Annotated in this window: 53 protein-coding genes (1 of these 53 only partly in view); 39 read left to right on the top strand and 14 right to left on the bottom strand. The window is 75.1% G+C overall.

Annotated elements, in window-relative coordinates:
* Positions 1-511, bottom strand: the 5' portion of a protein-coding gene (locus IEY37_RS07030) for an MOSC domain-containing protein (RefSeq protein ID WP_188940757.1). The gene continues 260 nt to the left of window position 1, outside the view; only the first 511 of its 771 coding nucleotides appear in the window; it begins with the start codon at positions 509-511; its stop codon lies off the left edge, out of view.
* Positions 512-564: 53 nt separating this feature from the next.
* Positions 565-1,368 (bottom strand): aspartyl protease family protein, encoded by an 804-nt coding sequence (locus IEY37_RS07025; protein ID WP_188940756.1) that lies wholly within the window; start codon positions 1,366-1,368, stop codon positions 565-567.
* 7 nt (positions 1,369-1,375) lie between these two features.
* On the opposite strand from IEY37_RS07025, the gene IEY37_RS07020 reads away from it, so the two are divergent.
* The 4 genes from IEY37_RS07020 (at position 1,376) to IEY37_RS21975 (ending at position 4,274) form a co-directional block, all read left to right on the top strand.
* Positions 1,376-1,855, top strand: a complete 480-nt coding sequence (locus tag IEY37_RS07020) for a hypothetical protein (RefSeq protein ID WP_188940755.1) — start codon at positions 1,376-1,378, stop codon at positions 1,853-1,855.
* 129 nt (positions 1,856-1,984) lie between these two features.
* Positions 1,985-2,758 (top strand): fructosamine kinase family protein, encoded by a 774-nt coding sequence (locus tag IEY37_RS07015; protein ID WP_188940754.1) that lies wholly within the window; start codon positions 1,985-1,987, stop codon positions 2,756-2,758.
* Between the two features lie 61 nt (positions 2,759-2,819).
* Entirely contained in the window at positions 2,820-3,929 is a 1,110-nt protein-coding gene (gene rlmN, locus IEY37_RS07010) for a dual-specificity RNA methyltransferase RlmN (RefSeq protein ID WP_188940753.1), read from the top strand.
* 63 nt (positions 3,930-3,992) lie between these two features.
* Positions 3,993-4,274 (top strand): hypothetical protein, encoded by a 282-nt coding sequence (locus tag IEY37_RS21975; RefSeq protein ID WP_229674035.1) that lies wholly within the window; start codon positions 3,993-3,995, stop codon positions 4,272-4,274.
* Between the two features lie 228 nt (positions 4,275-4,502).
* Here the strand turns inward: IEY37_RS21975 and IEY37_RS07000 are convergent, their stop codons facing one another.
* The gene (locus IEY37_RS07000; RefSeq protein WP_229674033.1) at positions 4,503-4,817 is read right to left on the bottom strand and encodes a DUF2631 domain-containing protein; all 315 of its coding nucleotides are present in this window, start codon (positions 4,815-4,817) and stop codon (positions 4,503-4,505) included.
* Between the two features lie 108 nt (positions 4,818-4,925).
* On the opposite strand from IEY37_RS07000, the gene dxr reads away from it, so the two are divergent.
* From dxr to IEY37_RS06970, 6 genes are all read left to right on the top strand, one after another.
* On the top strand, positions 4,926-6,092 hold the full coding sequence (dxr, locus tag IEY37_RS06995) for a 1-deoxy-D-xylulose-5-phosphate reductoisomerase (RefSeq protein ID WP_373298262.1): 1,167 nt from the start codon (positions 4,926-4,928) through the stop codon (positions 6,090-6,092).
* Positions 6,093-6,179: 87 nt separating this feature from the next.
* On the top strand, positions 6,180-7,484 hold the full coding sequence (locus tag IEY37_RS06990; RefSeq protein ID WP_188940750.1) for a M50 family metallopeptidase: 1,305 nt from the start codon (positions 6,180-6,182) through the stop codon (positions 7,482-7,484).
* Positions 7,485-7,783: 299 nt separating this feature from the next.
* Complete coding sequence (gene ispG, locus IEY37_RS06985) at positions 7,784-8,953, top strand: flavodoxin-dependent (E)-4-hydroxy-3-methylbut-2-enyl-diphosphate synthase (RefSeq protein ID WP_188940749.1); 1,170 nt, start codon at positions 7,784-7,786, stop codon at positions 8,951-8,953.
* A 93-nt stretch (positions 8,954-9,046) separates the two neighbouring features.
* A complete protein-coding gene (locus IEY37_RS06980) occupies positions 9,047-9,880 on the top strand; it encodes a GNAT family N-acetyltransferase (RefSeq protein ID WP_373298261.1) in 834 nt (277 codons plus the stop codon).
* Positions 9,881-10,119: 239 nt separating this feature from the next.
* Positions 10,120-10,938: a CoA transferase subunit A gene (locus IEY37_RS06975; RefSeq protein ID WP_229674030.1), complete on the top strand. Its 819-nt coding sequence runs from the start codon at positions 10,120-10,122 to the stop codon at positions 10,936-10,938.
* Between the two features lie 26 nt (positions 10,939-10,964).
* Entirely contained in the window at positions 10,965-11,603 is a 639-nt protein-coding gene (locus IEY37_RS06970; protein WP_188940881.1) for a 3-oxoacid CoA-transferase subunit B, read from the top strand.
* A gap of 153 nt (positions 11,604-11,756) precedes the next feature.
* On the opposite strand, the gene IEY37_RS06965 is transcribed toward IEY37_RS06970, so the two are convergent.
* The 3 genes from IEY37_RS06965 to IEY37_RS06955 all read right to left on the bottom strand — a co-directional run bounded on the left by IEY37_RS06965 (position 11,757) and on the right by IEY37_RS06955 (position 15,641).
* A complete protein-coding gene (locus IEY37_RS06965) occupies positions 11,757-12,557 on the bottom strand; it encodes a hypothetical protein (RefSeq protein WP_188940746.1) in 801 nt (266 codons plus the stop codon).
* 191 nt (positions 12,558-12,748) lie between these two features.
* The gene (locus IEY37_RS06960; RefSeq protein ID WP_188940745.1) at positions 12,749-14,335 is read right to left on the bottom strand and encodes an MFS transporter; all 1,587 of its coding nucleotides are present in this window, start codon (positions 14,333-14,335) and stop codon (positions 12,749-12,751) included.
* Between the two features lie 118 nt (positions 14,336-14,453).
* Complete coding sequence (locus IEY37_RS06955) at positions 14,454-15,641, bottom strand: MalY/PatB family protein (RefSeq protein ID WP_188940744.1); 1,188 nt, start codon at positions 15,639-15,641, stop codon at positions 14,454-14,456.
* Positions 15,642-15,812: 171 nt separating this feature from the next.
* Here IEY37_RS06955 and IEY37_RS06950 point away from each other — a divergent pair, with 171 nt between their 5' ends.
* Both IEY37_RS06950 and map read left to right on the top strand, forming a co-directional pair.
* Positions 15,813-17,624 (top strand): penicillin-binding transpeptidase domain-containing protein, encoded by a 1,812-nt coding sequence (locus tag IEY37_RS06950; RefSeq protein ID WP_188940743.1) that lies wholly within the window; start codon positions 15,813-15,815, stop codon positions 17,622-17,624.
* Between the two features lie 139 nt (positions 17,625-17,763).
* On the top strand, positions 17,764-18,618 hold the full coding sequence (gene map / locus IEY37_RS06945; RefSeq protein WP_188940742.1) for a type I methionyl aminopeptidase: 855 nt from the start codon (positions 17,764-17,766) through the stop codon (positions 18,616-18,618).
* Positions 18,619-18,667: 49 nt separating this feature from the next.
* On the opposite strand, the gene IEY37_RS06940 is transcribed toward map, so the two are convergent.
* Positions 18,668-19,243, bottom strand: coding sequence for a hypothetical protein (locus IEY37_RS06940; protein ID WP_188940741.1), 576 nt, complete (start codon positions 19,241-19,243; stop codon positions 18,668-18,670).
* 17 nt (positions 19,244-19,260) lie between these two features.
* Positions 19,261-20,682, bottom strand: coding sequence for a mycothione reductase (locus IEY37_RS06935; RefSeq protein WP_188940740.1), 1,422 nt, complete (start codon positions 20,680-20,682; stop codon positions 19,261-19,263).
* Between the two features lie 157 nt (positions 20,683-20,839).
* Here IEY37_RS06935 and ku point away from each other — a divergent pair, with 157 nt between their 5' ends.
* Positions 20,840-21,901, top strand: coding sequence for a non-homologous end joining protein Ku (gene ku / locus IEY37_RS06930; RefSeq protein ID WP_188940739.1), 1,062 nt, complete (start codon positions 20,840-20,842; stop codon positions 21,899-21,901).
* A 215-nt stretch (positions 21,902-22,116) separates the two neighbouring features.
* On the top strand, positions 22,117-22,329 hold the full coding sequence (locus IEY37_RS06925) for a hypothetical protein (RefSeq protein ID WP_188940738.1): 213 nt from the start codon (positions 22,117-22,119) through the stop codon (positions 22,327-22,329).
* An 85-nt stretch (positions 22,330-22,414) separates the two neighbouring features.
* On the opposite strand, the gene IEY37_RS21970 is transcribed toward IEY37_RS06925, so the two are convergent.
* A complete protein-coding gene (locus IEY37_RS21970; protein ID WP_229674025.1) occupies positions 22,415-23,632 on the bottom strand; it encodes a serine protein kinase RIO in 1,218 nt (405 codons plus the stop codon).
* A gap of 255 nt (positions 23,633-23,887) precedes the next feature.
* A complete protein-coding gene (locus tag IEY37_RS06915) occupies positions 23,888-24,622 on the bottom strand; it encodes a YaaA family protein (protein ID WP_188940737.1) in 735 nt (244 codons plus the stop codon).
* A gap of 142 nt (positions 24,623-24,764) precedes the next feature.
* On the opposite strand from IEY37_RS06915, the gene IEY37_RS06910 reads away from it, so the two are divergent.
* Entirely contained in the window at positions 24,765-25,877 is a 1,113-nt protein-coding gene (locus IEY37_RS06910) for a GNAT family N-acetyltransferase (RefSeq protein ID WP_188940736.1), read from the top strand.
* Positions 25,878-25,973: 96 nt separating this feature from the next.
* Positions 25,974-27,767 (top strand): proline--tRNA ligase, encoded by a 1,794-nt coding sequence (locus IEY37_RS06905; RefSeq protein WP_188940735.1) that lies wholly within the window; start codon positions 25,974-25,976, stop codon positions 27,765-27,767.
* Between the two features lie 146 nt (positions 27,768-27,913).
* On the opposite strand, the gene IEY37_RS06900 is transcribed toward IEY37_RS06905, so the two are convergent.
* Both IEY37_RS06900 and IEY37_RS06895 read right to left on the bottom strand, forming a co-directional pair.
* Entirely contained in the window at positions 27,914-28,465 is a 552-nt protein-coding gene (locus IEY37_RS06900; protein WP_188940734.1) for a ferritin-like domain-containing protein, read from the bottom strand.
* The gene (locus tag IEY37_RS06895; RefSeq protein WP_188940733.1) at positions 28,462-29,055 is read right to left on the bottom strand and encodes a hypothetical protein; all 594 of its coding nucleotides are present in this window, start codon (positions 29,053-29,055) and stop codon (positions 28,462-28,464) included. Before IEY37_RS06895 ends, IEY37_RS06900 begins: the two co-directional genes overlap by 4 nt.
* 334 nt (positions 29,056-29,389) lie before the next feature.
* Here IEY37_RS06895 and rimP point away from each other — a divergent pair, with 334 nt between their 5' ends.
* The 16 genes from rimP to IEY37_RS06815 all read left to right on the top strand — a co-directional run bounded on the left by rimP (position 29,390) and on the right by IEY37_RS06815 (position 48,297).
* A complete protein-coding gene (rimP, locus tag IEY37_RS21740) occupies positions 29,390-30,232 on the top strand; it encodes a ribosome maturation factor RimP (RefSeq protein WP_195826209.1) in 843 nt (280 codons plus the stop codon).
* Positions 30,229-31,224 carry a transcription termination factor NusA gene (gene nusA / locus IEY37_RS06885; protein ID WP_188940732.1) on the top strand — a complete coding sequence of 332 codons (996 nt, stop codon included), beginning with the start codon at positions 30,229-30,231 and terminating at the stop codon, positions 31,222-31,224. The genes rimP and nusA overlap by 4 nt, the downstream gene beginning before the upstream one ends.
* Positions 31,225-31,644: 420 nt before the next feature.
* Positions 31,645-32,046 carry a YlxR family protein gene (locus IEY37_RS06880; RefSeq protein ID WP_188940731.1) on the top strand — a complete coding sequence of 134 codons (402 nt, stop codon included), beginning with the start codon at positions 31,645-31,647 and terminating at the stop codon, positions 32,044-32,046.
* Between the two features lie 65 nt (positions 32,047-32,111).
* Positions 32,112-35,138 (top strand): translation initiation factor IF-2, encoded by a 3,027-nt coding sequence (gene infB / locus IEY37_RS22780; RefSeq protein WP_188940730.1) that lies wholly within the window; start codon positions 32,112-32,114, stop codon positions 35,136-35,138.
* A gap of 201 nt (positions 35,139-35,339) precedes the next feature.
* Positions 35,340-35,651 (top strand): DUF503 domain-containing protein, encoded by a 312-nt coding sequence (locus IEY37_RS06870; protein ID WP_229674022.1) that lies wholly within the window; start codon positions 35,340-35,342, stop codon positions 35,649-35,651.
* 66 nt (positions 35,652-35,717) lie between these two features.
* Positions 35,718-36,308: a 30S ribosome-binding factor RbfA gene (gene rbfA, locus IEY37_RS06865; protein WP_188940729.1), complete on the top strand. Its 591-nt coding sequence runs from the start codon at positions 35,718-35,720 to the stop codon at positions 36,306-36,308.
* A gap of 330 nt (positions 36,309-36,638) precedes the next feature.
* Positions 36,639-37,805 (top strand): DHH family phosphoesterase, encoded by a 1,167-nt coding sequence (locus IEY37_RS06860; protein WP_188940728.1) that lies wholly within the window; start codon positions 36,639-36,641, stop codon positions 37,803-37,805.
* A gap of 368 nt (positions 37,806-38,173) precedes the next feature.
* Entirely contained in the window at positions 38,174-38,833 is a 660-nt protein-coding gene (locus IEY37_RS06855) for a GntR family transcriptional regulator (RefSeq protein ID WP_188940727.1), read from the top strand.
* A 122-nt stretch (positions 38,834-38,955) separates the two neighbouring features.
* On the top strand, positions 38,956-40,464 hold the full coding sequence (locus tag IEY37_RS06850) for an MFS transporter (RefSeq protein WP_229674020.1): 1,509 nt from the start codon (positions 38,956-38,958) through the stop codon (positions 40,462-40,464).
* Positions 40,461-41,408 carry a tRNA pseudouridine(55) synthase TruB gene (gene truB, locus IEY37_RS06845; RefSeq protein WP_188940726.1) on the top strand — a complete coding sequence of 316 codons (948 nt, stop codon included), beginning with the start codon at positions 40,461-40,463 and terminating at the stop codon, positions 41,406-41,408. The genes IEY37_RS06850 and truB overlap by 4 nt, the downstream gene beginning before the upstream one ends.
* Before the next feature lie 85 nt (positions 41,409-41,493).
* Complete coding sequence (locus IEY37_RS06840) at positions 41,494-42,450, top strand: bifunctional riboflavin kinase/FAD synthetase (protein ID WP_188940725.1); 957 nt, start codon at positions 41,494-41,496, stop codon at positions 42,448-42,450.
* Positions 42,451-42,739: 289 nt separating this feature from the next.
* Positions 42,740-43,009, top strand: a complete 270-nt coding sequence (gene rpsO, locus IEY37_RS06835; RefSeq protein WP_188940877.1) for a 30S ribosomal protein S15 — start codon at positions 42,740-42,742, stop codon at positions 43,007-43,009.
* Positions 43,010-43,358: 349 nt separating this feature from the next.
* On the top strand, positions 43,359-45,614 hold the full coding sequence (locus IEY37_RS06830) for a polyribonucleotide nucleotidyltransferase (RefSeq protein WP_188940724.1): 2,256 nt from the start codon (positions 43,359-43,361) through the stop codon (positions 45,612-45,614).
* A 98-nt stretch (positions 45,615-45,712) separates the two neighbouring features.
* Complete coding sequence (locus IEY37_RS06825) at positions 45,713-47,086, top strand: M16 family metallopeptidase (RefSeq protein WP_229674018.1); 1,374 nt, start codon at positions 45,713-45,715, stop codon at positions 47,084-47,086.
* Positions 47,076-47,834 carry a 4-hydroxy-tetrahydrodipicolinate reductase gene (gene dapB / locus IEY37_RS06820; protein ID WP_188940723.1) on the top strand — a complete coding sequence of 253 codons (759 nt, stop codon included), beginning with the start codon at positions 47,076-47,078 and terminating at the stop codon, positions 47,832-47,834. Before IEY37_RS06825 ends, dapB begins: the two co-directional genes overlap by 11 nt.
* Positions 47,835-47,841: 7 nt before the next feature.
* Positions 47,842-48,297 carry a hypothetical protein gene (locus IEY37_RS06815; RefSeq protein ID WP_188940722.1) on the top strand — a complete coding sequence of 152 codons (456 nt, stop codon included), beginning with the start codon at positions 47,842-47,844 and terminating at the stop codon, positions 48,295-48,297.
* 110 nt (positions 48,298-48,407) lie between these two features.
* Here IEY37_RS06815 and IEY37_RS06810 read toward each other — a convergent pair whose 3' ends face one another.
* Both IEY37_RS06810 and IEY37_RS06805 read right to left on the bottom strand, forming a co-directional pair.
* On the bottom strand, positions 48,408-49,055 hold the full coding sequence (locus tag IEY37_RS06810) for a GNAT family N-acetyltransferase (protein WP_188940721.1): 648 nt from the start codon (positions 49,053-49,055) through the stop codon (positions 48,408-48,410).
* Positions 49,052-49,924 (bottom strand): DeoR/GlpR family DNA-binding transcription regulator, encoded by an 873-nt coding sequence (locus tag IEY37_RS06805; RefSeq protein WP_188940720.1) that lies wholly within the window; start codon positions 49,922-49,924, stop codon positions 49,052-49,054. Before IEY37_RS06805 ends, IEY37_RS06810 begins: the two co-directional genes overlap by 4 nt.
* Before the next feature lie 150 nt (positions 49,925-50,074).
* Here IEY37_RS06805 and IEY37_RS06800 point away from each other — a divergent pair, with 150 nt between their 5' ends.
* The 7 genes from IEY37_RS06800 (at position 50,075) to IEY37_RS06770 (ending at position 57,663) form a co-directional block, all read left to right on the top strand.
* Positions 50,075-51,472, top strand: coding sequence for a winged helix-turn-helix domain-containing protein (locus IEY37_RS06800; protein WP_229674016.1), 1,398 nt, complete (start codon positions 50,075-50,077; stop codon positions 51,470-51,472).
* Between the two features lie 68 nt (positions 51,473-51,540).
* A complete protein-coding gene (locus IEY37_RS06795; RefSeq protein ID WP_188940719.1) occupies positions 51,541-52,557 on the top strand; it encodes an ABC transporter ATP-binding protein in 1,017 nt (338 codons plus the stop codon).
* A gap of 2 nt (positions 52,558-52,559) precedes the next feature.
* Positions 52,560-53,294: an ABC transporter permease gene (locus IEY37_RS06790; protein ID WP_229674081.1), complete on the top strand. Its 735-nt coding sequence runs from the start codon at positions 52,560-52,562 to the stop codon at positions 53,292-53,294.
* A complete protein-coding gene (locus IEY37_RS06785) occupies positions 53,291-54,667 on the top strand; it encodes a sensor histidine kinase (protein ID WP_229674014.1) in 1,377 nt (458 codons plus the stop codon). Before IEY37_RS06790 ends, IEY37_RS06785 begins: the two co-directional genes overlap by 4 nt.
* On the top strand, positions 54,664-55,269 hold the full coding sequence (locus IEY37_RS06780) for a response regulator transcription factor (RefSeq protein WP_188940717.1): 606 nt from the start codon (positions 54,664-54,666) through the stop codon (positions 55,267-55,269). The genes IEY37_RS06785 and IEY37_RS06780 overlap by 4 nt, the downstream gene beginning before the upstream one ends.
* Before the next feature lie 79 nt (positions 55,270-55,348).
* A complete protein-coding gene (locus IEY37_RS06775; protein ID WP_188940716.1) occupies positions 55,349-56,227 on the top strand; it encodes an alpha/beta fold hydrolase in 879 nt (292 codons plus the stop codon).
* A complete protein-coding gene (locus tag IEY37_RS06770) occupies positions 56,224-57,663 on the top strand; it encodes a gamma-glutamyltransferase (RefSeq protein ID WP_188940715.1) in 1,440 nt (479 codons plus the stop codon). The genes IEY37_RS06775 and IEY37_RS06770 overlap by 4 nt, the downstream gene beginning before the upstream one ends.
* Positions 57,664-57,671 lie beyond the last annotated feature (8 nt).

Below are 57,671 nucleotides of genomic sequence, written 5' to 3'. Positions count from 1 at the left end.
GTCGCAGCACCACCCGGATCGGGTCGCCGGCCCGGACCGGCCCCGGCCGGAGCACCCGCAGGTAGGTGCCCGGCGCGGCGCGCTCGGTGAACCGGCGGACCCAGCGCCGCTCCGCCAGGAAGTCGGCGAACGTCCGGCAGGGGATCCGCGGGTCCGACACCTCCAGCAGCAGGTCGTCGCCGACCTGCCACTGCTCGCCCACGACGGTCGCGGACACGTCGACGCCCGCGGTCGTCAGGTTCTCGCCGAACGACCCGGAGGCCAGCGGACGGCCCAGGTCGGCCGACCAGTCGTCGAGGTCCTCGCGGGCGTAGACGTACACCGCCTGGTCGTCGCCGCCGTGATGGCGCAGGTCCCACACGTCGTCACCGGCCAGCCCGCTGCCGCCGTGGCCGCGTGGACCCGGGGCGGCCACCGCCACCGGGCCGTCGACCGGTCGCTTGTCGATGCCGGAGCGGACGGGGCCGACGGTGCGCACCCGACCGACGTTGACCGAGAGGACCGTCGACATGGCCCCGACCGTAGCGGCCCGGGTCCGGCCGTCGGGCACGGCCGCCCGGCGGGTCAGGAGCCCAGGACGACCCGGTCCCGGACGAAGTCGAAGGTGACCGTCCCGTACCGCGCCAGCACCGGCGCCCCGAGCAGGCCCTGGATCCGGCCGCGGGTGGCGTCGCTGACCTTGCTGGGGGAGCTGCCGGCCAGCGAGGCCGGGAGGTCCACCCCGCCGATCCGGACCTGGTCGAGCGTCACCGGTTGCTGCAGGACCGAGCACGAGATCGACCCGACCTTGACCGGCGGACCGACCGTGCGCAGACCGGCCGCGGCCGCGAACTCGGCGCTGATCTGGCTGATCGACGCGCCGGTGTCGACGACCAGCCCGGCCGGCCGGCCGTGCACGGTGGCCCGGGCCAGCACCAGCACGCTGCCGCCCTGCACCTGCGTGTCGAGGGGGAAGGAGCTCCGCCCGGCCGGCACGGGCACGCCCAGTCCCATCCGGCCCGCCCGGAAGTCCAGCCGCAGGGTGCCGTACAGGTAGAACAGGTCCGCCCCGAGCAGCCCGCCGACCGGCACACCGCCGACGCGCTGGTCACCCAGGTCGGTCGGCTGCGCCGGCAGGACGGACGCCGGCAGCCGCTGCCCGCCGATCGACCAGTCGTCCACCTTGACCGGCTGCGGCGCCGTGGAGCACCCGACGGTGGTGCCCTTCGTGGGCGTGCCGACCTTCGCCAGCCCCAGGCTGGTGGCCACGCCCGCGTCGAGCACCGTCGTCGTCGCCCCGGTGTCGACCAGGAACGCCCACCGGCGCCCGTGGATCGTGACCACGGCGAACGCCTTCACGCCGGCCTTGACGGTGTCGACGACGGTCACCGGCACCGTGACCGGCCGGAGGCCGACCCTGGCGAACGCCCCGGGCGTCGGGGTGGGGACCGGTGCGGAGGTTCCGGAGCCGGACGCCGACCGGGTCGGCGCAGAGGTCGATACCGAGGTCGATGCAGAAGCCGGCGCAGAGGTCGACACGGTGCCCGAGGTCGCGGTGCCCGATGCCGTACCGGCGGCCGTGGACGCCGGCGTCCCGGAGGTCGCCGTGGTCGGCGACGCGCTGCCGGTGGCGCGGCCGGAGCTCGTGCCGGTCGCCGGTCCGGACGACCCGGCGCCGGACGTCGCTGCGGACGGCGCAGCCGGGGACGACACCGCCGACGACACCGCCGACGATGCCGCCGGGGCCGGGGCCGGGCCCGAGCTGCACGCCACCACCGTGGCGGCGACCGCCGCCGCCACGGCCACGGCCCAGGACCTGCGCATCGTTCCTCCTCGAGCCGCGCCGCGGACCGGTCCGCCGGCGCCGGCACGGTGATCACAACCCACCGGTCGGCGCCGCGCCAGGGCGCCGGCCGGCGGATCACCCCGGGGACGGTGCGGGTCACCCGGGCCGGTGAGGGCGGGGCGCCCCGGTGGCCGCGCCGAGCAGTGGTAGGTGTGTGCGGTGGGCGAGCGGGACGACGACTGGACCAAGCACCGGGCCGGTGCCCCGGCAGGCTTCTTCGCGGCCGAGGCCGCCGGCCTGCGCTGGCTGGGCGAGGCGCGGGCGCGGGGTGGTGCCGCCGTCGCGCGCGTCTTCTGGTTCGACGACGAGAACATCCGGCTGGAACGCGTGCGGACGGCGGCGCCCAGCACAGCGGCCGCGGCGGGTCTGGGCACGGCGCTGGCCGCGACGCACGCGACCGGGGCGGCGGCGTTCGGAGTCGGCCCCGACGACGGTCCCGGCGTCGCCTTCATCGGCCGGCAGAGCCTGCCTCTGGGCCGGTACCCCGCCTGGGGCGCGTTCTACGGCGAGCTCCGGCTCGCGCCCTACGCCAGGGCCGCCGTCGACGTCGGGCACCTGTCCGCGGACGGGGCGCGGCTGGTCGACCGGGTGGTGGAACGGCTCGGCACCGGCGAGTGGGACGACGGGCGGCCCCCCGCACGGATCCACGGCGACCTGTGGGGCGGCAACGTCCTCTACACCGGGGACAGCGCCGTCCTGATCGACCCGGCGGCGCACGGCGGGCACGGCGAGACCGACCTGGCCATGCTCGCCCTGTTCGGCCTTCCCGGACTCTCCCGGGTGCAGGCGGCGTACGCCGAGGCGGCCGGGCTGGATGCCGGCTGGCGTTCCCGCGTCGGCCTGCACCAGCTGCACCCTCTGCTGGTGCACGCCGTCTCGCACGGACCCGAGTACGGCCGGGAGGCCGAGCGGATCGCCCGCCGCTACGCCTGACCGCCGGGCCGGCCCGTGCAGCCCGGGCGCCCGCCGCCGACCGTGGGACAATCGAGACATCATGACCACGCTCCCGCTGACCTTCCGCGCCCCGCGCCGCACCGCACCGCCGACCCACCTGGCCGATCTCGACGAGGCCGGGCGTCGGGACGCCGTCGTGGCGGCCGGCGCGCCGCGGTACCGGGCGGACCAGCTGGCCCGCCACTACTTCGGCGACCTGAACCGGGACGCCGCGGCCATGACCGACCTGCCGGCGGCGCAGCGCGAGACCCTGGTGGCCGCGCTGCTGCCCGAGCTGCTCACCGAGGTCCGGTCCGTCTCGTGCGACGACGGCGACACCCGCAAGACGCTGTGGCGGGCGCACGACAGGACGCTGATCGAGTCGGTGCTCATGCGCTACCCGGACCGGGTCACACTGTGCGTGTCGTCCCAGGCCGGCTGCGGGATGGCGTGCCCGTTCTGCGCCACCGGCCAGGGCGGGCTGCAGCGCAACCTGTCCACCGCGGAGATCGTCGAGCAGGTGCGGCTGGCGGCCCGGGCCGCCCGGGACGGCGCGCTCGGCGGGCCGGCCCGGCTGTCCAACGTCGTCTTCATGGGCATGGGCGAGCCGCTGGCCAACTACCGCAGGGTGCTGGACGCCGTGCGGCTGATCACCGCGCCGGCGCCGCGCGGGCTCGGCATCTCGGCGCGCTCGGTGACGGTGTCCACCGTCGGGCTGGTCCCGGCCATCGCCAAGCTGACCGCGGAGCGGCTGCCCGTGCGGCTCGCGGTGTCCCTGCACGCACCGGACGACGAGCTGCGCGACACCCTGGTGCCGGTGAACCAGCGGTGGAAGGTGGCCGAGGTGCTCGACGCCGCCGCCGGCTACGCCGAGGCCACCGGTCGGCGGGTGTCCGTCGAGTACGCCCTGATCCGCGACGTGAACGACCAGGGCTGGCGCGCGGACCTGCTGGGCCGGATCCTGCACGAGCGGCTCGGTCCGCTGGTGCACGTGAACCTGATCCCGCTCAACCCGACCCCGGGCAGCCGGTGGGACGCCTCGCCCGCCCCGGTGCAGGACGAGTTCGTGCGCCGGGTGCGCGCCGCCGGCGTCACCTGCACCGTCCGGGACACCCGCGGCGACGAGATCGCCGCGGCCTGCGGCCAGCTGGCGGCCGCGTCCCGGAGCTGACGGGCCCCGGCGCTGATCACGCTGACGGACCAGTGTGCCGCGCACATTCACCCGTTTGCCTGCGTGAGCGCTCCGTACTTCACCCGTCACCTCTGCGTGAAGGACGGTCAGGGCGCCGAGCAGGGGCCCGGACCGTCGTCGTGGTCCGAGAGGCGGCTTCCCATGGTCAGCAACACCCCACTGCCGGTCAGCGATCTCCTCGCCGAGGCACTCCGGTTCCGGGACCAGGTGTTCCGCCGCGCCGGCGTGCAGCCCCGGCCGGGGGTCGAGGCCGGACTGGTGGCCAAGGCCATCCGTGAGGGCGGACCGCTGGTCGGCCTGGTGCGCACGCCCGCCGCCGGCTGATCCCGCGGGACGTGGCCGGTCTCCGAGCCGGCAACGCGTCGAAGTCCCGTCCCCCCGAGGCCCGGTCGACGGCATCTGCCGCGGGAAGCGCATCGCGGACGGCACACGACCAGCGCCGACCGGCATCGCCTGCACCGGCGTCCGCGTCACGCGGTCGGCGCGAACCCCTGCGCCGTTCGCTCGTACGGCGCCACCACCGGTGTCGACGTCATGCCCGCGGCGGAAGCGTCAGGGACGCCGGCGCCGGGCCCGGGCCCGCTCCCGGTAGCCGTAGGCCATCCAGACGGCCAGCGCGGCGGCGATGCCCGCCAGCCACCAGTCCTCGACGTGCGACTGGTGGTTGCCGATGATCATCAACAGCAACCCGACCACGCCGACGGCCAGCAGGATGAACCGGCCCCGCGGAGCGAAGTCGCTCCAGTGGCCGTGCCAGCCCCATTCCTCGCTGGGCGCGTCCGGGTTGTAGAGGACCGGCTCCGCGTGCGCGACCGGCACCACGTCGCCGTGTCCCGACGGGTCCTTCTCCAGCGAGGTGCCGGCCACCGTGTCCTCCTCCGTGCTGCCGCGGCGCGGACGCTGCGGCCGTTCGCGGGTGTGTGGCCATTGTGGCACCCGGCCTGCGGCCGGTGCAGCAGCCACCCGATGCGGACAATGACCGGCGTGGTCAACGACGCGGGTGGACCCCGCCGGGTCATCGTGCTGGGCAGCACCGGGTCGATCGGCACCCAGGCACTGGAGGTCGTCGCCGCCAACCCCGGCCGTTTCGAGGTGGTGGGGCTGGCCGCGGGCGGCGGCCGTGCGGACCTGCTGGCGGCGCAGGCGGCGGCCCACCCCGCGGCCCGGCTGGCGGTCGCCGCCGGACCGGACCCGGGCCGCCCGGCCCTGCGCGGCCCGGACGCCGCCGCCGACCTGGTCCGTGAGGTGCCGGCGGACGTCGTCCTCAACGGCATCACCGGGTCCGTCGGGCTGGCCGCGACGCTGGCCGCCCTGCAGGCGGGCCGCACCCTGGCGCTGGCCAACAAGGAGTCACTCGTCGCCGGCGGATCGCTGGTCACCCGGGCGGCCGCACCCGGGCAGATCGTGCCGGTGGACTCCGAGCACTCGGCGCTCGCGCAGTGCCTGCTCGCCGGCCGGCCGGAGGAGGTGGCCTCGCTGGTGCTGACCGCCTCCGGCGGCCCGTTCCGTGGCCGCTCGGCGGCGGATCTGGCGCAGGTCACCGTGGAGCAGGCCCTGGCCCACCCGACGTGGGCGATGGGGCCGGTGGTCACCGTCAACTCCGCCACCTTGGTGAACAAGGGGCTGGAGCTCATCGAGGCGCACCTGCTGTTCGGGGTGCCGTACGACCGCATCGAGACCGTGGTGCACCGGCAGTCGGTGATCCACTCGATGGTGACCTTCCGCGACGGCGCGACGATCGCGCAGGCGTCGCCGCCGGACATGAAGCTGCCGATCGCGCTGGCCCTGCACTGGCCGGAGCGGCTGCCCGTGGTGTCCCAGGCCTGCGACTTCGGTGCGGCCACCGCGTGGACGTTCGAGCCGGTCGACCACGTCACCTTCCCGGCCCTGGGACTGGCCCGGGCCGCGGGCACGGCCGGCGGGCTGGTGCCGGCGGCCTACAACGCCGCCAACGAGGAGGCGGTGGCGGCGTTCCTCGCCGGATCCCTCCGGTTTTCCGACATCCCCGCCATCCTGGCGGGCATCCTGGAGCATGCGGACCCGCTGCGCACCGAACCCGGCGCGCTGGCGGACGTCCTGGAGGCGGAGTCGTGGGCCAGGGCCCGGGCCGGCGAGCTGATCGCCGCCCGCGCCGGGCGCTGACCGGCCGGCAGGACGGCGCCGCACGCACCGACGGCCGTCCGCGGCCCGCACCGACCGCCGCTCGCGGCACGAAAGGCTCGCCCCTCCATGTGGACCGCCATCGGCGTCATCCTGTTCGCCATCGGCCTGCTGGTGTCCATCGCCTGGCACGAGGCCGGCCACCTGGCGTTCGCCAAGCTGTTCGGCGTCCGGGTCACCCAGTACATGGTCGGCTTCGGCCGCACCCTGTGGTCCCGCCGCCGCGGCGAGACCGAGTACGGCATCAAGGCCGTCCCGCTCGGCGGCTACATCCGGATGGTCGGCATGGTGCCGCCGCGCCGGGACGGGCGACCGGGCATCACCACCACCGCCTTCGGCCCGATGGGCATGATCCGCCAGCTCATCGAGGACTCCCGGCGCAGCGACCGGTCCCAGGTGGTCGCCACCGACGACGGCCGGCAGTTCTACCAGCTGCACCCGGCCAAGCGGATCGTGATCATGCTCGCCGGCCCGGTGCAGAACCTCCTGTTCGCGGTGGTCCTGTTCGGCGTCATCGCGCTGGGCATCGGCATCCCCACCGCGGTGCCGACGGTCGCCACGGTCAGCCAGTGCGTCCTCCCGGCGACGTCGACGGCCACCGGCTGCGCCGCCACCGACCCCGAGACGCCGGCCGCCCGGGCCGGGCTGCGGCCCGGCGACCGGATCGTCGCCTTCGACGGCCGGGAGATCACCACCTGGGACCAGATGCGCACGCTGATCCGCGCCGACGCCGGCCGCACCGTGTCGCTGACCTACGAGCGTGCGGGCCGCCGCACCACGGTGCAGGTGCCGATCGTGGCCAACACCCTCGGCGTGTACGACGACTCGGGCGCGCTGACCGGGACGACGACCGGCGGCTTCCTCGGCGTGACCGCGGCCCAGGAGTACCAGCGGCAGACGGTGGGCGCGGCGTTCGCGATGACCGGGCAGTTCATCGGCCGGGCCGCGCACGCCGTGATCAGCATCCCGGCCCGGATCCCGGCGCTCTGGGACTCGATCTTCTCCGGCGCCAAGCGCGGCGCCGACTCGCCGGTCGGCATCGTCGGTGCGGGTCGGATCAGCGGCGAGATCCTGGCCCTGGACACCACGGCCCGGGACAAGCTGCTGCTGTTCCTGAACCTGCTCGCCGGCTTCAACATGAGCCTGTTCCTGCTCAACCTCCTGCCGCTGCTGCCGCTGGACGGCGGCCACATCCTGGGCGCCGCCATCGAGTGGGTGCGCCGGGGCTGGGCCAGGGTGCGGCGCCGGGCGGTGCCGGCCCCGTTCGACGTGGCCAAGCTGATGCCGGTCGCCTACGTCGTGGCGCTGCTGTTCATCGGCCTGTCGCTGCTGACGCTGGTCGCCGACATCGTCAACCCGGTGACGATCTCCTGACCGGAACGCCGTGCCGCCGGCGGCCGGCGGCAGCGGCGACCAGGGCGACCAGGGCGACCGGGGCGGGCGGGGCGACCAGGGCGGCCGGTGCGGTCCGCCGGCCGGACGCGGGCCGGAGCGGCGCGCATTGATCATGGACGCGCGGGTGACGCGGGCCGCACCGTTCCCGTCCCGCACAGGGTGGACACTGGTGCAGGGCCCCGCGGCTGCGGTCGGCCCGGTCGTCGAGCAAGGAGTGCAGGTCCGATGCGTCACCACGCGCCGTCGCCGTTCCGGTCCGAGCCGGCTGGGTGCACGCGATGACGGGCATCGGACTGGGCATGCCGAGCCTGCCGGCCGACCGGGTGACGCCGGTCCTGGCGCCCCGGCGGCCCACCCGGCAGCTCATGGTCGGGTCCGTGGGCGTGGGCAGTGACCATCCGGTGTCGGTGCAGTCGATGTGCACCACCAAGACCGCCGACGTCAACGCGACCCTGCAGCAGATCGCCGAGCTCACCGCGTCTGGGTGCCAGATCGTCCGGGTCGCCGTGCCGGACACGGACGACGCCGAGGCGTTGCCGGCCATCGCCCGCAAGTCGCAGATCCCGGTGATCGCCGACATCCACTTCCAGCCGCGGTACGTCTTCGCCGCGATCGACGCCGGGTGCGCCGCGGTGCGGGTCAACCCGGGCAACATCCGCAAGTTCGACGACCAGGTCGGCGAGATCGCCCGGCGGGCGTCGGCCGCCGGCATCCCGATCCGCATCGGCGTCAACGCCGGGTCGCTGGACAAGCGGCTGCTGGCCAAGTACGGCAAGGCCACCCCCGAGGCGCTGGTCGAGTCGGCCCTGTGGGAGTGCTCGCTGTTCGAGGAGCACGACTTCCGGGACATCAAGATCTCCGTCAAGCACAACGACCCGGTCGTCATGGTCCGGGCCTACGAGCTGCTGGCCGAGCAGTGCGACTACCCCCTGCACCTCGGCGTGACCGAGGCCGGACCGGCGTTCCAGGGCACCATCAAGTCGGCCGTGGCCTTTGGTGCGCTGCTCAGCAAGGGCATCGGCGACACCATCCGGGTCTCGCTGTCCGCGCCGCCGGTCGAGGAGGTCAAGGTCGGGCTGCAGATCCTGGAGTCGCTGAACCTGCGGCCGCGCGGCCTGGAGATCGTCTCGTGCCCGTCCTGCGGCCGGGCCCAGGTCGACGTCTACAAGCTGGCCGACCAGGTGACCGCCGGGCTCGAGGGGCTGGACGTGCCGCTGCGCGTCGCCGTCATGGGCTGCGTCGTCAACGGTCCGGGGGAGGCCCGCGAGGCCGATCTAGGCGTGGCGTCCGGCAACGGCAAGGGCCAGATCTTCGTCAAGGGCGAGGTGATCCGGACGGTGCCCGAGTCGCAGATCGTCGAGACGCTGATCGACGAGGCGATGAAGCTCGCCGACGCCCTCCGTGACGCCGGGACGCCGAGCGGCGCACCGTCGGTCTCGCTGGTCTGATCGCCGGCGACGGGTGAGCGCGGTGGAGGCGGTCGGCAGCCGCGGGAGGCCCGCGTCCAGGGCCCGTGCGGCCGCCGCGACGGGCGGCGTGCCGTGCTGACGATGGGCGCCGTCAAGGTGCTGGGCCGGTCGCAGGCTCCGCTCGTCGCCCGGGTGCTGGAGAACTCCCCGGTGGCCAGCTGCCTGATCGCCTCGCGCTTCGAGCAGGTCGGGATGGACCGGGCGGCGCTGGGTGGCCAGTTCCTGGGCGTCGGCGGCGGCCGGGACGGGCTGTGTTTCGACGGGCCCAACCTGTTCCCGCTGGCCGGTGACGCGCACGCGCAGCGGCTGTTCGCCCAGGCCACCGGACGCCGGGACCGCCGCTGCGCGTCGATCATCGGGCTGGCCGAGCACGTGCTGCCGCTGTGGGAATACCTCGAGCCGCGCTGGGGCGGCGCCCGCGACGTCCGCCCCGACCAGCCCTTGATGGCGCTGCTCGATCCGGTCGCCGTGCCGCCCGACCCGGCCGTCCGGGCCGTGCAGGTGTCCGAGCTGGACTGCTACTACCCGGCCGCCGTCGCGATGTTCACCGAGGAGGTCGGCGTCGACCCCCGGGGCGCGGACGGCGGCGCCGCCTACCGGTCCCGGCTGGCCGGGCTGCTGCAGGCCGGCCGCGCCTTCGCGCGGTTCGACGGCGGCGAGGTCGTCGTCAAGGCCGAGATCGGGGCGCTGTCCCAGCGGGTCGCGCTGATCCAGGGCGTCTGGGTGCACCCGGCGTTCCGCGGGCGGGGTCTGGCCGCGCCCGCCGTCGCGGCGGTCGCCCGGCACATCGTCTCGATCGGCCGGATCCCGAGCCTGTACGTCAACAGCTACAACGCCCCGGCGCGGGCCGCCTATCGGCGGGTGGGCTTCCGGCAGGTCGGCACGTTCGCCTCGGTGCTGTTCTGACCGGTGCTCGGACGTTCGAGCCGTCCCTGCGCCGTGCCGAGCCGCCTCCCCCCGGCCGTCCCCGCGCCGTTCCCGCGCCGTCCCGCGTGGTCCGGCGCCTTTCGTGTCGCCGGGTCGGTGCCGGCCCTGCCGTGGCGCGTCCCGTGCGCCGGGTCCGGGGTTCGGTCAGGATGGCCCGACGGACCCACCGGACGCCGCCGGGCCACGGCGGCCGACGGACCGACGACGGAGGGGTGGGCGTGGACAAGACCTGTCCGGGCGCGGCCGAGGCGGTCGCCGACATCCCCAGCGGGGCGTCCCTGGCCGTGGGTGGCTTCGGGTTGTGTGGCATCCCGGCCGTGCTGATCCGGGCGCTGCTGGCGAGCGGCGCGGACGACCTCACCGTGGTGTCGAACAACGCCGGCATCGACGACGTCGGGCTCGGCGTGCTGCTGCGGGCCCACCGGCTGCGGCGGATCGTCGCGTCCTACGTGGGGGAGAACAAGGAGTTCGAGCGCCAGTACCTGTCCGGTGAGCTGGAGGTGGAGCTCACGCCGCAGGGCACCCTCGCCGAACGGCTGCGGGCGGGCGGGTCCGGGATACCGGCGTTCTGGACGCGGGCCGGCGCCGGCACGCTCGTCGCCGAGGGCGGCATCCCGTGGCGGTACGCGGCCGACGGGAGCGTGCTCGTCACCTCGCCGGCAAAGCAGCAGCAGCGCTTCGACGTGCTCGGCGAGCCGGCCGACTACGTGCTGGAGTACGGGATCGTCACGGACTTCGCCCTGGTCCGCGCGGCGGTGGGGGACCGGCACGGCAACCTGGTGTTCCATGCCTCGGCGCGCAACTTCAACCCGGTGGCGGCGATGGCCGGCCGGGTGACCATCGCGGAGGTCGAGACCCTGGTGGAGCCGGGCGAGATCGACCCGGACGCGGTCCACCTGCCCGGCGTGTTCGTGCACCGCGTGGTGGAGCTGTCGCCGGACGAGGCCCGGGACAAGCGGATCGAGAAGCTGACCACCCGGGGCGCCGCGGCGGATGCCGGTCCGGCGGTCCCGGCGGAGCCCGGAGCTGCCCGGTGACCGGCGGGCGGCTGACCCGGGCCCAGATGGCGGCCAGGGCCGCGGACGAGCTGGCGGACGGCAGCTACGTCAACCTGGGCATCGGCCTGCCGACGCTGATCCCGAATCACCTGCGGCCGGGTGTCACCGTCGTGCTGCACTCCGAGAACGGCCTGCTGGGCGTCGGGCCGTACCCGGCTCCGGGCGACGAGGACCCCGACCTCATCAACGCGGGCAAGGAGACGGTGACCACCCTGCCGGGCACGTCGTTCTTCGACTCGAGCACCAGCTTCGCGATGATCCGCGGCGGCAAGATCGACGTCGCGGTGCTGGGCGCCATGCAGGTCAGCGAGACCGGCGACATCGCGAACTGGATCATCCCCGGCAAGATGGTCAGGGGCATGGGCGGGGCGATGGACCTGGTGCACGGCGCCCGCCGGGTGCTGGTGCTCATGGAGCACACCGCCAGGGACGGCTCGCCCAAGATCCTGCGCCGGTGCAGCCTGCCGCTCACCGGTGCCGGCGTCGTCCACCGGATCATCACGGACCTGGCCGTGCTCGACGTGACCCCGGCCGGGCTGGTGCTGCGGGAACACGCACCGGAGGTCGACGTCGCGGACATCCGGGCGGCGACCGAGCCGCCGCTGGCCGTGGCCGACGACGTCCGGCCGATCGCCGTGCGCTGACGCCGTTGCGGTCGCACCCCGGATCCGTCGGCGGCTCGCCACGGCCCGCGGGTCCTGCCGGCCGCACCCGGAACCGGGGACGGCGCGGTGGACCGCCGGTGGCGCCGCACTGCCGCCGGCGGGCGACGGTGCGGCACCCCGCGGTGGTGGGGGTCAGCTGCCGCTGAGGCCCTTGCAGGCCGGCACGGACTTGACGACGGCGCGAAGCTCGTCGCTGTCCATGCTCTTGAGCGCGGTGTTGTTCTGCGCCGCGGCCTCGATGTCCTTGGCGATCGTGGTGGCGACCTTGTCGATCTCGGCGACATCCGTCTGCCGGGCGATCTCGGTGGCCGCGCGGTCGGCCGAGGCCGAGACGTCCTGCAGGAAGGCGGTGAACGCCGTCTTCATGGTCTCGCCGTTGGTCAGGCCGGGCGCCGGCGCGGTGTCCGACGCGTTGACCGCGGCGTCGGCCGACGCGCCCAGGTCCCGGTAGTACTTGACCCAGGCCGCGCGATAGGTGGCCAGCGGCGTCTTCGCCGAGTCGTTGTTCGGCACTGCGAGCAGCGCGGCCAGCAAGGGCTTGACGTTCGTGCAGGCCATCGTCACCCAGTCCACGGTGTCCGGGTCGGCGGCGGTCGAGGTGGCGGCCGTCGTCGAGGAGGCGGTGGACGTGTCGCCGGACGAGCTCGAGGTGTCCGTGGACTCCGTGGTCGACGACCCGGTGGACTCCGTGGACTCGGTGGACCCGGTGGAGGACTCCGACGAGGTGGACTCGGAGGACGACGGGGTGGACTCGGACGACGTGCCGGCGTCGGCCGTGCTGACCACGGTGGTCGTCACGACGGCGGTGCTGACGACCACGGAGGCCGCCGGCTGGGCCACCGGGTCGACGGAGCCCGAGCACGCGGTGGTCACCAGCGCGGCGCCGAGCGCGAGCGACACGGACAGCGAGCGGACGGTACGGGGGGAGATCACGGGGGAGCCTTCCTGGGCCGGGACGGGGAGCGGCCGCGGCCGTCCGGCCGCGTGTGCACCTTCGACGTCGTCGAACCCCGGACGGCTCCCACGGAGATGCAGAGTTTCCGTGGGTGTCCGCGGCTTCCCACCGCCCGCCGGGACGGGCCCGGCCGCCGCCGCCCGGCCCGTCGACGGTCCGGGCCGTGCCGTCAGCCGCCGGCCGGGACGACCCCCGCATCGTCGGCCTGCGCCTTGCCGCCGGGATGGGCGAGCGCCGCGACCAGCGTCACCAGCAGCACCACGGCCATGCCGATCAGCACGGCCCGGGTGGCGACCGCGAAGTCCATCGGCACCGCCGCCGCGATGCGCTCCCCGATCGCCCCACCGGCGCCCCCGGACTGCGCACCGCTCTCGTTGCCGCGCGCCGCCGCCTGCGCGGCCATCGGACCGGCGACGTCCGCGGGAACGCCGGCCGCGACGAAGGTCGACGTCAGCCGCTGGGTGAAGACGTGGGTCAGCAGCGTGCCGAGCACCGCCAGACCGAGCGCGGAGCCGTAGTTCCGCACCGTCTGCGAGATGCCGGTGACCTCGCCGTACGAGGCGTTCAGAGCACGGTTCACCGCGTCCGTGCTCGACGGGCCCAGGATGAACCCGATGCCGGCGCCGGCCAGCACGATGGCCCACCACTGCGAGCCCAGCCCGAGGTCGGTGAGCCGCCACGCCCAGAGCGCGAAGCCGGCCGTGCCGAGCACGCCGCCGATGACCAGAGCCGGCTTGGCGCCGCGCTCGTCCAAGATGCGGCCGGCGATCTGCGCTGCCGGCGCGAAACCGGAGAAGAAGGTCAAGAGGTACAGCCCGGCGTTGTTCGCGCTGTAGCCCAGCGACACCTGGGAGTAGACGCTGGCGAAGAAGAACACCGGGACGAAGGCGATCATCGAGAAGAACAGCACCACGTTGTCCACCAGGAAGGCCCGGCCGCGGAAGATGCGGACCTGGATCAGCGGGTGCGCGGTGCGCAGCTCGAACAGCACGAACGCCACCAGCAGCACCAGGCCGCCGGCGATGCACGCCCACGTGCGCGCATCGGCCCAGCCCCAGGACGCCGCCTGCTGCAGGCCCAGCACGCTCAGGCCCATGCCGAGCGCCACCAGGACGGCTCCGGGCACGTCGATCCGCTCCCGGCGGCCGAGGTTGTTCAACCGGCTCATCAGGGCCAGCACCACCGCCACCAATGCGACCGGGATGTTGATCCAGAAGATGGCCCGCCACGTCCACTGGGTGAGGAAGCCGCCGGCGATCGGCCCGATCGCGGTCAGCCCGCCGCTCACCCCGAAGAAGATGGCCAGCGCCTTGCCGCGCTCGGCGAGCGGGAAGGCGGCCACGACCACGGCCAGCGCGGCCGGGATCATCGCGGCCGCCGAGAAACCCTGCAACGCCCGGAAGACGATCATCCAGGTGGTGGCCGCGGACCCGGTCGGCGTGGCCCCGCACAGCGCGGACGACGCGGCGAAACCGACGATGCCCAGCAGCACCATGCGCTTGGAGCCCACCACGTCGGCCAATCGGCCGCCGAGCGCGAAGCCGGCGGCGAGGGCGACCAGGTAGGCGTTGACCACCCACTGCGACCCGGTGCGGGTGAGCGAGAGCTCCTGCGCGATGTCCGGGGTGGCGATCGCCACGATCGTCTGGTCGATGAAGGTCATCGCCACGGCGAACAGCATCGCGGTCAGCGCCAGCCACTTGGAGCGGGCGATCGCGGGCGCCGCCGCTCGTCCGGCGCTGCTGGTCACGGTCATCGGCACTCCTGTCGGGACGGTGTCGCGCAGAGGGTGCCACACGTCCCCGACAGTCCGTGGCACCTCCGGGACGGCCCACTCCGACGGTGGCACCGCCGGCCACGCCGGCCGCCGTCCGTCACCCTGCGTGGTCGACGCCGACCGGTGGGGTCAGGGACCGCCCGGCGACTGCGGCAGCCATCCGACGCACCGCCTCGGTCAGCAGGTCCGGTGGGCAGCCGACGTTGATCCGCGCCCAGCCGGCGCCCTGCGCGCCGAAGTCCGGCCCGTGGTGCAGCGCCACCCCGGCCCGGTCCAGGAAGACCTGCGCCGGGTCGTCGCCCAGCCCCAGGGCCCGGCAGTCCAACCAGGCCAGATAGCCCGCCGCCGGTCGGGGCGAGCGGACGCCGGGCAGGTGGCGGAGCAGCAGCTCGCCGAGCAGGTCGGCGTTGCGCACCAGGCCGGCCACCACCTCGTCCAGCCAGGCCTCGCCCTCGTCGAACGCCGCGCGGGCCGCCAGCTGCCCGAACTGGCCGACGGCCCAGCCCAGCTCCGGCGGCAGTGCCTCGAGCACGTCGCGCCGGCCGGACCCGGCGGTGACCAGCGCGCACTTGAGACCGGCCAGGTTCCACGCCTTGGACGCGCTGCCGAAGGCCACGCCGGTGCGCTCGGCCGCGGCGCCGAGCGTCAGGAACGGCCGGAAACCCGAGCCCGGGTGCGCCAGCGGGGCGTGGATCTCGTCGGACAGCACCGTGGCGCCGAACCGGTCCGCCAGCGCCGCCAGCTCCACCAGGTCGGCCGCCGGGTGGACGGCCCCCGTCGGGTTGTGCGGGTGGCACAGCAGCACGACGCGGGTGCCGGCCGCCAGGGCGCGCTCGACACCGGCGAGATCAATCCGCCCGCCACCGTCCACGCCGGTCAGCGGCACCTCGACCGGGGTCGCGCCGACCGTGCGCACCCAGGCGAAGAACGGCGGGTACACCGGCGGCATGACGACCACGCCGTCACCCGGGCGGGTCAGGACCCGCAGCACGGCCATCACCCCGGCCGCGACGTCGGGACAGGTCCGCACGTCCTCGGCGGACACCGGCCAGCCCCACCGCCGGTCGGCGAACGCGGCGAACGCCCGCCGTACCGGACCCGGATCGCCGGCGTAGCCGGTGTCCGACCGGTCGACGGCCTCGTGCAGCACCCGCGCCACCGGGTCGGCCAGCCGGACGTCCATCTCGGCGACGGGCAAGGGCAGGACGTCGACGCCGTAGGTCGTCCACTTGGCGCTCGTGCGCTGTCGCAGTGCGGCGAGCGGGATGTCGAAGGGGCCGGGCATGCCGCCATCGTCGCAGCCGGTGCCGGCGCCGCGGCAGGGCGGCGCGCCACACCGCACCTTGACCGCGCCGCCCCGGATACTCGGGGCGTGGGACGGCAGGAGGCGCCGCGGCGGGCACAGCGCGCACAGCGGCGCGCACGGCAGCGCGCACGGCAGCGCGCACGGTGGCTCGTGGCACTGCTCTGCCTGTGCCTGCCCGTGGCCGCCTGCACCGGGACGCTGCCCACCGCGGCCACCGCCACCTCGAGCGCCGCGGCGGCCGCACCGGACACCGAGGTGGCGCAGTTCGCCGCCGCCTGGCAGTCCGCCAAGGCCGAGCAGATCGCCGCACTGACCACGGATCCGCCCGAGGCCGCGCAGCAGATCGGTGCGGCGATCGACAACCTGCAGCCGACGTCCATCTCCGTCACCCCCGGACCGGTGTCCCGGCCGTCCGCCGACACCGCCCGCACCGAGGCGGACTTCGTCTGGACGATGCCGCGCGGGGTGACCTGGAAGTACCGGGCGACGTGGGACCTGGACCTGTCCCGGTCGGGCGCCTGGTCGGTGCACTGGGCGCCGACCGTCCTGCATCCGGACCTCGGGGCCGCGCAGACCCTGGCCCTGCACACCGAGGACGCCGGCACCGGCTCCCTTGTCGACCGCAACGACGTCCAGCTCGTCCAGCCGGTCCGGATCTGGTCGGTGGTGGCGCTGCCCGGCAAGGTCGCCGACCCGGCGGCCACCGGCGCGCAACTGGCCGCGCTGCTCGGCCGCTACGACCCGACGGTCACCCAGGCGTCCGTCGTGGCCGGCCTCAAGAAGGCGGACGCCGCCACCGGGTACACGGTCACCAACCTGCGCGACGCCGACTACCAGGCCGTCCGCACCCGGCTGGCGGCCGTCAAGGGCCTGACCGTGCCGTCGCAGATCCGCCAGCTGCCCGCCACCAAGGACTTCGCGAAGGTCCTGCTGTCGGAGGTGGAGCCGGTCGCCGCGCGGATGGTGTCCGGCACCCCGGGCTGGTCCATCGTCGCGGTGGACTCCACCGGCGCGGAGCTGGAGACGCTGGCCAGCCACCAGGCGGACGCCGGCAGCAAGGTCACGCTCACCCTGGACAGCCGGGTCCAGCAGGCGGCCGAGAAGGCGCTCGCCGGCATCCCGGAGCCGGCGGTCCTGGTCGCGCTGCAGCCGTCGACCGGGGACATCCTGGCGGTGGCGCAGAACGCCGCGGCCAATGCGCAGGGCGCCATCGCGCTGACCGGCCGCTACCCGCCGGGGTCGACGTTCAAGATCGTCACCGGCTCCGCGGCCATCGACGCCGGGCTGGTCACCCCGAGCACGTCCGTCGACTGTCCCGGCGTCTGGACCGTCGACTCGCGGGACATCCACAACGAGGGCTTCGACCTCGGGACCGTCGACCTGACGACGGCCTTCGCCAAGTCGTGCAACACGACGTTCGCCCGGCTGGCCACCGAGCTGCCGGCCGACGCGCTGACCAGGGCCGCGGCCGCCTACTCGATCGGCCGCGACTTCGTCGTGCCCGGCATCACCACGCTCACCGGGTCCGTGCCGGTGGCCGACTCGGTGGTGCAGCAGGCCGAGGACGGGTTCGGGCAGGGCGTCGTCCTGGTCACGCCGTTCTCGGCGGCGCTGATGGCCGCCACCGTCGCGAACGGCTCGATGCCGACCCCGACGTTGATCCGCGGCACGAAGACCACGATCGACCAGCCGGCCCCGGCCCGCACCCCGGCGACCCGGTCGGACCTGCGCACCCTGATGCGCGCGGTCGTCACCGACGGCACCGCCACCGTGCTGCAGGACGCCGGCCAGGTGTACGCCAAGACGGGCACGGCCGACGTCGGCGGCGACCAGAAGGCCCACGCCTGGACCGTCGGCTTCCGCGGCGACCTCGCGTTCTCCGTGCTGATCGTCAACGGGGACACCTCCAAGCGCACCAACCTCGTCGCCGACGCGTTCCTCAAGGCCGTCCCGGCCTCCTGACCGCGCCGGACGACGTTCCCGGCGATTTGTCCGACGACCGGGCCCCACGACCAGGTCCGACGACAGTGTCCGACGACAGGGTCCGACGACGGGGTCCGACGACAGGAGACGTCCCGAGCGGCCGCCGTAGGCTGGCGACATGCTCCGCACCGCCCTGCGTCCCGGCGTCCAGACGCCGCGCCGGCCCGTCCCGGCCGCCATCGAGCGACCCGAGTACGTCGACCGCGACCGCCCCGCGCCCAGCACCGACCCGTGGGTGCAGACGCCGGAGACGATCGAGGCCATGCGGGTGGCGTGCCGGATCGCGGCGCAGGCGCTGGCCGTCGGCGGCGCCGCGGTCGCGCCGGGGGTGACCACCGACGCCATCGACGCCGTGGTGCACGAGTACCTGTGCGACCACGGCGCCTACCCGTCGACGCTGGGCTACCGGCACTTCCCCAAGTCGTGCTGCACCTCGCTGAACGAGGTGATCTGCCACGGCATCCCGGACTCGACGGTCATCGAGGACGGCGACATCGTGAACATCGACGTGACCGCCTACATCGGCGGCGTCCACGGCGACTGCAACGCCACCTTCCTGTCCGGCAACGTGTCGAAGGAGCACCGGCTGCTCGTCGAGCGCACGGAGGAGTCGCTGCGGCGGGCGATCAAGGCGGTCGCCCCGGGCCGGGCGCTCAACGTCGTCGGGCGGGTGATCGAGTCGTACGCCAAGCGGTTCGGCTACGGCGTCGTCCGCGACTACACCGGGCACGGCATCGGCCGGACCTTCCACTCGGGCCTGGTCGTGCTGCACTACGACGAGCCCTCGGTGCAGACCGTGATCGAGAAGGGCATGACGTTCACGATCGAGCCGATGATCACGCTCGGCGGCATCGACTGGGAGCTGTGGGGCGACGACTGGACCGTCACCACCAAGGACCGGTCCTGGACGGCGCAGTTCGAGCACACCCTGGTGGTGACCGACACCGGCGCGGAGATCCTCACCCTGCCCTGACCCGGGTCCGCGCCGGGTGCCGGAGCCCGCCGACCCCGGACAGGCCGGGCTATCCGAACAGCTCGGCCAGCACCGGTTCCAACAGGTGCCGGTAGTCCGCCGGCCGTTCCCGCAGTCCTGTGGCCACCACCCACCGATCGGTGTCCGCGCGGACCAGCAGCGGTCCCGCCACCGGCACCGTCTGCACGGTCAGCGTCCGCGGCGCGGGCGCGCGGCCGGTGGCGGACGCCCACCGCTGCAGCAGGTCCTGCTCGACGCCGGCCGCAGGGTCCGACCGCGCCGCCCGCCGCGCGTCCAGCCACCCCCGGACGTCGGCGGCGAGCAGCTCCCAGAGCGTGGCGAGGCCGGCGGCGGCCGCCAGGTCGCGGTCCCGCGGCGCGCCGACGTCCGGCCGGTGCGCCACCGCCGCCTGCCACCACCCCGGCCATCGGGCCGCGGCGTCCTCGGGTGCGCCGGCCGGGACCGGGCGGTGCTCGACGGCCGGCACCAGCGGCCCCGGCTGCGCCGGGCCGGCGGGCACGGCGAGTCCGAGGAGGTCCCGGACGTACAGCGGTGCCAGCAGCCAGGCCGGGTCGCGCAGCACCTGGACCCGGGGCCGGTCGAACACCTCGCTGCGCCAGGACACGGCGGTCCGCCGGCAGGTCAGGCGGTGGCCGCGGCCGGACCCGTCGGTGCCGGCAGGCCCAGCAGCGCGTTCTCCACGAGCTCGGGCAGCGCCGGGTGGATCCAGTACTGGCCCCGGGCGATCTCGTGCGCCGTCTGCCCGAAGTGCATGCCCTGGATCAAGGGCTGGATGACCGTGGCGGCTTCCGGCCCGATGACGTGGGCGCCCAGCAGGTGGCCGGTCGCCGGGTCGGCCAGCACCTTGAGGAAGTTGTGCGTGTCCTCGCGGGCCCAGCCGGCCGCGATGTCGGCGTACCACTGCTTCTTGGCGACGTAGGGGATGCCGCGGGCGACGAGCTCGCGCTCCGTCCACCCGACGGAGGCGATCTGCGGGTCGGTGAAGACCGCCGCGGGCACGAACCGATGGTCCGCGGCCACCGGCGCCTCGGGGTGCGCGAGGTTGTGCTTGACCACTCGGGCCTCGTGGTTCGCGACGTGCTTGAGCGCCCACGGCGAGCAGACGTCGCCCAGTGCCCAGATGCCGTCCACCGTCGTGCGCTGGTGAGCGTCCACCACCACCCGACCGCTCTCGTCCAGGTCGACGCCGGTCCGGTCGACGGCCAGCCGGTCGCCGTTGGGCACCCGCCCGGTCGCCACCAGCAGCAGCTCGGCCTCCACGGTGACCGGGCCGTCCTCGGTATCGACGACCAGCGAGACGCCGCCTTCGCCGAGCGCCTTGACCGAGCTGGGGTTGGCGCCGGCCAGCACCCGGTAGCGCGCCGAGGCCGCCGCGGTGAAGGCCGCCGAGACGTCCTCGTCGTGGCTGCGCAGCAGCTGCGGCGACCGGGTGATCTGGGTGACCTCGGTGCCGAACGACGAGAACACGTGACCGAACTCGGCCGCGATGTAGCCGCCGCCGATGATCACCACGCTGCGCGGCAGGTCGTCGATCCGCATGACGGTGTCGGAGGTGTGGAACGGCGCCGACCCGTCCGAGAGCCCGGGGATGTCCGGGATCACCGCGCGGGAGCCGGCGGCGATCACCCAGCGGTCCGCGGTGATCTCGGCGGTGCTGCCGTCGTGCAGGTCGACACGCAGCCGCTTGTGTCCGGTGAAGGTGCCCCGGCCGGCGAACACCGTCACGTTCGGGCACTCGTCCCCGGCCCGGTACGCCCGACCGCCCGTCTCGATGGCGTCGATCCGGCCGAAGATCCGGTCGCGCATACCCGGCCAGTCGACGGCCTCCAGCCGCTGGGTGACCCCCAGGCGCGCGGAGTGCCGGCCGGCGTCGGCCAGCTCGGCCGGGTGCACGTACATCTTCGTCGGGATGCAGCCGACGTTCAGGCAGGTGCCGCCGAACTTGCCGTCCTCGACGACCGCGATGGACCAGTCGTCGAACTCCGGTCCGATCACGGAGTTGCCCGAGCCGGTACCGATGATCACCAGGTCGAAGTGCGTCACCGGGCCAGGCTAATCCGCCACGGCGGGACGCCGGAGTCGCGCGGCGGGACGCCGGAGTCGCACCGCGGGACGCCGGCCGAGTCCGGGGACGCGGCGGATCCGCGTCTCCCCGGCCCGGCGGGGTGCCTTCCCCGGCCGGAGCAGCCATGATGACCCCATGCGGTCGATCTGGAAGGGCTCGCTGGTCTTCGGGCTGGTCAACGTGCCGGTCGCGGTGTACGCCGCCACCGAGGACAAGGACATCCGCTTCCACCAGGTGCACGGTGCCGACGGCGGCCGGATCCGGTACCAGCGGGTGTGCGAGGTGTGCGGCAAGCAGGTCCAGTTCGGCGACATCGTCAAAGCCATCGACAGCGACGACGGACGCACCGCGATCATCACCGACGAGGACCTGGCGACGTTGCCGTCCAACTCCGGGCGCGAGATCGACCTGCTCTCGTTCGTACCGGCCGAGCAGATCGACCCGGTGCTGTACGAGTCCAGCTACGTGCTGGAGCCCACCAGCAAGTCGCCGAAGGCGTACGTCCTGCTGCGGGAGACCCTCGCGGACTCCGACCGGGTGGCGATCGTGCACTTCGCATTGCGGAACAAGACGCGGCTGGCCGCGCTCCGGGTGCACGGCGACAACCTGCTCATCCAGACCTTGCGCTGGCCCGACGAGGTCCGCGAGATCGAGTTCGACCAGCTCTCCGGCGCCGTCGAGGTGTCCGCCGCGGAGAAGCAGATGGCGGCGCTGCTGGTGGACTCGTACGCCGACGACTTCCATCCCGAGCAGCACGAGGACACCTACCGGGTCGAGCTGCAGCAGCTCATCGATGCCAAGTTCGAGGGCGAGGAGGCCTTCCCCGAGGCTCCCGCCGAGGAGGGCGAGGACGCCGAGGTGCTGGATCTGCTGGCCGCCCTGCAGCGCAGCGTGCAGCGTCGCGATACCCAGGCGGCCGGCGAGGAGGCCACCGGAACCGCCGGGACGGCACCCGCCGGCCGGTCGCGCCGCGCTGCCGCCCCGGACGGCGGTGTCGGTGGTGACGGCGGTGACGGCGGCGCGTCGTCCAGCCGCACCGCCCCGACCCGGCGCCGGACGCGGACCGACGCCGACGCCTCGGCCGAGCCGGCGCCGGCCCGCAAGCGGGCGGCCAAGGCCGCCGGCGGTGAGCAGGACGGCGAGGCGGCCGCACCGGCGCCGGCCAAGAAGCCGGCGCGACGCACCCGGTCCGCCTGAGCCCGGCCCGGTACCGCCGCGGGCGGGGGGCCGCCACCCGGTCCGATCGCACTGGCGTGTCGGTCCGCGCCGCCGGACGTCCGGGCTCGCACACTGACGGGTGCGGTCGCGCTGCGGCGAGGGGACGCCGGCCGCGGACGACGTGGTGGCCGGCCGCTTCGGGCGCCATGGGGCACGCGCACTCCGGATGCGTGCCGACGAGCAGGGAGGTACCGATGGCCGTGGCCGTCGCCGTCCGGGTGCCGAGCGCAGCCGGATCCGAGGACACCGCGCTGGATCTGGTGTCCTGCGACCGGACCGGGTGCGGGCAGGTGTTCCGAGCGACCGAGGGTTGGCTCGGGAGTTGCCCGTCCTGCGGAGCGCTCACCGACGAGCACGATGCCGGGCTGCACCGCCGTCCGGTCGCGGACTGCCCGCTCTGCCGGTGACGGCGCTCGGCTGAGCCCTTGGGGTACGGCTCCCGCCGGCGAGCGGGCCGGGCGGAGTGCCCGCCCGGCGCCGACTGCCGGACGGTCAAGCCAGGCGGGCGATGCCGGTCAGGTGCAGTGCCAGCAGCTCCCCGTCGGCGCCGTCGACGCCGCGCCGGCGGAAGAAGTCGGCGATGATGCCGCAGTCGCGCTCGAGGAAGGCCTCGCCCTGCGGGTTGGCGACCACGTCCACCGCCTGCGGCAGGTCGATCAGCACGCAGCGCCCCCGGTGCACCAGGACGTTGTACGGCGACAGGTCGCCGTGCGCGAGACCCTCCTGGGCCAGCAGCTCCAACGAGTGGGTCAGGTGCGCCCACAAGTCCCGGAACTCCGCGGTCGAGCCGTCGTGGGCGGCGAGCCGTGCCGCTGCGGTGCCGTCCGGATCACCGATGAACTCCATGACCAGCTCCGAGCCGATGATCTGCACGGGGTACGGCACGCTGGCCCCGGCCAGCCACAGCCGCCCCAGGGTGGCGAACTCGGCGGCCGCCCACTTGCCGGCCAGCAGCTCCCGGCCGAAGCGGGTGCGGGCCGCCATGGCCCGGCCCTCCCGCGAGCGACGCACCCGCCGTCCCTCCTGGTACGACGAGTCCCGGTGGAACATCCGGTGGTCCGCGGTGCGGTAGGTCTTGACGGCGAGCAGGCAGCTCGGTCCGCCGGGGACCGACCGGTCGAGCAGCGAGACGTCCGCCTCCTTGCCGGTCTTGAGCACGCCCAGCCGGGTGTCCCGGGCGGACAGGGCGGTGACCAGCCAGTCCGGGGTCGGTTCGGGGCCGCGGGTGGCCACGTCGTAGGAACTGAACGGGGACCCGCCGGGCGGGTCGGTGTCCATGCCGCCGACCAGCGACAGGGCGGGGCCGGGGGTGTCGTCGTGGTCGGCGTCGCCCTGGCCGTCGGGTCCGGTGTCGACGTCGACCCGCCGCCGGCCGGAACGGCCCTCGGAGATCAGTCCCGGCAGGACGCCGGGCGTGCGGGCCCGGCGGGCGCCGCGTCGTCGCGGTCGCTCCCAGTCCCGGTCGGCCCAGTCGTCGTCCAGGTCGGCCCAGTCGTCGTCGAGGTCCTCGTCGTTGAGGTCGTGGTCGTCGTCGGGGCCGTCGTGATCGTGGTCGTCGCCGGCTGACGCCGCGTCGGTGCCTTCGTCAGCGGGCAGCTGGCCGTCGGGGACGCCGTCATGGTGGTGGTCGTGGTCGCGGGCGTCGACCGCGGAGTCGGGGAGGGCGCGGAGGGGGCGGTACTGCGAAGAGGTGGTGCGGGTGCGGGACACGCGGGCTCCTGGGGAGACAGCGCCGGGTCCGTCGCGGGGAAGCCACCTCGCCGGTGCGGCGGGGAGCTTCAGCCCGTGCGGGACGTGCGCGGCGCAGGTGCTGGGGGGACGGGGCTGACCGCTCGGACAGTCATCGGAACCTCCCCTCGCCGTGGTGCGCCCGCTGCGCACCGAGGTGCCCGATGCTCCCGGGCGGGCGGCGGCGCGGCAACCGAATTACCGCCCGGCGGCCCCACCTGCGGCGTCCGGCAGGGATCAGGCGTGCACCTCGATGACGTCCCCGGTGTGGTTCGCCGTCCAGCCCGCGCGGCGGAGCAGTCGCACCAGGTCGGCGGCGTCCTCGACCCGGGCCCGGGTGGTCGCCAGCAGCCGCGCCAGGGCGCCTTTGGCCGCCTTGTTGTCGTGTCCGATGGCCGTGACGAGGCCGCCCGGTCCCTGCCGCACCATGCGGACGGTCACGGTGCCCGGCGGGCTGCCGAAGCCCGCGTACGCCGCAGAGCGCAGGTCCACCAGCAGCCCCGGGAGAGCTGCCAGCGCACCGGCCACCCAGGGCCGCCAGGCGGCCGCGATGCCGCCGACGCCGGGCAGCGTGGCGCCGGCGGACAGCCGGTAGGCCGGCACCTCGCTGTCCGCGGCCACCACTCCGAACAGCGCCGACGCGATGAGCAGCCGGCCGTCGGCCCTGGCCCGCTCGGCGGGGGACAGCGCCGGTGCCGACAGCGCCCGGTACAGCACGCCGTCGTAGCGGTCCAGGGCGGCCAGGGTCGGCGCCGTGCGGACGGCGGTGTTCGCCGCCACCTCGTCGAGCACGGTCGGCGGGACCCGCAGCACCGGCCGCGCCGCCTCGGGATCCGCGGACACCAGGGCGAGCGCGTCCACGATCCGCTCGCGGACCGCGGTGAGGTCGGGAAAGGGCAGGGCGTCCAGGCGCAGCGGCGGTCCGCTGCCGCCCGCCCGTTTGCCCTCCGAGGGCGGCAGCAGCACGTGCACGCCCGGCACGGTAACCGGGTCCCCGGTCGGTCCCGGCGACGGTGCGGCGCCGAGCCGTTCCCAGCCGGTGCAAGGCTCCCGTAACAGCGCCGCGCACCCATATCGGTGGCGTCGCGGCGCGGGCCGCCCGTACGGTGCCGGGGTGAGCTGGTCCACCCGTGCCCTGACCCTCGACGACGTCCCGCGGATCACCGCCATCCTCGGCGAGGCGGAGGCCCGCGAGCCGGCGGAACAGCACTTCGACGAGGACGAGCTCCGCGAGATGCTCACCGGCCCGGGGTTCGACCTGGAGCGGGGCTCGCTGGGTGTGCTGGCGGACGACGGCGAGCTGGTCGCCTTCGGGGCGCTGGGCGTGCGCACACCGGCCGACGTCTGGGGGTGCGCGCTGTACGGCGGCGTCGCCACGGCCGCCGTCGGGCGGGGCATCGGCACCCTGCTGGTCGACGAACTGACCCGGCGCGCGGTCGGACTGCGCGACGCGCACGACCCGTCGCTGCCCGGCGAGGTGGCGCTGTGGATCCCGGAGGGCCGTCGAGGATTCGACGCGCTGGCGCAGGACACCGGCTTCGAGACCTGGCGCTGGTTCTTCGACATGCGGTGCCAGCTGCAGGGCGACGCCCCGCCCTGGGCCGGTGCCGACCGCGACCCCGACGGGGTGCAGATCCGGACGTGGCGGCCGGAGGACGACGAGGACGTGCGCTCGGCGTCCAACGAGTCCTTCGCCGACCACTGGCACTCGGTGCCCATGGACCGCGCCCGGTGGCGGGCGGAGTTCGCCGAGTCGTCGCTGTTCCGCCCGCAGTACTCGCACGTCGCCGTCCTGGACGGCGACGTGGTGGCGTTCGTGCTGGTCGAGGAGTTCCCGGGAGAGACCGCGGTCAACGGCTTCCGCACGGGCTACGTGGCCCGGGTCGGCACCCGCCGCGCCGCGCGGGGCCGGGGCGTCGCGTCGGCGACGCTCGCGCGCACCTTGACCGTGCTGCTCGCCGCGGGCCACGAGCGGGCGGAGCTGACCGTCGACGCCGAGTCGCCCACCGGCGCCGGGCGGTTGTACGAGCGGCTCGGCTTCGTCCAGGTGCGGCGCAACCGGATGGCCGGGCGCAGGTTCCCGGCCGCGGACACCCCGTCGGGGACCGCCGCGGACGCCTCGTCGAGCACGGCGGTCCGCGCAGCGGCGTCGGACGCTGCGGTGTCCGGGGACGCGGGCATCGACACCGCCGGGCGACCGCTCGGGGACGGCGTGGCCGCCCGTTAGGCTGGCCCCCGCCGTCCGCCCAGGTCCGGACGTGCCGACCGGTCCGGCGACACCGCACGGTGCGCCGGCCGATCCCGACCAGCCCAGGAGTACCCCGTGATCACCCGCATGTCCCGGCTGTTCCTGCGCACCCTGCGGGAGGTGCCCGCGGACGCCGACGTCGCCAGCCACCAGCTGCTCGTCCGCGCCGGGTACGTCCGCCGGGCTGCGCCGGGCATCTACTCGTGGCTGCCGCTGGGCTACCTGGTGCTGCGCCGGATCGAGACCATCGTCCGCGAGGAGATGGACGCCATGGGCTCGCAGGAGGTGCACTTCCCGGCGCTGCTGCCCCGGGAGCCGTACGAGGCCAGCGGCCGGTGGACCGAGTACGGCGAGAACCTCTTCCGCCTGAAGGACCGCAAGAACGCCGACTACCTGCTCGGACCCACGCACGAGGAGATGTTCACGCTGCTGGTCAAGGACGTCGTGTCGTCCTACAAGGGCCTGCCGCTGGCGCTGTACCAGATCCAGACCAAGTACCGGGACGAGGCGCGGCCCCGCGCCGGGATCCTCCGTGGGCGCGAGTTCGTCATGAAGGACTCGTACTCCTTCGACGTCGACGACGACGGCCTGCGCCGTTCCTACCAGGCGCACCGGGACGCCTACATCCGCATCTTCGACCGGCTCGGCTTCCGGTACGTCATCGTCGCGGCCCAGTCCGGCGCGATGGGCGGCAGCGCGTCGGAGGAGTTCCTGGCCGACTCGCCGATCGGCGAGGACACCTACGTCCGGTCGCCCGGCGGCTACGCCGCCAACGTCGAGGCGGTCACCACCCCGGTGCCGCCGGCCGTCGACGCGTCCGGGACGCCGGCCGCGCACGTCGAGGACACCCCCGACACGCCCACCATCGACACGCTCGTGGCCGTAGCCAACGACCGGTTCCCGCGCGCCGACCGCCCGTGGACCGGCGCGGACACGCTCAAGAACGTGCTGGTGGTGCTGCGACACCCGGACGGCCGGCGCGAGCCCGTGGCCGTCGGCCTGCCCGGGGACCGCGAGGTCGACACCAAGCGGCTCGAGGCCGCCGTCTCCCCGGCCGAGGTGGAGGCGTTCACCGAGGACGACTTCGCCAGGAATCCCGCGCTGGTCAAGGGCTACATCGGGCCCGGGTCGCTCGGGCTCGGGCGGGCCAGCGGCATCCGGTACCTGCTCGACCCCCGGGTCGTCCCCGGGACGGCGTGGATCACCGGTGCGGACGCGCCTGGGCGGCACGTCTTCGACCTGGTCGCCGGCCGCGACTTCACCGCCGACGGCACGGTCGAGGCGGCGGAGGTCCGGGAGGGAGATCCCGCTCCGGACGGGTCCGGGCCGCTGTCCCTGGCCCGCGGCATCGAGATGGGACACATCTTCCAGCTGGGGCGCAAGTACGCCGAGGCGCTGGACCTCAAGGTGCTCGACGCCGAGGGCAAGCTCGTCACCGTCACCATGGGCTCCTACGGGATCGGCGTCTCCCGCGCCGTCGCCGCCATCGCCGAGTACTCCCACGACGACCGCGGGCTGATCTGGCCCCGGGAGGTCGCGCCGTTCGACGTCCATCTCGTCGTCGCCGGCAAGGCGCCGGAGATCGCGGCCGCCGCCGAGGACCTGGCCGCCGCGCTGGGCGTGGCGGGTCTACGGGTGCTGCTCGACGACCGGCCGGCCTCGCCCGGCGTGAAGTTCGCCGACGCCGAGCTGCTGGGCATGCCCACGATCGTCGTGGTCGGCCGCGGCGTCGCCGACGGCGTCGTCGAGATCCGCGACCGGGCGACCGGGGAGCGGGTCGACGTGTCGCTGGCCGAGGCCGCCAGTTCGGTGGTTGCGGCGACGCGAGGGCTGCCCGTCCCGGCCGCGCAGGACGCCGCCGAGGTCTGAGCCGTCCGGTGGACGGGTGCAGCCGCGGCCCGCGATGTCGGTCGTCGGGGGCTGCCGGGGTCACTCGGCACTGCCGGCGTGCTGCCGCGCGCCGTGCTGCCGGCGCCGCGGCCTCACCCGGCGTCGGCGCCGGTCGGCCCCAGCGGTCAGCTCTGGCCGGGGAACGGCACCGTGCTCGGGGAGATCTTGCCCGCCAGCTTGATCTGGGTGAGCCAGACCGCGGAGTCGGACAGGCCCGCGAGCGCGGTCGTCCGCAGCCCGGTGTCGTCGGTGCTGCCCAGGACGGTCCGCCAGGCCGCGGCGCAGCCGTTCTCCAGCGTCGCGGCCAGCGCCCGGGCCGAGGCGGGCGTGGACAGCGCCGGCACGTCGTAGGCGGCCGCGGGCGGGGTCGCCTTGCCGCGGCCCGCGGTGATCAATGCCGCCGTCGCGTCGCGCCGGGCCAGGTGCCCGGCCTCGATGCCAGAGATCAGGTCCAGATCGTCCGGCAGGTAGGCGGCGATGAGTCCGTAGCACCACACCGCCGCCTGCTCGCAGGACAGGGCGACGCCCAGGGCCTTGAGCAGCGCCGGGTTGAGCGGCTTGCCCGCGGCCGGCGTGGTGGCCGGCGCCGACCCGGCGGACGGCGCGGCGGTGGACGGCGGTGCGGAGGTACCCGGCTCATCCGGGGTCGGCGTGGCGGAGCCCTGCGGGGAACTCATGCGAGCACCACCCGGTGGCTGGCCAGGCAGGCGGCGATCGAACCGAAGAGGGCGGCCCGGTAGCGGCCGGCACCGGCGACGGCGTCGGTCATGCCCTGCAGTGCCGCCAGCACGTCGGCCCGGACCGCGCCGAGGACGGCCTTGCCGTCCCCGGGCAGCTGCACGGTGCCGGTGACCGGCGCGGTGGTGGGGGCGCCGCGCCCGGCGCTGCGGGCCTGCTCGGTGAGCAGCGCGTCCAGGTGAGCCTGTCGGTCCCGGCGCACCATCTGCAGGGTCTGCGCCTGCGCCTTGTTGACCCGGTTGCCGGTCAGCGCGGCGTTCAGCCGCAGCACGTGCAGCCGGGTGACGGCGATGAGACCGGCGATCGGGTCGGGTGCGGGCGGTGCCGTCGACGTCACCGTGACGGTCCGGCCACCTCCGCCGGTCTGGAACGGGTTGCACCCGGCCGCGGCCAGCAGGGCCGCCGAGCCGACGCCGGCGAGCAGCGCCCGGCGGCCGACCGTCCCGCCAGGGCCCCGCGGGACGCCGGCCGGCCCGTCCGGGCCCGGCGGGCCGGAAGGGTCGGCGGGGACCTGGTCCGGGACGTGCACCCGCCCATCATGGCAGTGACCGGGCCGCTGACCGGACATCCCGCGTCCCGGCGGGGTCGGCGGCGCTCCGGCCCGCGGTGCCGGTGCGTAGGATCGGACGCCGACCCGGACGGGCCTCCGGCATGCAGGTCGGGTCCGGCACCCCGGAGAGCCCCGCGGCCGGCGCGCACCGTCCTGCCGGAGGAGCGCCGGCGCCCTCCGCGGCCGCCCGGGAGTCGGCCGCATGCCGGGACGCCGTCCGAGCGCCCGGGGCGGTCGGCGACGTCGACGGCCTGCCCGCGCCGACGCCGGGACCGCACGGGCACCCACGAACGACAACAGAGAGGCGCCGACCATGACGTCCGGCCCGGCCTCCCGGCCGTCACCGTCGAGCAGTCCCGACGCACTCCGCGACCAGGTCCGCCGGGTCGTCGAGGACGCCGGGTTCGACCTCGAAGACCTGTCCGTGCAGCTGGTCGGCCGGCGCCGCCAGGTGCGGGTGGTCGTCGACCGCGACGGCGGGGTCGAGCTCGACCGCGCGGCCGAACTCAGCCGCGCGCTGTCCGACCGGCTCGACTCCTGGGACGCCGAGTCCGGGGCGACCGGCGACGCGCCGTACACCCTCGAGGTCACCAGCCCGGGCGTCGGCCGGCCCCTGACCCTGCCGCGCCACTTCCGCCGCGCGGCCGGCCGGCCGGTGCGTATCACCCTGGCGGACGGCGGCACCCTCGCCGCCCGGGTGCACAGCGCCGACGACACGGCGGTGCACCTGCTCACCGGCCGCAGCGGGCTCGAGCCGGTGCACCTGGCCTTCCCGGCCATCCGCTCCGCCCGCGTCGAGGTCGAGTTCAACGCGCCGTCGGCCGCGGTGCGGGCGGCCCTGGCCGCGCCGCACGGCTCGGCGGCGGCCGGGGACGTCCCGGACGGCGACCTGGACGGCGACGGGCTCGAGGACGACGACCTGGGTGACCTCGAGGACGACGAGGACGACGGGGACGACGACCTGGACGACCTGGATGGCGACGACGACCTGGACGAAGACCTGGACGACGACCTGGGCGACGGGGACGACGGGGACGACGACCAGCTGGACGGCGACCTCGACGCGGAGTCGACCGACACCGGGCTCGACCAGGGCAGCGGCGGGTCCGCTCCGGGCGACGCTCGGCACGACGGCAGTGAGGGAGTGGAACGGTGAACGTGGACATCGTCGCGCTGCGCGCGGTCGAGCGGGACAAGGGGATCAGCTTCGACTCGCTGATCGAGGCGCTGGAGACGGCGATGTTGACCGCCTACCGGCACACCGACGGGTTCGCCCCGCACGCCCGGGTGGAGATCGACCGGCGGACCGGCGAGATCCGGGTGATGGCCGCCGAGCTCGGTGAGGACGGCGGCGTCGTGCGCGAGTGGGACGACACCCCGCACGACTTCGGCCGCATCGCCGCCACCACGGCGCGGCAGGTCATCCTGCAGCGGCTGCGGGACGTCGAGAACGAGCGGACGTTCGGCGACTTCGCCGGCCGCGAGCACGACCTGATCACCGGGACGGTGACCGCCGACGCCAAGCTGAACGCCCGGGGCGTCGTCGTGGTCAGCCTCGGCGAGGTCGAGGGCATCATCCCGGCCGCGGAGCAGGTGCCCGGGGAGCGGTACGTGCACGGCCAGCGGCTGCGCTGCTTCGTCGTGTCGGTCACCCGGGGCCTGCGCGGCGCGCAGATCACGCTCTCCCGCACCCACCCCAACCTGGTTCGCAAGCTCTTCGCCCTGGAGGTCCCGGAGATCGCCGACGGCAGCGTCGAGATCACCGCGGTGGCTCGCGAGGCCGGGCACCGGTCGAAGATCGCCGTCCGGCCCACGGTGCCGGGGGTGAACGCCAAGGGCGCGTGCATCGGCCCGATGGGTCAGCGGGTCCGTGCGGTGATGAGCGAGCTGAACGGCGAGAAGATCGACATCATCGACCACGACGACGACCCGGCGACGTTCGTCGGGAACGCCCTGTCGCCGGCCAGAGCGCTGTCCGTGACGGTCGTCGACCGGGCCGCCAAGGCGGCGCGGGTGGTGGTGCCCGACTTCCAGCTGTCGCTGGCGATCGGCAAGGAGGGGCAGAACGCCCGGCTGGCCGCCCGGCTGACCGGGTGGCGGATCGACATCCGCAGCGACACCGCCCCGGACCCGGCGCGGACCGGCTGAGCCACGGTGACGGGACCCGGACCACCTGGCGCACCCGGCGGGCCGACGGCGGCCGCCGCGCGCGGCCGGTCCGGGTGGGGCCATGGCCGGCGGCGCCCGTGGTCACCGTCAGCACCGTCAGCACCGTCAGCACCGTCAGCACCGTCAGCACCGTCCGCACCGTCAGCACCGCCAGCACCGTCCGCACCGTCAGCACCGTCCGCACCGTCAGCACCACCGGCCGGTCACCACTGCCACCCCGGCGACGACCACGGTCGGCCCGAATGCCGCCGCCGCCCGATCCGGCACCGGTCCGGCACCGGTCCGCCGACCGACCGGCCGCGTGCGACGCGTCGCGGGTGCGGCACCCGGCGCCCCAGGCGGTAGACTGGGAGGTCGAGACCAAGCCCGCGTCCGCGGCCAGCACCGGAAGTCCCCCCCATGCCAGATCCCGGGTCACCGCCCGGGTCCGATCCCGGCGCCGGGGGGCCCGTCCGGACCTGCGTCGGCTGCCGGAGGCGGGCGGCGGTCTCGGAACTGCTCCGCGTCGTCGGGGTGGCCGGGGAACTCGTGCCCGACCACCGTCGCCGGCTGCCGGGCCGGGGTGCATGGCTCCATCCCGACCGGCGGTGCCTGGACGAGGCGGAGCGTCGTCGGGCGTTCGGCCGGGCTCTGCGCCAGCCGGGACTCCTCGACACGAGCAGGGTCCGCGCCCTGGTCGACCCGGTCCCCGGACCGGGCGCCGGGGACGCGGGCAGGGGACCGAGCCGCAGCACCGCGGCGGAGCCCCGCACCACAGAGAGCAGGTCGACCAGTCGTGAGCACCCCGTGAACCAGCCATGAGCGTGGACCACAACTAAGACGAGGTCGAGCGGCCCAGCCCGCCCGGCCTCACCGTGAGGAGAGCAGTGGCAGGCAAGGCCCGAGTACATGAGCTCGCCAAGGAGCTCGGCAAGACCAGCAAGGAGATCATGGCGAAGCTCACCGACCTGGGTGAGTTCGTCAAGTCGCCGTCCTCGACCATCGAGGCCCCCGTCGTCCGCAAGCTGCGCGACGCGTTCCCGGCGACCAACGCCCCGGCCAAGAGCAGCGGCAACGCCGTCCGTCCGGGCACGCCCGGCGGCCCCCGTCCCGCTCCCGCAGCGGGCCCGTCGCCGTCCCCGGCCGTCGGCCAGCCCGGCGGCGCGCTGAACGGCACCCGCCGTCCCGGCACCGGCGCCGGCGACGGCGTCGTGACGGGTCCCTCCGGCGGTGGACTGTCCGGCACCGGCGTCGTGCCGACGCCCCCGGTGACCCGGCAGCAGCCCGCCGCAGCGGCACCCGGCCGTCCCGCCGCCCCGGCGCCCAGCCGTCCCGCGCCTGCCGCGGCCACCGGCCCGGCTTCCGCAGCGGCCCGCGCCCCGCAGGCCGCTGCTCCGGTCCGCCCGCAGGGCCAGCCGACCCGTCCGGCCCAGCCGGCCGCGTCGGCCGCTGCGCCGACCACCGCCGGCCCGGCCTTCACCGACGGCCGCCCCGGTCCCTCGCGACCGGCGCCGACCCGCCCGGCCGCCGCGGGCCCGCAGGCCCCGGCCGCGTCCGCCGCTCCCACGCCCGGCGCCCCGCCGCGCCCCCCGCGTCCGCAGGGTGGCGTGCCCGGTGCGCCGCGTCCGCCGCGGATGGGCAACAACCCCTACGGTGTCGGCCGTCCGGCCGCACCGGCGCCCCGTCCCGGTGGGACCGGCGGCGTCCCCGGCGTCCCGCGCCCCGGTGCTCCCCGTCCCGGTGGCCTGCCAGGCGGTGCGCCGCGTGCCGGTGGTCCCGGCGCTCCCGGTGGTGCCCCGCGTCCGGGCGGTCCCCGTCCGGGCGGTCCCGGGCGTCCCGGAGCTCCGATGGGAGCCCGTCCCGGTATGCCCGGCGGTCGTCCGGGTCAGCCGGGCACCGGGTACCGGCCGACCGGCGGTGCGCCGTCGGGTCCCGGCGGTGGCGGCGGTGGCCGTCCCGGCATGGGCGGTCGCGGCCGCGGTGGATCCGCTCCCGGCGCCTTCGGTCGCCAGGGTGGCCGACCGGCGGGCAAGGGCCGCAAGTCCAAGAAGCAGCGCCGCCAGGAATTCGACAACATGCAGGCCCCGACGATCGGCGGCGTGCAGCTGCCGCGCGGCAACGGGTCCGTCGTCCGGCTGGCCCGCGGGTCCTCGCTGAGCGATTTCGCGGACAAGATCGACGCCAACCCGGCGTCGATGGTCCAGGCGCTGTTCCACCTGGGCGAGATGGTCACCGCCACGCAGTCGGTCAGCGACGACATCCTGGAGCTGCTCGGCTCCGAGATGGGCTACGACGTCCAGATCGTGTCCCCGGAGGACGAGGACCGCGAGCTGCTCGACTCGTTCAACCTCTCGTTCGGCGAGAACGAGGGCGACGAGGACGATCTCGTGGTTCGCCCGCCGGTGGTCACCGTCATGGGTCACGTCGACCACGGCAAGACCAAGCTGCTGGACGCCATCCGGCAGACGAACGTCGTGGACCGCGAGGCCGGCGGGATCACCCAGCACATCGGCGCCTACCAGGTGGCGACCCACCTCGGTGACGACGAGCGGCTGATCACCTTCATCGACACCCCGGGTCACGAGGCGTTCACCGCCATGCGTGCCCGTGGTTCCGCGTCGACGGACATCGTGGTGCTGGTGGTCGCCGCCGACGACGGCGTGATGCCGCAGACGGTCGAGGCGATCAACCACGCCAAGGCCGCCGACGTGCCGATCGTGGTGGCGATTAACAAGATCGACAAGGAGGGCGCGAACCCGGACAAGATCCGGCAGCAGCTCACCGAGTACGGGCTGGTCGCCGAGGAGTACGGCGGCGACACCATGTTCGTCGAGATCTCGGCGCGCAACCGCACCAACATCGACGGGCTGCTGGAGTCGATCCTGCTGACCGCCGACGCGGCGCTGGACCTGCGGGCCAACCCGGACATGGACGCCGAGGGCGTGGCCATCGAGGCGCACCTGGACCGCGGTCGCGGCCCGGTGGCGACCGTGCTGGTCCAGCGGGGCACGCTGCGGGTGGGCGATTCGATCGTCGCCGGGAACGCCTTCGGGCGTGTCCGCGCGATGCTCGGCGACAACGGCGAGCAGGTCAGGGAAGCCCTGCCGTCCCGCCCGGTGCAGGTCCTGGGCTTCACGTCGGTGCCCGGCGCCGGTGACTCCTTCATGGTCGTGGAGGAGGACCGGGTGGCCCGGCAGCTCGCCGGTGCCCGGGCCGCCGCGGCCCGCAAGGCGCAGATCGGCAACCGCCGGCGCATCTCGCTGGAGGACCTGGGCGCCGCGCTGGCCGAGAAGAAGATCGAGCAGCTGACGCTGATCATCAAGGGCGACAACTCCGGCACGGTGGAGGCCCTCGAGGACTCGTTGCTCAAGCTCGACGTGGGCGCCGAGGTCGACCTGCGGGTCGTCCACCGCGGCGTCGGCGGCATCACCCAGGACGACATCAACCTGGCGGTCATCACCGACGCCATCGTCATCGGCTTCAACGTGAAGCCGGTGCGGGGCGTGCAGGAGATGGCGGACCGCGAGGGCGTGGACATCCGGTACTACACGGTGATCTACCAGGCCATCGACGAGGTCGAGGCCGCCCTCAAGGGCATGCTCAAGCCGGAGTTCGAAGAGGTCCGGGTGGGCAGCGCCGAGATCCGGGAGATCTTCCGCAGCTCCCGGTACGGCAACATCGCCGGCTGCATCGTCCGGTCCGGGGAGATCCGCCGGAACGCCAGGGCGCGGCTGCTGCGCAACGGCGTGGTGCTCAACGACAACCTCGCCATCGACTCGCTCAAGCGGTTCAAGGACGACGCCGTCGAGGTCCGGGAGGGCTTCGAGTGCGGTATCGGTCTGGGCAGCTGGAACAACATCGAGATCGAGGACGTCATCGAGACCTACGAGGTGCGGGAGAAGCCCCGCAGCTGATCGGGTGCGACCGGCCGGCTCGTCCACGGGACGGGCCGGCCGTGTCGTCCCGACGTAGGTCGCCGTGCGGTCGCCGCGCGGGCACCGTCGGCCGGACCGGGCTTGTCGGTGCTGCCGGTACCGGCGGTGCTACCGGTGTTCTCGTCTGCCGGTCGGCCCGCTGGCGGCCGGACTGCGGCGGGGACCGGCGGGTCGGACCGGGTGACGGGGAGGAATGCCGTGTTCCTCGGCGTGCTGGAGGCCGACGTCCTGCTGGGCGCGGTGTCCTCGCTCAAGCACAAGCGTGCCGTCATCCGGCCCGTGCTGGCGCGGCTGCGCCGGCTCGACGTGGCCGTCGCCGAGGGCGGTGACCCGGACCTGCACCGGCGCGCCACGATCGGTGTGTCGACCGTCTCCGGCGAGTCCGCGCGCGTCGTCGAGGTGCTCGACACCTGCGAGCGCCTGGTGGCGGGGGAGCCGGAACTCGAGCTGTTGTCGGTGCGGCGCCGGGTGGTGTCGGTCGACGATCTGTAGGCCACCGGCCGGGGTATCCGGCCGGGCAGGGGGCGGGACGCCCCGCAGGACCGAGAGGAGAACGGGATGGCTGACGCACCACGGGCCCGCCGGCTCGCCAAGCGCATCGCCGAGATCGTGGCCACGGAGCTCGAGCACCAGGTCAAGGACCCGCGCCTGGCCATGGCGACCATCACCGCCGCCACGCTGACGCCGGATCTCCGGGAGGCGGTCGTCTACTACACCGTCTACGGCGGCGAGGAGGAGCAGCAGGCGACCGCCGCGGCGCTCGCCAGCGCCACCGGCGTCCTGCGCACCGCCGTCGGCCGGCAGACCGGAGTCCGATACACGCCGAGCCTCACCTTCCGGGCGGACGCCGTCCCTGAGCACGCCCAGCACATCGAGGAACTGCTCGCCGCCGCCCGGGCCTCCGACGCCGCGGTCGCCGAGCAGGCGGCCGGTGCGAGCTACGCCGGGGAGGCCGATCCCTACCGCACCCCGCGGACCGACCTGGACGACGACGAGTCGGACGGCGAGTCGGACGAGGACGACGTGACCGACGCCCATGCGGACGCCGACGAGCCGTTCGACGAGGACGACGCGGACCCGGCCCGGGCGCGCACCGGTGCAATCGCATCGGCCGCCCCCGCGCAGCAGCACGGGGTCCCGGCGCGCTGACCCACCGTGCCCTCGGCGCGCTGACCCCGCCGTGCCTTGGGCGCGCTGACGCGCTGCGCCCGGTACCGACCCTCGGGTGCGCGACCCGCCGGTGGCGGCCTGACCCGTGACGGGCCGGCCGCCACCGGGCGATCACGCACGGTGTCCGCAGGGGCCGACGTGGGGGGCGCCCCCCGTGTGCAGGAACGCCGGAGCGGGCACCGTGCGGGGCGTACCGTCTGTGATTCTTCAGCCAGTGTGATGGAGGTGTGTGTGACCAGGGCCGCTGTGACCCGGACCCGCGGTGCGCGGGGTCGTGTCCGCACGGCGCGGCCGGCGCAGCCCTCCTCCGTGTCAGGGCAGCTGCGTGCCGCCGCGGCACTGCTGCGGGACGCCGGCTCGGTCGTCGTCGTGCCGCACGTCAACCCCGACGCCGACGCACTCGGCAGCGCCCTGGCACTCGGGCTCGGGCTGGAGCGCCTGGGCATCCCGGTGCAGGTCGCCTTCGCCGAACCGGACGGGGTGCCGCGGTCCCTGGCCGGGCTGCCCGGGCAGCACCTGGTCCGGGCCGCCGACGACGTGGCGGTCCCCGAGCTGCTGGTGTCGGTGGACGTCAACACCCGGTCGCGGCTGGGCAGCCTGGGCGCGCTCGTCGGCCGGGCGTCCCGCACCCTCGTCATCGACCACCACGTCACCAACACCGGGTTCGGTACGGACCTGTACGTGGACCCGGCCGCCGAATCGACCACGGTGCTGGTCGCCGCGCTGCTCGACCTGCTCGGTGTCGAGCTGGACGCGGCCATCGCCGCCAACCTGTACGCCGGCCTGGCCACCGACACGGTCGGCTTCCGCCACGCCTCGCCGGCGGCGCACCGGCTCGCGGCGCGGTGGCTGGAGACCGGGGTGGACGCGGACGAGCTGCTCCGGCCGATCTCCGACACCCATCCGATCAGCTGGCTGTCCCTGCTGTCGTCGGCGCTGGGTCGGGCCCGGCTGGAGCTGGTCGATCCCGCTGCCGTGGGTCAGGACGTCGACGGGGCCGGGGACGGCCACGGCGCGAGCGGCCCGGGTGGGCGCCGGGACGGCCGCCGCGGCGGAGGCGTCCGGCTGGTGTCCACCGTCATCCCGTTCGCCGAGGCCCGCACCAGCGCCCAGGAGGAGCTGGACTCGGTGATCGACATCCTGCGGACCGTGCAGGACGCCGACGTCACCGCCGTGGTGAAGGAGACCGCGCCGGAGGCGTTCCAGGTGTCGCTGCGCTCGCTGCCCGGGGTGGACGTGGCGGCGGTCGCCACCCGGCTGGGCGGCGGCGGGCACGTCCGCGCGGCCGGGTTCGTGCACCGCGGCACCGCCGCCGGCGCGCTCGACGCCATCCGCGGGCAGCTGCGCCTGGTCGCCGGTGGCGACGGAGCGGTGGAGGGCGGCATTCCGGTGGCCGCGGGGACGGTCGGCAGTCCTGCGGTCGCGGAGGCTGCCGCTCCGGCGCCGGCACGCGGCGCCGCGATCGCACCACGGTGACGGACGCGCCCTCGCGCTGACCTCCGCGCTGACCTCGTCGCCGACCCGGCAGGTCGGCACGACCCCGGTCGGCACGGCTCCGGTCGGCACCGTCCCCGACGTCGCTGTCCCCGGTCGTCGCTGTCCCCGGTCGTCCCTGCCGTTTCCTCACCGCCGACTCAGCCCGCCGAGGATCCGGTCGGCACCGCTCCGGTCCGGACCGCCGCAGGATCGCCGCTGCCGGGCGGTGGGCACGGACGACCGGATCACCGCGGTCCGGGGCCGGTGACCGGACGAGCTCCGTCGCGGTGCGCACCGGTACCGGGCGGCGACCGTCACAGCCGCTCCGGTCGAGGGCCGGCCACCGGGTCTGCCAAGATAGATACATCATGCATGCAACCGCCCGGCCACCCTCCGCCGCGGACCGCGCGTACCAGCACATCCGCGACGGCATCCTCAGCCGGCGCTACGGCGACAACGACCTGCTGGGTGAGGGCCGACTCGCCGAGGAGACCGGTGTCTCGCGCACTCCCGTGCGCGAGGCCCTGGTGCGGCTGGCGGCCGACGGCCTGGTGCAGTTGCTGCCCAAGCGCGGCGCGCTCGTCCTGCCGGTCACCGCCAGCGAGGCCCGCGACGTGCTGGAGACCCGCGAGCTGGTCGAGGGCCACTGCGTCCGCGCGGTGGTCGAGGCCGGCGGCGGCCCGGCGCTGGCCGCGCAGCTCGAGGAACCGTTGCACCGGCTGGATCTCGCCGCGGACACCGGCGACCTGGCCGGTTACGTCACCGCCGACCGGGACTTCCACGCCACCGTCGTCGCCGCCGCCGGCAACCGCATCCTGATCCGGCTGTACGCCGGGCTCCGCGACCGCCAGCTGCGGATGGGGGCGGCGAACCTCGGCGCGCCCGACGGGCGCATCGACGAGCAGCGGATGCGCCGCACCGTCCGCGACCACCGCGACATCGCCGCGGCCATCGGCCGCGGGGACGTCGCCGGGGCACTGGCCGTCACGGCCCGGCACCTGGCGCAGGCAGCGCGGGACCTGCGATGAGGGTCCTGCACGCCCGACGGGCGACGACCGCCCCACCCCACCCGGCATTGCCGGGAAGCAGTTCCGCAGCAGAGAGGTCCCCCGTGTCCGGTCCCGCCCGCACCTCCACCGTGCCTGTCACCGTGCCTACCGCCGTGCCGGGTCGCGCGCAGGCCGTGTCGGCCGCCGTGCCGGGTCGCGCGCCGGCCGTGCCGGTCCGCGTCTCGGGGCGCTCGTGGCTGGTGTGGGGCGCGGGTGCCGGGGTGTACGTGCTCGCCGTCTTCCACCGCAGCTCGCTCGGCGTCGCCGGCCCGCTGGCCACCCAGCGGCTCTCGTTGAGCGCGTCCCAGCTCGCCGGGTTCGTCATGCTGCAGCTGGGCGTGTACGCGCTGATGCAGGTGCCGACCGGGATCCTGGTCGACCGGTTCGGCCCGCGCCGCATGCTGCTCGCCGCCACCCTGACCATGGGCACGGCGCAGATCCTGTTCTCGCTGGTGCACAGCTACGCCCCGGCGCTGCTGGCCCGCGGCCTGCTCGGCTGCGGCGACGCGATGACCTACATCTCCGTGCTGCGGCTGGTCGCCGGGTGGTTCCCGGCCCGCCGGTACGCCGCGGTCACCAGCTTCTCGTCGCTCATGGGGTCGGTCGGCAACCTGGTCGCGACGATCCCGCTGACGGGTGTGCTGCACGGTCTGGGCTGGACGCCGACCTTCGCCATCGCCGGCGGCCTGTCGCTGCTGTACGCCCTGGTGCTGCTGCGGCCGGCCACCCAGGCGCCGTTCCGGGAGGCCGGCGAGCGGGCGGCGACCGGGCCGGTCGGCGGTCGACGGGTGTGGGACGAGGTGCGGGCCGCCTGGCGGCTGCCGGCCGGCCGGCTCGGCTTCTGGGTGCACCTGACGACCATGGGCTGCCCGACGGTGTTCTCCGTCCTGTGGGGCTACCCGTACCTGACGCAGGCGCTCGGCTTCGCCCCGGCGCTGGCGTCGTCGCTGGTGCTGCTGTTCGTCGTCGGCGGCGTGGTCGCCAACCTGGTCATCGGCCAGGTGCTCGGTCGCCGGCCGGAGGTCCGCACGCCACTGGCCATCGCCGTGTCGGTCGCCTGCCTAATGGGCTGGCTGGTGCTGATCCTGTGGCCCGCGGGCCGGCCGCCGCTGCCGGTCGTCGTCGCGGTGGTGGTGGTGCTGTCCGTCGGTGGCCCGGCGTCCTCGGTCGCGTTCATGCTGGCCCGCGACTACAACCCGCGGCACCGGATCTCCACGGCCACCGGCCTGGTGAACATCGGTGGCTTCTGCGGCGCGGTGGTCGGCACCTTCCTGGTCGGCCGGATCCTGGACTGGGTCGAGCCGGGTCGCGCGGTGCACACCGCCGCCGCCTACCGGATCGCGTTCTGCGCGCTGGTGGCCGTCACCGTCGTCGGGCTGGTCCGGATGGTCACCTGGTGGCTGCGCAGCCGGGCCGCGGTGCTGCTGGCACAGGCCCGGGGCGAGTCCACGCCCGTCCGGCTGCACCGGCTGCGCTTCGAGCTGGTCGACCAGGCAGAGCTCGTGGCCGAGGCGCGACGGGCCGGTCGGGCGACGGTCGGTGCGCCGACCGGTCGGCCCGCTGCGGCACCGTCGGGCGACGAGGGCGCCGGCCGCCCGGGTGACCGGTGAGCCCCGTCGGACCGCCGGCGGACGGCGGCATCCTGCTCGTCGACAAGCCGTCCGGTCCGACCTCCCACGACGTCGTGGGTCGGGTCCGCCGGGTGCTGGGCACCCGCCGCGTGGGGCACGCCGGCACGCTGGACCCGATGGCCACCGGGCTGCTGGTCGTCGCCGTGGACCGGGCCACCCGGCTGCTGGGTCAGCTCGCGCTGACCACCAAGAGCTACACGGCGACGGTGCGGCTCGGCCGCGCCACCACGACCGACGACGCCGAGGGGGAGCCGCTCGACGGCGCCGACGCGTCCGGGATCACCGAGCAGGATCTGGACCTGGCGCTGGCCCGGTGGACCGGGGACATCGAGCAGGTGCCCAGCGCGGTGTCGGCGGTCAAGGTCGACGGCCGCAGGGCCTACGACATCGTCCGGACCGGCGGTGCCGTCGAGCTGGCGGCCCGGCCGGTCACCGTCTCGCGGTTCGAGCGGACCTCGGCGCTCCGGCCGGCCGGCGAGCTGCGAGACGTCGACGTGGTGGTCGACTGCTCGACCGGCACCTACGTGCGGGCGCTGGCCCGGGACGTCGGGCGAGCTCTCGGGGTCGGAGCACACCTGACCGCGCTGCGGCGGACCCGGGTGGGGCCGTTCGACGTCGCGGACGCGGTGGACGTCTACGGGCCCGCGGGCCCGGCGCCGCGCGGCACCCCGGACCCGGTGCCGGACGGGGACCGGGACCGGGTCGCGGGCCGGCTGCTGCCGGTCGGCGACGTGGCCCGTCTCGCGTTCGGCGTGCGCGAGCTGGACGAGCGGGAGGCCGTGGAGCTGTCGTTCGGGCGTCCCGTGGCGGCCGCCGGTATCGACGGGGTCCACGCCGCCCTGCGGGACGGTGCGCTGGTCGCCCTGCTCACCGAGTCCGGCGGCCGCGCCCGCCCCACGCTGGTCTGGTCCCCGGCGGGCTGACCGACCGGTCCGGTCGCCGGCGCGTGGCAGGCTGAGCACGGCCGGCGACCGCTGTCGGCGGCGGCGACGAGGGGAGAGGTGCGGCGTGGAGCGCTGGCGGGGCCTGGACGCGGTGCCACCGAACTGGGGACGCTGCGTGCTGACGATCGGCGTCTTCGACGGCATGCACCGGGCGCACCAGCAGCTCGTGGGCGAGACCGTGCGCACCGCGCGCGGTCTCGGGCTGCCGGCGGTGCTGATGACCTTCGACCCGCACCCGTCCGAGGTGCTCCGGCCGGGCAGCCACCCGGCGCAGCTGCTCACCCTGCGGCGCCGCGCCGAGGTGGCCGAGGAGCTGGGCGTCGACGTGTTCCTGGTGCTGCCGTTCACCACCGCGCTGGCCTCGCAGACCGCGGAGGGCTTCGTCCACGACGTCATCGTCGAGCGGCTGCACGCCGCGGCCGTCGTCGTGGGGGCCAACTTCACCTTCGGGCACCACGCCAAGGGCACGGTGGCCCTGCTCGAGGAGCTCGGCCCGCGATTCGGTTTCACCGCGCGCGGCCTGCCGCTGGTGCAGGAGTCGAGCCTGGCGGTCAGCTCGACCATGGTGCGCGCCGGCATCGCGGCCGGCGACGTCCGGGCCGCCGCGCAGGCGCTGGGACGCCCGCACCGGCTCGAGGGCATCGTCGTGCACGGCGAGGGCCGCGGCGGCAGCGAGCTGGGCTACCCGACCGCCAACCTGGACCTGGTGCCGTATGCGGCGGTGCCGGCCGACGGCATCTACGCCGGCTGGTTCCTGCTCGGCACCCGCCGCTCGCCCGCCGCCATCTCGATCGGCTCGAACCCCACCTTCTCCGGCCGCGAGCGCACCGTCGAGGCCTTCGTGCTCGACGACGGCGGGAACTTCTACGGCCGCCGGGTGGCGCTGGACTTCGTCGAGCGGCTCCGCGACCAGGAGCGGTACGACCGGGTCGAGGACCTCGTCGCGCAGATCGGCCGGGACGTCCGGCGCACCCGCGAGGTGCTGGGCCTGCCTCCCGCATCGGCCACGGACGGGACCTGACCGGCGGCCCGGAGCGGCACCCACCCGCCCCGCCGACGGAGCTCGACGGCGGCCTCCCGGCCGCCGCGACCCCGACCGCGCCCGCGACGGTCCGCGCTCGGGACACCGGCCCACCGTCCGGGAGGCGGCGCCGCGACGCTCCGCGACCGGCGCGGGACGGTCCGGTGCATCCGCGCTGGTAAACTCGTATCCGGGTCCGGCTGCAGTCCGTGGCGGCCGGCACCGTCATCCCCCCGGGACGTCTCCCGGTGCGGGCAGCACACGGTACGCAAGCATGAGGAGTACGCACGTGGCGTTGACCGCCGAGCAGAAGAAGGAAATCCTCGGGTCGTACGGCCTGCACGAGTCGGACACCGGCTCGGCCGAGGCCCAGGTCGCCATGCTGACCAAGCGGATCAGCGACCTGACCGAGCACCTCAAGCAGCACAAGCACGACCACCACTCCCGCCGCGGCCTGATGGCCCTGGTGGGCCGTCGCCGCCGGCTGCTGCGCTACCTGCAGACGATCGACATCGCCCGCTACCGCTCGCTGATCGAGCGGCTCGGGCTGCGCCGCTAGGCGCCCACGTCAGGGGAGAGCCGGCCGGCCTCCCCTGACGTGCATCCGGGCACCGCGCCCATCCGCCGGCGACCTGCGCCGGCGGCACCGACGTCCACCCGGTGGCGACCGGCCCGCCACCCCGGTACCACCCACCGCCACCCGGCCGGCGCACCGCGCGCCCCGTGCGGCCGGTCCTCGGTAGTGGCCACCGGAACCCTGGGTTCCGCTGGCTTCGATCGATGGCCGGCAGCCGCTCGCCGCGCCTCGCGTCGCCCCTCGGTGGTGGTCCGCGGCCGGCATCCGCCCGTCGCGCCACTGCGAGGACCCTCCCGGCTCCTCGCCGCAGAGTCCCAGAGAGGTCGACTGCATGTCCGATCCCACCGCCACGAGTGCCACCGCCGTCATCGACAACGGCGCCTTCGGCACCCGCACCATCCGCTTCGAGACCGGCCGGCTGGCCAAGCAGGCCGCCGGTTCGGTGATGGCCTACCTCGACGAGGACACCGCGCTGCTGTCCGCGACGAGCGTCGGCAAGCACCCGAAGGACCAGTTCGACTTCTTCCCCCTGACGATCGACGTCGAGGAGCGGATGTACGCCGCCGGGCGCATCCCGGGGTCGTTCTTCCGCCGCGAGGGCCGTCCGTCCGAGGACGCCATCCTGACCTGCCGGCTCATCGACCGGCCGCTGCGGCCGTCGTTCACCGCCGGTCTGCGCAACGAGGTCCAGGTGGTCATCACCGTCCTGGCGCTGAACCCGGACGTGCTCTACGACGTGCTGGCCATCAACGCCGCGTCGGCGTCCACCCAGATCGCCGGCCTGCCGTTCTCCGGCCCGGTCGCCGGTGTCCGGGTCGCCCTCATCACCGACCCGGACGGCGGGGCCAGCCAGTGGGTCGCCTTCCCGACCCACAGCCAGCTCGAGAACGCCGTGTTCGACATGGTCGTCGCCGGCCGGGTCACCGAGTCGGGCGACGTCGCGATCATGATGGTCGAGGCTGAGGCCACCGAGCACACCATCACGTTGATCGGCGGCGGCGCGACCGCCCCGACCGAGGAGGTCGTCGCCCAGGGCCTGGAGGCGGCGAAGCCGTTCCTGCGCACCCTGGTCGAGGCGCAGCAGCAGCTGGCCTCGCAGTCGGCCAAGGAGACCGCCGAGTTCGCGCTCTTCCCGCCGTTCCGCTCGGACGTGTTCGACGCGGTGTCCGCCCAGGCCACCGAGAAGCTGTCCGCCGCCATGGCGATCGCCGGCAAGCAGGAGCGCGACGAGGCGACCGACGCCGTCAAGGCCGAGGTCTACGGCGCGCTGGCCGACACCTTCCCGGGCCGCGAGTCCGAGATCGGCAACGCCTTCCGGGCCGTCACCAAGAAGCTGGTGCGCCAGCGCATCCTGCGCGAGCAGGTCCGGATCGACGGCCGCGGGCTGACCGACATCCGGCCGCTGTCGGCCGAGGTCGACTACCTGCCGCGGGTGCACGGGTCGGCGCTGTTCGAGCGCGGCGAGACGCAGATCCTGGGCGTCACGACGCTGAACATGCTGCGTATGGAGCAGCAGCTGGACACCCTGGCGCCGGAGACCCGCAAGCGGTACATGCACAACTACAACTTCCCGCCGTACTCGACCGGCGAGACCGGCCGGGTGGGCTCGCCCAAGCGGCGCGAGATCGGCCACGGTGCGCTGGCCGAGCGGGCGCTGGTGCCGGTGCTGCCCAGCCGCGAGGAGTTTCCGTACGCCATCCGGCAGGTGTCGGAGGCGCTCGGCTCCAACGGGTCCACCTCGATGGGATCCGTGTGCGCGTCGACCATGTCGCTGCTCAACGCCGGTGTGCCGCTCAAGGCGCCGGTGGCCGGCATCGCCATGGGCCTGGTGTCGGACACCGTCGTGGACGACCAGGGCCACTCCGAGGTCCGGTACGTGGCGCTGACCGACATCCTCGGCGCCGAGGACGCTTTCGGCGACATGGACTTCAAGGTCGCCGGCACCCGGCAGTTCGTCACCGCGCTGCAGCTGGACACCAAGCTCGACGGCATCCCTTCGGAGACGCTGCGTGCTGCCCTGCTGCAGGCCCGGGACGCCCGGCTGACGATCCTCGACGTGATGAACGAGGCGATCGACGAGCCGGACGACATGAGCCCGTTCGCGCCGAAGATCACCACCATCAAGGTGCCGGTCGACAAGATCGGCGAGGTGATCGGGCCCAAGGGCAAGATGATCAACTCGATCACCGACCAGACCGGTGCCGAGATCGCCATCGAGGACGACGGGACGATCTTCGTCTCGGCCGCCACCGGTGACGCGGCGGACGCGGCGATCGCGATCATCAACTCGATCGCGAACCCGCAGCTGCCCAAGGTCGGCGAGCGGTTCCTGGGCACGGTGGTCAAGACGACCGCGTTCGGCGCGTTCGTCTCGCTGCTGCCGGGCCGGGACGGGCTGGTGCACATCAGCAAGCTCGGCAACGGCAAGCGGATCAACAAGGTCGAGGACGTGGCGAACGTCGGCGACAAGCTGCAGGTCGAGATCACCGAGATCGACGCCCGCGGCAAGATCAGCCTGGTGCCGGTCAAGCCCGAGGCGGCCGACGGCGCCGGCACCCCGGTCCCGGCCGAGCCGGCCCAGGTCTGATCGGCGGTCCGGTCATCCCAGAGGTCATCACACCGGCCGGCGCCGCACCGCGGCGCCGGCCGGCGGCCACTGCGGCCCGGTCGCGCGTCCGCACCCGGGTGCTGGAGACGGGCGAGGGAGTCTCCGGGGGGTCGCAGGTCACCATGTCGGTGCTGCCCGGTGGCGTCCGGGTGGTCACCGAGAGCGTCCCCGGTGCGCGCAGCGCCTCCGTCGGCGTGTGGGTCGGTGTCGGCTCGATCGACGAGACCCCGGCGCTGGCAGGGTGCTCGCACTTCCTGGAGCACCTGCTGTTCAAGGGCACCCGGCACCGCACCGGGCACGAGATCGCGGCGGCCGTCGACGCCGTGGGCGGCGAGTTCAACGCCTTCACCTCGCACGAGTACACCTGCTACTACGCGCACGTGCTGGCGTCCGCCGCCGAGCTGGCCGTCGACCTGGTGTGCGACGTGGTGCTGGACGCGGTGGTCTCGGCCGCGGACGTCGACGTCGAACGGTCGGTGATCCTCGAGGAGCTCGCCATGCGCGAGGACGACCCCGAGGACACCCTCGGCGACGCCTTCGCGGCGGCCGCCTTCGCCGGGCACCCGGTCGCCGACCCGGTCATCGGCACCGAGGACACCGTCACGGCGATGTCCAGGACGCAGGTGGCCGGCTACTACCGCCGCCGCTACCAGCCTGACCGGATGGTCGTCGCGGTGGCCGGCGGCATCGACCACTCCGACGTGGTGCGGTGGGTGCGGCGCGCGTTCGGCTCCCGGACCGACCCCGCCGTCCAGCCGCGCGCCCCGCGCGGTGCCGGCGGCCGGCTGCGCGCGCCGCAGGAGCTGCTGGTCGTCGAGCGCGACATCGAGCAGGCGCACCTGTGCGTCGGCGTCCGGGCGCTGCCCCGCACGGACCCCCGCCGGCACACCCTGGCGGTGGTGTCCGGGGTGCTCGGCGGCGGAATGAGCTCGCGGCTGTTCCGCACGATCCGCGAGGAGCGCGGGCTGGCCTACAGCTGCTACACGGCCACGTCCGCCTACGCCGACGTGGGCTCGCTCTCGGTCTACGCCGGGTGCCAGCCCGAGAACCTCGGCACCGTCGCGGCACTCGTCGGCGAGGAGCTGCAGCGGCTGGCCGACGACGGCGTGGGCGCGGACGAGCTCCGCCGCGTGCAGGGCCAGTTGACCGGCAGCTACCTGTTGGGCCTGGAGGACACCGAGTCGCGGATGAGCCGGATCGGCAAGAACCTCCTCGTCCGCAGCGACTTCCGCACCGTGGCGCAGGATCTGGCGGCCATCGAGGCGGTCACGGCGGACGACGTGGTGGCGCTGACCCGGGAGCTGCTGGCGGGCCCGCTCACCGGCGCGGTGGTCGGCCCGTACTCTCGTCGGGACCAGTTGCCCGGGCAGCTCCAGGAGCTGACCGGCAGGCCTGCGGCGCGACCGCGGGTCGCGGCCCACGCAGAAAGGCGACGACGCCATGTCCGATGAGGTGCTGCGCGTCGGGGTCATCGGTGCCCGCGGGCGGATGGGGACCGAGGTCACCCAGGCGGTCGACGCCGCCGACGACCTCGACCTCGTCGCGGCCGTCGGCGGCCGGGAGTGGCTGTTCTCGCTCTCCGACGCCGGTAGCCAGGTGGTCGTCGACTTCACCCACCCGGACGTGGTGATGGAGCACATCCGGTTCGCGGTCGACCAGAACATCCACGCCGTCGTCGGCACGTCCGGCATCGACGACGAGCGCGCCGAGACGATCCGCGGATGGCTCGCCAGCAAGCCAGGGCTCGGCGTCATCGTGGTGCCCAACTTCGCCATCGGCGCGGTGCTGGCCGCGCGGTTCGCCCGCGAGGCCGCGCGCTTCTTCGAGTCCGCGGAGATCATCGAGCTGCACCACGCCGGCAAGGTCGACGCGCCGTCCGGCACCGCGATCGCCACGGCCCGCGGCATCGCCGGCGCCCGTGCGGCCGCCGGCCTGGCCGCCGTCCCGGACGCCACCACGATGGAGGCCGCCGGTGCCCGCGGCGCCCAGGTCGACGGCATCCACGTGCACTCCGTCCGGCTGCCCGGCATGGTGGCGCACCAGGAGGTCGTCCTGGGCAGCTCCGGCGAGACGTTGACCATCCGGCACGACTCGCTGCACCGCAGTTCCTTCATGCCCGGGGTGCTCCTGGCCATCCGGTCCGTCGCGGACCACCCGGGGTTGACCTTCGGCCTGGAGCAGCTGCTCGGGCTGGACTGACGACCGGGTGCGGACCAAGATCGTCGTCGCGGCGCTCGTCGCGGCGCTCGCCGTCTACTTCGTCTTCCTGACGCAGCGGGCGCTGGACCTGATCGCCACCGGCGGCATCGTCCCCGTCGGTCTCGGCATCGGGGTGCTGCTGCTCCCGGTGATCGGCGTGGTGGTGGTCGTCTTCGAACTGCGGTTCGGCGCCGCCACCGGCCGGCTGGCCCGCCGGCTGACCCGGGAGGGTGGGCTGCCGGACCCCGGCGACCTGCCGAGACGGCCGTCCGGGCGGGTCGAGCGGGCCGCCGCGGATGCCTGGTTCGAGACCGTCAAGGCCCGGGTCGAGGCCGACCCGCAGTCCTGGCAGCAGTGGTATGCGCTCGCCCAGGCGTACGACCTGGCCGGGGACCGCCGCCGGGCCCGGGCGGCCATGCGCCGGTCCATCGCACTCGAGGCCGCCGCGTCCCCGGAGGGCTGAACCGGTCGACGCACGGCACGGTCGCCGCACGGCGGCCGGTCCCGCCTGGGCCCCGGACGTGGGGCGGCGGACGGGGGATACCGCGCCCGGAGCCCCGCGCCGGCCCAGGGTCAGAGGACGACGAGGTCCAGGCCGCCCGCGTACCGGACCTCCGCCAGCACACCCTCGCCGGTGTCGACGGCCCGCCGGGCGCCGTCGGGAAACCACTGGACGCCGGCCAGGAACCGCTCCACCGACCGGTCCGGTTCCGGCGCCCACCAGATGCCACGGGTCCGGCCAGCCCGGCGCAGCAGCGCGCCCGCCTCGCCGAGCAGCCGCCCGCCGTGCCCCCGCCTGGACCAGCGGGGGAGCACCAGCAGCTGCTCGATCTCCCCGGTGCCGGTGCCGGTGCTCGGGCTACCCCCGGTGCTGTCGCTGCGGTCGCCGCTGTCCGCTGCGCGCGCGTCGCCGATCGGAGGCACGGCCTCGTCCGAGGCGTCCGAGGCGTCCGAGTCGACCAGCTGGTCCGGCTCGTCCGGCCCGACGGGACCGAGGTCGAGGGCCGCCATCCCGACGACCGCGCTGCCCTCCACGGCCAGCAGCACCGGGCCGCCGTCGCGGATCCGCACCGCCCAGCGCTGGGCCAGCACGGCCGGGTCGCCCAGCAGCACCGAGGCCGGCAACAGCTCCGCGTAGGCGTCCCGCCACACCTCGAGCTGCAGCGCCGCCACCGTCGCGGCGTCGTCGGGGGTGGCGGGGCGCACCGCCGCGCGGCTCACGCGGTCTTCACCCGCACGCCGGCGTCCCGGAACCGCTGCAGCAGCACCGGGTCCGCCCCGGCGTCGGTGACCAGCACGTCGACCGACGTGGTCGGGCAGATCCGGGCGAACCGGCGCATGCCCAGCTTGGAGGCGTCCGCCACGACGATCACCGTGGACGCGTGCTCCGCCATCGCCGCGCTCACCGCGGCCTCGCCCTCGTGGTGCGCGGTGGCGCCGGTCGCCAGGTCGAAGCCGTCGACCCCGAGCACCATGAAGTCCAGGTGCAGGCGCAGCAAGGACGACTCGGCCAGCGGACCGATCAGCTCGTAGGAGCTGGGCCGGGCGACGCCCCCGACGACCACCAGCTTCACCGTGCGCCGGACCGCCAGGTCGTTGGCGATGTTCAGGGCGTTGGTCACGACGGTGAACACCGGGTGGTCCAGGCCCGCGTCGGCGCCGCCGCCGTCCAGGTCGACCGCGCGGGCGCCGTCCGGGTCGACCGACGCCGGCGCGGAGCCGTCCGGGACCGCCGGGCTGCCGTTCGGCGGAGTGGTGACCAGCGCCCTGGCGAACTCGGACGTGGTCGTCCCGCCGTTGACACCGACCACCGATCCGGCCGGCACCAGCGCGGCGGCGGCCGCCCCGATGCGGGACTTCTCCCGGGTGTGCCGCCCCGTCTTGTAGCGCAGCGGCAGGTCGTAGGCGACGCTGGCCGGGACGGCGCCGCCGCGGGTCCGGGACAGCAGCTGTTGGGCGGCGAGATGGTCCAGGTCGCGCCGGATGGTGGCCGGGGACACGGCCAGCTCGGTCGCCGCCTCCAGGACGTCCAACCGGCCGTCGCGGCCCAGGATGTCCAGCAGCCCGGTCCAACGCTCGTGCGACCCCATCGGCTCCCGCCTGCCCGTCGCCGCGCGACCACGCTCGCTGACCGGCCGCCGCGAGCATAAACGCGCACGGCGGGTGGCGGAACGGCGGTGGCACCGGACCGTCGACGCGCGTCGCCGGCGCTGTCGGTGGGGGCTGGCACCATCCGGGAGGTGAGATCCACCGCCGCGACGCGCACCGTGTCGCTCGCGCAGGCCCGCCGGATCGCCGTGGCGGCCCAGCAGCTGGCCGCGCCACCGAATCCGGACGCCGCGCCGGCCGGCCGCGCCCAGCTGCGGCGGCTCGTCGACCGCCTCGGCCTGCTGCAGATCGACTCGGTGAACGTCGTGGCCCGCGCCCACCTCCTGCCGGTGTTCGCCCGGCTGGGCCGCTACCCCTTCGAGGTGTTCGAGCAGGCGGCGTGGCCGAGCCGCAGTCGCGACCGGCTGCTGGTGGAGACCTGGGCGCACGAGGCGTCCCTGGTCCCGCTGGCGGTGCACCCCTTGCTCCGGTGGCCGCGGCGGCACTGGAGCACCGCGGCGGCGCAGCGGCTCGCCGAACGCCACCCCGGCCTGCCCGAGCGGGTGCTCGCGGTGATCGCCGACTCCGGGCCGCTCTCGGCCGGGCAGGTGGAGAAGGTGCTGCTCGGCGCGAGCGCGGGACGGTCGGGCTGGTGGGAGTGGTCGGAGACCAAGCGGGCCTGCGAGGCGCTGTTCTCGGCGGGCCTGCTGGGCACCGCCTACCGGCGCGGCTTCGAACGCCACTACGACCTCATCGAGCGCGTCCTGCCGCCGGCCGTCCTGGCGGCGCCGGTGCCGGACCGCGCCGACGCGCAGCGCGCGCTGGTCGCCATCGCCGCCCGGGCGCACGGCATCGCGACGGCCGGGGACCTGGCGGACTACTTCCGGATGGGCGTCGCCGAGGCCAAGGCCGCGGCGGTCGACCTGGTCGACGACGGGATCCTGGAGCCGGTGCTGGTCCCGGGCTGGCGGGATCCCGCGTACCTGCACCGCGAGGCCCGGGTGCCGCGCAGGGTGGCCGGTCGCGCCCTGCTCTGCCCGTTCGACCCGTTGATCTGGACCCGTCCCCGCACCGAGCGGCTGTTCGGCGTCCACTACCGGATCGAGATCTACACCCCCGAGCACAAGCGGGTCCACGGCTACTACGTCTTCCCGTTCCTGCTGGGTGACCGGCTGGTCGCCCGCTTCGACCTCAAGGCGGACCGCGCGGCGAGCCGGCTCCTCGTCCGGTCCAGCTGGCTCGAGACCGGCCCGGCCGACGAGCCGCCGCCCCGGCCCGCCGAGGTGGCCGCCGCGGCCGCCGTCGAGTTCCGGCGGATGGCCCGGTGGCTCGGTCTCGGCGCGGTCGAGGTGGCCGACCGCGGCGACCTGTGGCCGGCCGTCCGCACTGCGGTGGCCGCCGCCGGGCCGCCGGAGCCGTCGGCCCAGCACTCCGAGGGCCCGGAGCCGCCGCCGCACGTGCCTGAGGCGCCGCCCGAACTGGCCGAGGCGCTGCCACCCGAGCCGTTGCCCGGCGGGGCACCGGCCCGGACCTCGCCCGCTGCGCCGTGACACCTGTCATGGCCGGGACGTGACCTCCGCACCGGGGCGGCGCGGGCGGTGCGCGGGAGAGTCGGGACATGCCGACGAGAGACAGGGTCGCCGCGGTGGCCGCCGGACCGCGCGGACGCGCTGCGGCCGCCGCCGTGGAGCTGACCGGACTGCACAAGAACTGGGGTTCCGTCCAGGCCGTACGCGGCGTGGACGTCATCATCGCGCCGGGTGAGGTGGTCGCCGTCCTCGGACCGAACGGGGCGGGCAAGTCGACCACCATCGACATGCTGCTGGGCCTGACCGCGCCGGACGCCGGCACGGTGCGGCTCTTCGGCGAGGCCCCCGGGATCGCCGTCCGGGAGGGCCGGGTGGGCGCCATGCTGCAGTCCGGCGCCCTGCTGCCCGACGTCACGGTGCGGGAACTCGTCGCGACCTTCGCGGCGCTGCACCGGCATCCGTTGCCGGTGGCCGAGGCGCTCCGCCGCGCCGGCATCGCGGACATCGCGGGGCAGCGGACGACCAAGCTGTCGGGCGGGCAGGCGCAGCGGGTGCGGTTCGCGCTCGCGCTGGTCCCGGACCCCGAGCTCCTGGTGCTCGACGAGCCCACCGTCGCCATGGACGTCGAGGTTCGCCGCTCGTTCTGGTCGTCCATGCGCGAGCTGGTCGCCGACGGGCGCACCGTGCTCTTCGCCACCCACTACCTGGAGGAGGCGGACGACTTCGCGGACCGGGTGCTGGTGCTCGCCGGCGGCCGGGTGGTCGCGGACGGCACCGGCGCGCAGATCAAGGCGGCGGTGTCCGGGCGCACCGTCTCGGCCGTGATCCCCGACGTCGAAGGCTCCCGGTCGAGCCTGTCCGCGCTGCCCGGCGTCCTGCGGGTGGAGCAGGTCGGTCCCCGGGTGCTGCTGCACTGCTCGGACTCGGACGCGGCGTTGCGCGCGCTGCTGGCCGCCGAGCCGCGCGCGCACGACATCGAGGTGTCCGCCGGGGACCTCGAGGACGCCTTCCTCGCACTGACGGCGCGCACCGTCGCCGACGCAGACGCCGCCCACCACCTCACCGCCGACCCCGCGTCCGCCCCGTCCACCAGGAGCTCCCGGTGACCATGACCCTGACCTATGCCGCGATGTCGGCCCGGGCCACCTTCCGCAACGCCCGCTTCGTCCTCTTCACGGTGGCCCTGCCGCTGGCCCTGTACCTGCTGTTCAACGGCCTGTACGGCGGCCGCGGGGACGAGGCCGGCATCACCGTCGGCGCGTACCTCATGGTGTCGATGGCCGCGTACGGCGGGATCGGCGCCGCCATCAACGCCGGTGCGCGCATCGCCGTGGAGCGGCAGACGGGCTGGAACCGCCAGCTGCGGCTGTCCGCCCTGACGCCGCGCGGCTACATGGCCGCCAAGTCCGCGGTGTCGCTGCTGGTGGCGTTGCCGGCGATCCTGCTGGTGTTCCTGGCCGGCGCGCTCGTCGGTCACGTGCGGATGCCGCTGCACCTGTGGTTGGGCGGCGGGCTGGCCGTCTGGCTGTCGCTGATCCCGTTCGCCGTCGTCGGGCTGGTCATCGGGTTCGTCGCCACCGTCGACTCCACCCAGTCGCTGACCGTGCTGGTGTACATGGCGATGGCGGTCCTCGGCGGCCTGTGGATCCCGGTCGAGCAGCTGTCGCCGTTCCTGCAGCATCTGGCCAGGGCGGTGCCCAGCTACTGGACCGCCCAGATCGCCCGCGACGTGCTGGCCGGGGTGGCCCTGCCGCTGCGCGGCATCGGGGTGCTGCTGGCCTGGACCGTGGTGCTGGCCGCGCTCGGTGCGGTGGCGTACCGCCGCAGCGGCCGCAAGGCGTGACCGTGGTCGCGGGCGCCCGGCTGTCCCGCCGCGCGCCCGCGGTGGCCACCGCGGCGCCCGGTGCGGTCTCGACCGCGGCGCCCGGCGCCGGGGACCCGCGGGAGGATGGTGCGGTGGGGACGGCGGGCGTGCGAGGGCAGGGCACGGCGGGTCGGGACGACTGGGTGCGTGGCCGGCAGCGGTGGATGGCCGGCGCCTGCGTGAGCCTGGTGTTCCTGGTCTCCGGTGTCGCGGAGGTGGCGCGCGCGGACCTGCCGACGTGGTCGCGCGTGCTCGGCGTCGCGGCGATCGTCCTGTACGGCGCGCTGCACGTCCTGGGTCCGGCCTGGGCGATCGGGCGGCCGATGCCGCAGCGGTGCGGGGTGCTCGCGCTGCAGGTACTGGCGTCGCTGCCGATGTTCCTGTGGCTGGGCCCGGACACCTCGATCCTGTGGATCTTCGTGGCGGCCGCCGCCGCGATGCTGCTCCGGGCACCGGCCGCGGTCGGCGTGGCCGCCGTGCTCGCCGGCGCCCTGCTGCTGGTCGACCATGCGGGCGGCCGCGGATGGTCCTGGGAGAACGCGGCGACCCTGCTGGCCCTCGCGCTGTTCACCACGGCGTTCGCCCGCAACGTCCGGTTGAGCATCGAGTTGCGCCGGACGCGCGAGGAGCTGGCCCAGGCCGCCGTCGCGGCCGAGCGGGAGCGCATCGGCCGCGACCTGCACGACATCCTGGGCCACTCGCTGACGGCGATCGCGGTCAAGGCGGGCCTGGCGCGCCGGCTGGTCGGCCGGGACGACGCCGCCGCGGGTGCCGAGGTGGCCGACCTCGAGCGGCTGGCCCGGGAGGCGCTCGCCGACGTCCGGGCCACCGCGTCCGGGTTCCGGCAGGTCTCGCTGGCCCCGGAGCTGGCGGTGGCGGCCGCGGTGCTCCGCGCCGCGGACATCCGGGCCGAGCTGCCGACGGCGGTGGACGACGTCGACCCGGCCGCCAGGGAGCTGTTCGGCTACGTGGTGCGCGAGGCGGTGACCAACGTCGTCCGGCACTCGTCGGCCCGGACCTGCCGCATACGCCTGACGCCGACGTCGGTCGAGGTCCGGGACGACGGCGCCGGCTCTGCCCCGACCGGCGACGGCAGCGGCCTGTCCGGTCTGCGGGCGCGGGTGGCCGCCGCCGGTGGCGAGATGACGGCCGGGCCGGTGGAGGGCGGCTTCCTGGTGCGGGTGTCCGTGACCGGCACCGCGCGGCGGACGCCGCCGTCGGCCGGCCGGACACCTCCGCCCGTCGACCCCCCGACGCGGCCGGCGCCCCACCCGGTCGTGCCGGCGGAGCCGTCCGCGACGGCTCCGCGGACCCACCCGGCGGCACCCGGCGCCGCCTCGCTCGGCGCATGATCCGCGTCCTGCTGGCGGACGACCAGGCGCTGCTGCGCAGCGCCTTCGCCGCGCTGCTCGCCCTGGAGGACGACCTGACCGTGGTCGGGCAGGTGGGCTCCGGCGACCAGGTCGTCGCCGAGGCGCTGCGCACCCGGCCGGACGTGGCCCTGCTGGACGTGCAGATGCCCGGCGTCGACGGGCTGACCGCCGCGGCGGCGCTCCGGGCGGCCCTGCCGTCCTGCCGCGCCATCATCCTGACGACCTTCGGCCGGCCGGGGTACCTGCGGCGGGCGATGGAGGCGGGCGCCGCCGGGTTCCTGGTCAAGGACGTGCCCGCGGAACAGTTGGTGGACGCCATCCGGCGGGTGCACGCCGGTCTGCGCGTCGTCGACCCGGTGCTCGCGGCCGAGACCCTGACCCTGGGCACCTCGCCGTTCACCGAGCGGGAGCGCGACGTGCTGGTCGCCGCGGCCGACGGCGGCACCGTCGCCGACATCGCCCGGCGGCTGCACCTGTCGGAGGGGACGGTCCGCAACCACCTGTCGTCGGTCATCGGCAAGACCGAGGCGCGGACCCGCGCGGAGGCGGTGCGGGTGGCCACCGAGCGCGGCTGGTTGTGACCTCGCACCGGCGAGGCCCGGGCCGCGGCCGGGTGACCTGTCCGCACGGCCCGGATCCCGTCGTGCTACCAACGTGCGCGTGCCGACCCTCCGGACCCCGACGCTGTCGCTCGCCTACGACGACCGGGGGAGCGGCTCGCCCGTGGTGCTGGTGCACGGCTGGCCGGACGCCGCCCGCGGCTGGGGTCCGGTGCGCGACGGGCTGCTCGCCGACGGCTACCGCGTCGTCGTGCCGGACCTGCGGGGCTGCGGTGACACCGAGTTCCTGGATGCCGGGACGGTGCGCGACGGGTCCGCGGACGCCCTGGCCCGGGACGTGCTGGACCTGGCCGACGCCCTCGGGCTCGACCGGTTCGCCGTCGTGGGTCACGACTGGGGCGCCCGGACCGCGTACACCCTGGCGGCGGCGGCCCCGGAACGGCTGCGGTCGATCGCCGGACTGGCGCTGGCGTACCAGCCGCGGGGCCGCTTCCGGATGCCGTCGTTCCGGCAGGCGCGGCTGTTCTGGTACCAGTGGCTGATGTTCGTCGACGCCGGCGTGGCGGCCGTGCGGGCGGATCCCGTGGGTTTCGCCCGGGAGCAGTGGGAGACGTGGAGCCCGCCCGGCTGGTTCGACGACGACGAGTTCCGCGCCACCGCCCGGGCCTTCGAGAACCCGGACTGGGTGGCGGTGACCCTGCAGGCCTACCGGTTCCGCTTCGATCCGGACGAGCCGCTCGACCCCCACTACGACGACATCCGGGCGACAGTCGCCGCCACGGAGCACCTTTCCGTCCCGACGCTGATGATCCAGGGCGGCGCCGACCACTGCGACCCGCCGGAGGCCTCCGAGGGACTGGAGGGCCACTTCGACGACCACCGGCGCGTGGTGATCGCCGGGGTGGGTCACTTCCCGCACCGCGAGGCGCCGGACGAGGTGCTCGCTCAGTTGCGCCGGCACCTGGCACGGCACCCGTGACGGACCGACCGCCGCAGGGCGCCGGCGACCGGCCGAAGCTGCCGGCCGGCGTGGCCGCCGGGCATCCCGACACCGCCCGGGTGGGCCGGGACGTGCTGCGGCGCGGCGGCTCCGCCGCGGACGCCGCAGCGGCCATGGTGCTCGCCGGGTGCGTGGCCGAGACGATCTTCACCGGGCTGGCCGGTGGCGGCTTCGCCACGGTCTACCAGCAGGACACCGGCGCCGTCACCTGCATCGACTTCTTCGTGTCGGTACCAGGTCTCGACGGCAGCGAGGCGGGACCCGCCACCACGATCGCGGTCTCGTTCGGCGGGGTGGCGGTGCCGTACGCGGTAGGTGGGCCGACGGTCGCCGTCCCCGGCACGCCGGCCGGGGTGGCGGCGCTGCACGGCCGCTTCGGTCGCCTGCCCTGGCACGAGATCGTGGGTCCTGCGGTGCGTCTGGCCGAGGCGGGCAGCCCGTTCTCGCAGGCGCACGCCGACCTGCTGCCCGACGTGGCCGCGGCCATGGTGCTGGGCGACGGCATCGGCAGCTACAGCCGGACGGACCTGGTCACCGGGCAGCGGCTGCTGTCGGCCGGCGAGCGGCTGCACCACCCGGGGTTGGCCGGGACGCTGCAGGTGCTCGCCGACCAGGGGCCGGACGCGTTCTACACCGGTCCGGTCGGCCGGGCGCTGGTCGCGGCGGTCCGGGCGGACGGCGGCGCGCTGTCCCTCGACGACCTGGCGGCCTACCGGGTGATCGACCTGCCGGTCCACCGGGTGCCGTTCGCGGGCCTGCAGCTGTCGGCGCGCGGCAACGACCTCGACGGGTTCGCCGAGACCGCCCGGCGGCTCGACGTCGCGGCCGTCGCCGCCGGCGGGGTGCCCCGGGCGCGGGCCCTGGTGGCCGCCCTGCGGGCCCCGGCGCTGCGTTCGGAGACCACCAGCCTGGTGGCGGTCGACAGCGACGGGAACGCCTGCGTGGTGACGCACTCGCTGGGTCTGGGCTCGGGCGTCTGGGTCGGCGGCATGCACGGCAACTCGATGCTCGGCGAGGGAGAACTGCTGCGCGGGCCGCTCACCGCGGGCGCCCGGATGCCCTCGATGATGGTCCCGTCGGTGGTCACCGACGACGCCGGTGCCTTGGTGGTCGCCGGTGGTGCGGCCGGCGGCAGCCGGATCCGGCCGGCCCTGCTGCAGGTCCTGAGCGGGCTGCTGGTGCAGGGGCTGGACGCGCCGACGGCGGTGGCGGCCCCGCGGCTGTCGGCGTCCCTGGAGGCGGTCCACCTGGAGCCCGGTCTCGGCCCGGTGGTGGCGCAGGCCCTGCGGTCGGACGGGCACACGGTCGTCGAGTGGGAGGCGCCGCGGCCGTACTTCGGCGGCGTGTCCGTGGCGGCCGGTAGCGGACCGGCGGCCGACCCGCGGCGCGGCGGCCTGGCGCTGACCGTGCGCTGACGGGGGGC

Origin of the sequence: Nakamurella endophytica (genome assembly GCF_014646215.1) — a bacterium.
GTDB classification, from domain to species: Bacteria; Actinomycetota; Actinomycetes; order Mycobacteriales; family Nakamurellaceae; genus Nakamurella; species Nakamurella endophytica.
The sequence above is the reverse complement of the archived record's forward strand: the minus strand, read 5'-3'. Positions and strand labels throughout refer to the sequence as shown.

Bases quoted from the DNA above. Each gene is read 5' to 3' on its own strand.
- ispG (WP_188940749.1), top strand. From the start codon at position 7,784: ATGACGGGCATCGGACTGGGCATGCCGAGCCTGCCGGCCGACCGGGTG.
- IEY37_RS06900 (WP_188940734.1), bottom strand. From the start codon at position 28,465: ATGAGTTCCCCGCAGGGCTCCGCCACGCCGACCCCGGATGAGCCGGGT.
- dxr (WP_373298262.1), top strand. From the start codon at position 4,926: ATGACCGGCGTGGTCAACGACGCGGGTGGACCCCGCCGGGTCATCGTG.
- IEY37_RS06805 (WP_188940720.1), bottom strand. From the start codon at position 49,924: ATGGGGTCGCACGAGCGTTGGACCGGGCTGCTGGACATCCTGGGCCGC.
- IEY37_RS06955 (WP_188940744.1), bottom strand. From the start codon at position 15,641: ATGCCCGGCCCCTTCGACATCCCGCTCGCCGCACTGCGACAGCGCACG.
- IEY37_RS06855 (WP_188940727.1), top strand. From the start codon at position 38,174: ATGCATGCAACCGCCCGGCCACCCTCCGCCGCGGACCGCGCGTACCAG.
- IEY37_RS06780 (WP_188940717.1), top strand. From the start codon at position 54,664: ATGATCCGCGTCCTGCTGGCGGACGACCAGGCGCTGCTGCGCAGCGCC.
- IEY37_RS06970 (WP_188940881.1), top strand. From the start codon at position 10,965: ATGGCGGCCAGGGCCGCGGACGAGCTGGCGGACGGCAGCTACGTCAAC.
- ku (WP_188940739.1), top strand. From the start codon at position 20,840: ATGCGGTCGATCTGGAAGGGCTCGCTGGTCTTCGGGCTGGTCAACGTG.
- IEY37_RS06830 (WP_188940724.1), top strand. From the start codon at position 43,359: ATGTCCGATCCCACCGCCACGAGTGCCACCGCCGTCATCGACAACGGC.
- IEY37_RS06880 (WP_188940731.1), top strand. From the start codon at position 31,645: ATGCCAGATCCCGGGTCACCGCCCGGGTCCGATCCCGGCGCCGGGGGG.
- IEY37_RS06925 (WP_188940738.1), top strand. From the start codon at position 22,117: ATGGCCGTGGCCGTCGCCGTCCGGGTGCCGAGCGCAGCCGGATCCGAG.
- rimP (WP_195826209.1), top strand. From the start codon at position 29,390: ATGACGTCCGGCCCGGCCTCCCGGCCGTCACCGTCGAGCAGTCCCGAC.
- rbfA (WP_188940729.1), top strand. From the start codon at position 35,718: ATGGCTGACGCACCACGGGCCCGCCGGCTCGCCAAGCGCATCGCCGAG.
- IEY37_RS06960 (WP_188940745.1), bottom strand. From the start codon at position 14,335: ATGACCGTGACCAGCAGCGCCGGACGAGCGGCGGCGCCCGCGATCGCC.
- IEY37_RS06795 (WP_188940719.1), top strand. From the start codon at position 51,541: ATGCCGACGAGAGACAGGGTCGCCGCGGTGGCCGCCGGACCGCGCGGA.
- IEY37_RS06990 (WP_188940750.1), top strand. From the start codon at position 6,180: ATGTGGACCGCCATCGGCGTCATCCTGTTCGCCATCGGCCTGCTGGTG.
- dapB (WP_188940723.1), top strand. From the start codon at position 47,076: ATGTCCGATGAGGTGCTGCGCGTCGGGGTCATCGGTGCCCGCGGGCGG.
- IEY37_RS06790 (WP_229674081.1), top strand. From the start codon at position 52,560: ATGACCCTGACCTATGCCGCGATGTCGGCCCGGGCCACCTTCCGCAAC.
- rlmN (WP_188940753.1), top strand. From the start codon at position 2,820: ATGACCACGCTCCCGCTGACCTTCCGCGCCCCGCGCCGCACCGCACCG.
- map (WP_188940742.1), top strand. From the start codon at position 17,764: ATGCTCCGCACCGCCCTGCGTCCCGGCGTCCAGACGCCGCGCCGGCCC.